Origin of the sequence: Phreatobacter sp., from assembly GCF_051860605.1 — a bacterium.
Lineage (GTDB): Bacteria > Pseudomonadota > Alphaproteobacteria > Rhizobiales > Phreatobacteraceae > Phreatobacter.
Genome location: NZ_JBHYDR010000001.1, coordinates 168,708 through 226,378 on the forward strand (window position 1 = coordinate 168,708; position 57,671 = coordinate 226,378).

Here is a 57,671-nt window from a genome sequence, read left to right on the forward strand (position 1 = left end):
GAGGACTTCATCGCCGAGCTCGCCGACCTGCGGGACCGGCCGCTGGTGATCGTGCTCTCGCAGAGCGGCGCCAGCGCCACGTCGGTGGCCGCGGCGCAGGCTGCGGTGCAGGCCGGACTGACCACACTCGCCATCACCGCCTCTCCCGAAGCGCCGCTCGGGCGTAGCGGCGCGGCCATCATGCCGTTGCCGGTGGGGGCAGAACCCGTCGGTCCGAAGACCAAGGGCTTCACGGGATCGCTGGTCGTGCTGTCGGTGATGGCCGAGGCGCTGGGCGCGCCGGCCCTGCGCCTTCCCTCCGGCGCAGACTTCGCACCATTGGTCGAGCCTGCCCTGCAATGGGCTGATGATCTCGTGCCGGGCCTTGCCGACGTCGACCAGATCGTCATTGCCGGCCGCCGCGCCGGCTATGGCATCGCCCTGGAGGCGTCCCTGAAGATCGCCGAAATGGCGGGTATTCCGTCCGCTGCCTATCCGACCGAGGAACTGCTCCACGGCCGGCTTCATGGGCTGACCGGACGCTCGGCGACCTTCATCATCGCCGGGACCGACACCGAGGCTGAAGAGGCCCGGCGCGTCGAGACGGTCATGGCCCGTCGTGGCTGCAGGGTGATCGCGGTCGGACCCGCCAGCATGCGCGGGAATGTCTCCGGTGGCTGGCCCGTCCCCGGCCTCGTCCTGCCCTTCCAGTGGCTGGCCGTTCGCCTCGCCGAAGCCCGCGGACTGCAACCCGAGACCATGCGCCACGGCGGCCTGTCGGCCGAACTCGCCATCAAGATGGATGCGCGGCCATGAACGCGACGGGAGGCGGGGCAACGGCGGATCTGGCAGCCGGAATCGATGTCGGCGGCACGACGATCAAACTGGGTCTGGTGACCCGCGAGGGCGAGGTCGTCGAACGCCGGGCGATCGCCTATGCCGCCATGACCAGCTTCGAGCAGATCGCCGATACGCTCGCACGGGAAATCGGGTCGATGCAGGCTGTAGGGCGGCTGCCGGTCTCATCCATCGGGCTGGCCGCGCCCGGCCATGCACGGCCGGGCGACGGCCTGATGGTTGACGGCACCGGCAATGTCCCCCTCATGCGCGAACGCTCGCTGGCCCAGGCGCTGAGGCAGCGCACGGGCCTGCCGGTCGCGACCCTCAATGACGGCAGCGCGGCCACCGTGGGCGAACTCCGGTTCGGCTCGGGCCGAGGCCTGCGGCGCTTCTGCGTGCTGACGCTGGGAACGGGTGTCGGCGGCGGCATCGCCATCGATGGCCGCCTGGTGTCGGGCGACGACGGCGTGCCTCCGGAACTGGGCGCGATCGTTCTCGACGATGTCGCGCATGGCCCCCGGACCCTCGAGGATTTCGCTTCCGCCGGGGCCTTCACCAAGGTCTATGAGATCGCCGGCGGTGCGGCGGGATCGACGCCGATGGACATCTGCCGCCGGATGGCGGACGGCGACGCCGTCGCGGGCGCCGTCGTGGATGGCATCAGCCGCCGGATCGCCCAGGCTCTGGGCAGTCTCATCAATGCACTCAACCTGCAGGCCTGCATCCTGTGCGGGGGCGTTGCGCAGGCGGGCGACCTGCTGACCGACCGGGTGACGGCGCATCTCGGCGACTTCACCTGGCCGTTCCTGCTGTCGCGCAGCCGGGTTCTGACGGGCCGCACGGGCGATGCCGCCGGCATTCTCGGTGCCGCTCAATGGTCCCGCGGGCCGATCTCCGCTGGCGTCGATGTGCCCGGTCGCAGCCCCTGAGGGCTCTGTCGTCCAGAATCCGGACGATCCGTCGCCAGCGCCACCCCGGAGCCGGCATGGCCCGCCAAAAATGAGGGAGCCGGACTGGCCGGCTCCCCTTCCTCATCCGCGTCACCGCGGACCGCGATCCGTTCAGGCTGGCCCGGATCACGCCCTCAAGGCCGCGCCTCATCGAGCCTCCTTAGCGGCGAACCAGCGGGCACTGGCTCTCGGCGACGGGCACGAAGGCCTGCTCGCCGGGAATGCGCGAGACGATCTTCAAGAGGTCCTCGGGGCCGCTCATTTCGCCGGGTGCCTTGGCCTCCGCGTAGATCAGGTCGCGCATCAGGCGGCCGTCGGCGCGGATGCGTGCGCCGCGGGTGAAGAAGTCCTCCACCGGCATCTCGCGCATTTTCGCCAGGACCGCCGCGGTCTCGATCGTGCCGGCTGCCTGGACCGCGCGCAGGTAGTGCCGCACGGCGCTGTAGACATTGGCCTGGGGGTCGGTCGGCAGATTGCCGGTTTCGCGCTTGAACCGGTCGGCGAAGGCGCGCGTCTCGGCATTCTCGCCCCAGTAGTAGGAGAGCACGACCGGCATGCCCTGCGTGGCCTGGCTGCCGACCGCCGTGATGTCCACCGTCGTCATCGAGAAGGGAACGTAGCGCTGGCCGGCTGCGCGCAGGCCGAACTCATCGGCCTGCTTGACCGAGTTGATCATGTCGGAGCCACCACCGATGAAGCCGATATTCTTGGCGCCGGACGCCTGCGCCCTGAGCAGGAACGAGGAGAAGTCCGGTGTGCCGAGGGGGAAGCGGACCGCACCGAGCACCTGACCGCCGGCGGCCTGGATCATCCGGGTGGCGTCGGCCTCGATGCTGTGTCCCGCCGCATAGTCGACGGTCAGGAAGTACCAGCTGTTGCCCTGCGCGCCGGCTGCGCCGCGCACGGTGAGATTGGACACGGCATAGCCGTCATTGGCCCACTGCATGCCATGGGTGGAGCACTGGGCGCCGCCGATGAGCGAACTGGAAGCCATCGAGACGAAGAGCAGGCGGTCCTTGTCCTGGGCGACCCGCTGGATGGCCAGTGCGACGCCGGACGAGTAGATGTCGAAGATCGCGCGGACGCCCTGCACGTCGTACCACTCGCGGGCGAGGGCAGACCCGAGGTCGGGCTTGTGCTGGTGATCGGCCGAGAGCACCTCGACCGGCCGGCCGAGAACCGTTCCGCCGAGATCCTGCACCGCCATGCGGGCGGCGGCCACCGAGCCCGGCCCGGTGATGGCCGAATAGGGCCCGCCCTGATCGTTGAGCACGCCGATGCGGATGGGGCCTGCGGCCTGCGCGCTGGCCTTGTCCGGGGAAGCAAGGGCCAGCGACAGCGTCGCGAAGGCAGCCAGACCGCAAAGCGCGGCGCGTCGCCAGGATATCAGTGTCATGATTCAATCTCCCTGCCGGCGGCGCCGGCTGTTCGGTGCTTGTTGTCCGGCGGATCACCGGCCTGCATTGGCGGCTCACAGGAGCGCGCGAAGCTGTTCCTTCTTGACCTTGCCGGTCTCGGTCATCGGCAAGCTGTCGACGAAGCGGATCTCGGGCTGCTTGTAGGTGGACATCATCCGGCCGCACCATTGGCGGAACGCGTCCTGGCCGGCCGCATCGCGCTGGGATTCCGGCAGCCAGACGAAGGCGACCGGAACCTCGCCCCTGGCTTCGTCGGGGCGGCCGATGACCCCCGAGCCGAGCAGGCCGGGATACTGGCCAAGGATCGCCTCGAGCTCGCCGGGAAAGACGCTCATGCCATTGACCTTGAGCATCTCCTTGCGGCGGCCGAGGAAGTGCAGGATGCCGTCCGTGTCGTAGACGCCGATGTCGCCAGTGTGGAACCAGCCGTTGCGGAACACCTCGGCATTGGCCTCGGGACGGTTCCAGTAGCCCTTGAACAGCGATGGCGAGCGGATGCAGATCTCGCCCTCCTCGCCGAGCGCCTTCAGGGCGCCCGTGTCGAAGTCGCAGATCTTGAACTCGGTGCCCGGCACCGGAAACCCGACGAAGACCGGCTGCGCGTTAAGGTCGAAATCATCGGCATCCAGGCCATAGTTCATCGTGTCGCAGGTGTGGGTTTCGGTCATGCCCCATGCGACCTCGCGGATGGTCGAGCCGGTGACCTCGCGCCAGCGTCGACGCAGGTCCGGGTTGAGCTTCTTGACGAAGGACACGCCGCCGGTGCGCTCGAGGCTGGTCAGGTCGTAGCTGGACCGGTCGGGATGGTCGAGAATGTCGACGGCTCCATCGACCAGGAAGCTGGCGTGGGTCACCCTGTAGCGGTCGATCGCGGCCATTGAGGCCACGGGATCCCAGCGGTTGAGCAGCACGACGGTGCAGCCCGCGAAAACGGGGAAGATGACACCGAAGACTTCGCCAGCGACCCAGAACACCGGCAGGTAGCAGAGATAGGTGGAATCCTTCGAGGTGCCGAGCGAGAAGGGCACCGTGGTCGCGGCGGTGTAGACCATGTCGCGCTGGGTATGAATGCAGCCCTTGGGCATGCCGGTGGTGCCGCCGGTATAGTTCAGCGCCGCGATGTCGTCGGGCAGGACCGGCACAGGCGGCACGAAGCGGTCGTCGGACAATCCGTGCAGCGCCGGCAGCATGTCGATGGCGCCATAGGGAACGTGCTTCGGTGCCGCAAGCGAGGCCGGCGCGGGGATCTCCGCAGCCGCGGGCGCCATCTCGGCGAGCGAGGTGACGATGACATGCTGGACCCGCGTATCGCCCCGCACCTCGGCCACTGTGTCGTACAGCTGGTCGAGGGAGACGATGACCGTCGCGCCCGTGTCGTTCAGTTCGTAGAGCAGTTCGGGTGCCTTGAACATCGGATTGCACGGCACGTGCACCGCCCCGAGCTTCAGGATCCCGTAGAAGGCGATGAGGAACTGCGGGCAATTGGACATGAAGACGGCGACGCGGTCGCCCTTGGCGATGCCGAGCGTGACCAGCAGCGCCGCGAAGCCGTCGCTGAGGCGATCGAGATCGCGGTAGGTCGTCACCGCCCCGTAGAAATTGACGGCCGCCTTCTCGGGCTGCACCTCTGCCCAATGGCGCAGGTGGTCGGTCAGCAGGACGTCGCCCAGCGGATATTGCGGCGCGCGCGGCAGCTCCTTCGGCCAGAGCCGATCCTGCACGGAGGACACCATGGCGAGATAGTCCGCTTCCTCCACACGTTCCTCCAATCGGTTGTCGTTGGAGGCAGGCTGACTCCCGGCGGCGCAAAAATCAATAGAGCAATTGATTTTCTGCCTTGCGTCGGCATCCGCCTGTCGGGGGATGCGGCGTCAAACCGCGCGGTTGCTGGCCGGGCGCCGGCGCGGCGGCGCCTCCTGGGTCGCCCTGGTGACAAGGAGACCGTTGAAGAGGATCTCGATCAGGGTGTCGGAGAACGACCGCACGGCCTCGGCCTCGCCGAGGTCGACGCTGTACATGTCCTTGACGATGGCGTGCAGGGCGAAGCTCAGCGAGGCGGCCGACGTCACGGCATTGGTCACGTCGTGGATCGGTGCGCGTCGGATGACGCCTGCATCCATGGCCTCGCGGACGGCATCGTCAAAGACGCCGAAGCCGGCGGCGAGGAAGTTCTCCACCAGCCATTGCAGACGCGGGCTGCGCGTCGTCGCCTCATAGACCACGATGCGCACATGGTCGGGGCTTGCGGCATTGGCCTCGATGAGCCTGCGGGTCAGGACCTTGAGCTTGTCGAGTGGCGAGAGGCCGGCAAGATCGCGTGCCGTGACCCGGAAGAGCCGCCCGCGTTGACGCATCAGCCGGCGCATCGCCTCTTCCCAGAGCTTCGTCTTGGTGCCGAAATGATAGTGGACCATCGACTGGGTCAGGCCAGCTGCCTCGGCGATCTGGCCGGTCGTCACCGTGTCGAAGCCGTAGCGGGCGAACAGCACGATGCTGGCATCGAGCAACTGGTCGCGAGTCTGGTCCGGCCGGTCGCGTTCTGAATTGCGCGGCCGCCCCGGAGCGCGCTTGGAAGCCTCGCCTGGCACGGCGGATAGCGCCTTGTCCCGGTCCTGGGCCGGGCTTCTCGCGCGCCGCGCCCGCTCCGGTGCCGGCTGGCCTGCAGCTGTTTTTCGGACCATGCTGTGGATTGTGCCCGCGGTTGTTCGTTGGCTCCATGCTATCAGCCGGACGGACGAGCACAATAATTATTCGGTCTATTGATTTCGGGCTGCTGCGGCTTAGCATGGATCGGACGAGCCCGGCTGGCCGAAGCCGGGATGCGCAGACCCTTCAATGGCGCAGCGGAGGAGACCATGGCAGCCAGTGACATGCCTGGCCGGGAGACCTGCGTCCTGCGCGATCTGCTCGACCGCCACGCGGAGGCGACACCCGACAAGCCCTTCGTCGTTCTGCCCGACGGCCGCAGCATCGGCTATGGCCCAATGCGCGACGAGGTCAGGACCATTGCCCGCGGCCTCCAGGATCTCGGTGTCGCGCAGGGCGAGCACGTTCTCGTCTGGCTTCCGAACGGCGTCGAGGGGCTGAAGGTCTGGTTCGCCATCAACTATGCCGGCGCGGTCTATGTGCCGATCAACACGGCCTATCGCGGCGGCATCCTCGAGCATGTGATCCGAAATTCCGGAGCGCGGCTGATGATCGGCCATGCCGGGCTTCTCGACCGGCTCGGCCATGTCGATACGGCCGCACTCGAACGGGTCGTGGTCCTGGGCGGAACGGCAGGCGATGTGCCTGGCCTGGAGATCCTGCCACCAGACAGCTTGCGCGGAGACCACGAGGTCCTGCCGCTCGCCCGCCCGGTCGAGCCCTGGGACACCCAGAGCATCATCTACACGTCCGGGACCACGGGTCCCTCGAAGGGGGTGCTCTCCTCGTATGCCCATCTCCATGCCATGGCGACGTCGCTGGCCGCGGACGGCGAGGGCGTGCCGTTCGCCGGCGCCGACGACCGCTTCATGGTCAACCTGCCGATGTTCCATGTGGGGGGAACAGCGCCGACCTATGCGATGCTGGCTGCGGGGGGATCGATCGCGCTGCTCGATGCCTTCGATACCCGAACGTTCTGGAGCACCGTCGCCTCAACCGGAACGACTGTCGTGATCCTGCTCGGCGTCATGGCCTCCTTCCTGATGAAGGAGCCGGAAAAGCCGGGCGAGCGCGACACGCCGTTGCGGAACGTCATCATCATTCCGCTGAGCCCCGAGGGCGTCGCCTTCCGGGACCGCTTCGGCGTCACGACGCGCACCCTGTTCAACATGAGCGAAGTCTCGTGCCCGCTGGTGGCCGAGCCCAACCCGACCATCGCGGCCACATGCGGAAAACCGCGTCGCGGGGTGCAGCTCCGGCTGGTGGACATGCACGACCGCGAGGTTCCGCGCGGCGAGATCGGGGAACTGGTGATCCGCACCGATGCGCCCTGGGCGCTGAATCATGGCTACAACGCCAATCCGGAGGCGACCGCCGCCGCCTGGCGCAACGGCTGGTTCCACACCGGCGACGCCTTCCGGATCGATCAGAACGGCAACTACTTCTTCGTCGACCGGTTCAAGGACGCCATCCGCCGGCGCGGCGAGAATGTCTCGTCCTTCGAGGTGGAGCTTGAGGTCTGCGCCCATGCGTCCGTTCGCGAGGCCGCGGCCGTGGCGGTGCCAAGCCCCCACGGCGAGGACGATATCCTGGTTGCCGTGTCGCTGGCCGAGGGCCGCAGTCTCGATCCCGCCGACCTGCTCGCCTTCCTGACGCCGCGCATGGCCCATTTCATGGTGCCACGCTACGTGCGCATCATCGCCGACCTTCCGAAGACACCGACCAACAAGGTCGAGAAATATCTCATTCGCAAGGACGGCATCACAGCCGATACGTGGGACCGTGAAGCGGCAGGCATCTCCGTCAAGCGCGAGAAGCTCGAAGGCTGATCGCGGCGCCATCTCCTCAAGCCATCGAAGGCAGCATGTTCCATAAAGTTCTGATTGCGAACCGTGGCGAGGTGTCGGTCCGGGTTCTGCGTGCGCTCGGCGACCTGGGCATTGCAGGCGTCGCCGTGTTCACGCCAGATGACCGGGCCTCGCTGCATGTGGCGCGCGCCGACGAGGCCGTGGAACTGCCAGGCAGCGGCGCGGCGGGCTATCTCGACATTGCGGCCGTGGTGGATGCCGCCGTGAGGACAGGCTGCGACGCAGTGCATCCCGGCTACGGATTTCTGTCCGAGAACGCCGACTTTGCGCGCGCGGTCGCTGCGGCCGGGCTCGTCTTCATCGGTCCGGCACCGGAGACGCTGGCCCTGTTCGGCGACAAGGCGGCAGCACGGCGGCTGGCGGCGGAGGCCGGCCTGCCGCTTGCGGCCGGCACGGCGGGCGCCATCAGCCTCGATGAGGCGCAGGCCTTCATGCTGGGCCAGGGCGGCCGGCCGATCATGGTCAAGGCACTGGCAGGCGGTGGCGGTCGCGGCATGCGGGTTGTGAACCGGGCCGAGGATCTTGCAGATGCCTGGCGCAGCGCCGGCGCGGAAGCGAAGGCGGCCTTCGGCTCGGATGCCCTCTATGTGGAGGAACTGATCCGGCCTGCGCGCCATGTCGAGGTGCAGATTCTCGGCGATGCCAGCGGCCGCGTCACGCATCTGTTCGAGCGCGAGTGCAGCCTCCAGCGGCGGCACCAGAAGCTGGTCGAGATCGCGCCCGCCCCGAACCTGTCGCCGGCTCTGCGGAAGGAGATGATCGCGGCTGCGATCGCGCTGGGCCGCGCCGCCGGCGTCCGCACGCTGACGACGGTGGAGTTCCTGGTCGACGATGCAGCCGGGCGCTTCGTCTTCATGGAAGCCAATCCACGCCTGCAGGTCGAGCATACGGTGACCGAGGCTGTCACCGGGGTCGATCTGGTCGCCACCCAGATTCGCCTCGCCGCCGGTGAGACGCTGGCGGACCTTGCGCTCGGCGAGGAGCCCGCCATGCCGTCGGCCATGGCCGTGCAGGTCCGGGTCAACATGGAGCGCATGGCCCCGGACGGACAGGCGGTGCCGACCGGCGGAACGCTTGTCGCCTTCGACCCGCCGGGTGGCGCGGGCATCCGGGTCGATACGTTCGGCTATGCGGGCTACCGGACGTCGACGGCGTTCGATTCCCTGCTCGCCAAGGTCATTGCAACGGCCCCCTCGGGGCTCTGGCCCGATGCGGCCGGCCGCGCCTTCCGGGCCCTCTCGGAGTTCCGCATCGACGGGGTCGAGACCAACATCGCGGTCCTGCAGGCGCTGCTGACGGATGGTCAGGTTCTCGCAGGCGCCTTCGATACCGCCTTCGTCGAACGCAACGGGCCATCCCTGGCCGCGGCTCCGCGCGTGAGCCGCACCGTTGCAGCGGGCCAGCCTGCCGAGAGCATGAGGCAGACGCGGACGGAGGGCCCGCCCGGAACCGACCCGGTCGAAGCGCCGATGAGCGGGCGCATCGTCTCGGTCGATGTCGCCGAGGGCGAGGCGGTCGCAGCAGGCCGGCAGGTCGCAGTCATCGAGGCGATGAAGATGGAGCATGTGGTGACGAGCGACGTTACCGGCTTCGTTCGCCTCCTGCCGTTCCGGCCCGGCGACCAGGTCGATGCCGGCGAGGCCCTGGCCTTTCTCGAGCCCGGCGACGTCGCGGTCGCGCAGGACGGCGATGCCGACGACGCGGGACCGGCCGTCATTCGCGCCGACCTCGCCGAGGTGCGCGACCTTCACGATGCGCTGATGGATCACCGTCGCCCGAAGGCGGTTGCGCGGCGCCGCAAGACCGGACAGCGGACGGCCCGCGAGAATATCGAGCACCTGTGCGATGCCGGCACCTTCATGGAGTATGGCGCGCTGGCGCTCGCGGCCCAGCGCCGGCGGCGCTCGCTGGACGAGCTCAGGGACATGAGCCCGGCCGACGGGCTGATCTGCGGCATCGGCGCGGTGAACGGCGACCGGTTCGGCGACGAGCAGTCGCGGTGCATGGTCATGTCCTACGACTATACGGTCTTCGCCGGCACCCAGGGCTTCATGAACCACAAGAAGATGGATCGCATGCTGCGCCTCGCCGGCGAGCAGCAGCTGCCGCTTGTGGTCTTTGCCGAAGGCGGCGGCGGGCGTCCGGGCGAGACCGACTATATGGGCGTTGCCGGTCTCGACGTGCCGACGTTCCGGATGCTCGCCGGCCACAGCGGCTTGGCGCCAACGGTGGCGATTGTCTCCGGCCGATGCTTTGCCGGCAATGCAGCAGTCGCTGGCTGCTGCGACGTCATCATCGCCACGGAGAATGCCAATCTCGGCATGGGCGGCCCGGCCATGATCGAGGGCGGCGGCCTCGGCGTGTTCACGCCCGAGGAAGTCGGCCCGATGGCGGTTCAGGTGCCGAACGGCGTGGTCGATATCCTGGTTGCCGACGAGGCGGCAGCGGTGGCGACGGCCAAGCAGTATCTGTCCTACTTCCAGGGGCCGGTCGAGGCCTGGGACTGCGCCGACCAGGAGCGCCTCAGAACGGCGATCCCCGAGAACCGGCTGCGGGCCTACGATGTGCGCGCGGTCATCGACCTGATCGCCGACACGGGATCGGTTCTGGAACTGCGCCCGAACCACGGCATCGGCATCCTCACGGCCCTTGTCCGGATCGAAGGCCGGCCGCTCGGCCTGATCGCCAACAACCCCCGGCATCTCGGCGGCGCCATCGACGCCGAGGGTGCGGAGAAGGCCGCCCGCTTCATGGAGCTCTGCGAGGGCCACGGCCTTCCGATCCTGAACCTCTGTGACACGCCGGGATTCATGGTCGGCCCGCCAGCCGAGTCGACCGCGCTGGTTCGGCGCGTGTCGCGCATGTTCCTCTCCGGGGCCGCGCTGACCGTTCCGGTGATGACCATCGTGCTCCGGAAGGGCTACGGGCTTGGGGCGCAGGCCATGGCGGCAGGCAGTTTCCAGGCGCCGGTCTTCATCGTCTCCTGGCCGACAGGCGAGTTCGGCGGCATGGGCCTCGAGGGCGCCGTACGCCTCGCCTACCGCAACGAACTCGCCGCCATTTCCGATCCGGCCGAGCGCGAGGCGACCTATCAGCGCCATGTGGCCGAGCTCTACGAACGCGGGAAAGCGGTCAACATGGCAGCCTTCCTCGAGATCGACGGCGTCATCGACCCGAAGGACTCGCGCAGCTGGATCATGCGGGCGCTTCGCACGGCGGCCCGCCTGCCCCGCGGGGAGGGCAAGCGGCGCCCGTTCATCCCGCCCCGATAGGCGATCGCCCGAACCGCATCGGCGAACGGACGGTTACCTGTTGTACAGGCATGGCTCACCCGAGCCTGCGGATGCCCTGCCGTCGCGCGCGAATCCAGACCGCGAGATCCATCAGGATCCTCGCCAGGGCGATGGCAACCAGCAGGCAGACCATCGCTTTCGAGATGGGCCCCATCGTTCCTTCGATCAGCAGCGCGTGGACGATGCTGCCGACCACGATCACGACAGCCAACATCGTATGGCCGATCCGCCAGACGGCCGGGCCGAGCCGCAGGGGCTTGCGAAGCAGCGCCAGCAGGGCCGCCGCAAAGACGGCCCACATGGCAACGACGCCCCAGGACGAGAACGGTGTGGGCGAATCGAAAAGCAGCGCATCGATGACGTCGGGAGCGCTCGTCACCCAGAGGCCGGCGACGTGGGCGATGACCAGCGCGACCAGAGACACGCCGAGCCATCGATGCACGCGCCGCGCCGTCCGGGCATGCAGGCCGGGCAGGTATCCGCCGGCCAGCAACGGCTGAAGCAGCAGCAGCGCCATGGCTGCGATGCCCGCAAATCCGGCAGCGATATAGACCGGGTCCCGCCATGCGAGCAGCGGACTTGCCGCGGCGATCGCCAGCGGCCCCACGATGGCGACCGCCAGGAGAGCCCAGATCAGAACGGCACGGATGGACGGCACAAGGCTCAGGCGGGCTGCAACACGAAATGGGCCGCGAGGCTGGTGTCGCGCGAACTGGACATGACGGGGCGCAGGAATACGGTTCTGAAGCCCGCACCCTCGTAGGCGAGATGGCCGTGCGGCTGGCCGAACGCCGGAACGATCTGCGGCATTTCCAGCCGGAAGCTGCCATCCGGGCCGGTCAGGGTTGCCCCATGGCTGTGGCGGTCGGACTCCCGACCCTCCGTCGTGTGCGCCCAGATCTGAATGCGGATGCCTGAAAGCGGAGCACCGTCGCCTGCGCGGCGCACGGTGCCGGTCATCCAGAACCCGCCGCCGCCGATGCGGCTGACGACCGGCGCACCGGGGATGTAATTGTTGGCCCCGCCCCGCATGGTTGGCGTGGGTGCAAGGCCCTGCGCCGCGGCCGGGACCAGAATGCCCGACGACCCGGTCATGAACGCCGCGCCCGTGATCGCCGTGCCGGCAAGGAAGCCGCGGCGGGTTGATCGGTCAATCGTCAACACAGTCTCTCCTGCCCGTTGGTCAATCGGATCGGCCGGACCGCGCACCTGCGGGCGCGGCGCACTGTGATCCTCCGTCGACGATCGATGCCGGGGAAGTAGGGCCGCACCATGGTTGGCAAGCGCATCATCACAGGGGTTTGAACGAGCGGCGCCTGTCTGTCGCTCACAACGGCCCCGGGCAGCATCGCGCGGTGGTGCGGCGGCATGGAGCCTACGACCGACTACCTGTGCAGGCTGGTGGTTTGGAGGCGCAGTCCGGTTGCGTGTCTCATATCGGCCCGGCAGCTCGCGGCCGCCGGCCTGGCAACCCGCCCTGGTGTCCGGTTGAAATGGCTGGCGGACTGGTGCCAAGCCGGCAACAGTCATCGTGACCGCTACCGCAGGCACACCCCATTCGGCCCTCATGCGTCCCGGGGCCCTCCGAGTTGCTCTTCGTGTGCGATCGCATCATCGAGCGCCGCGATGAGCTTCTGCACCTCGGCGATGTCCTGCGCGCGCCCAATGAACATCACGGGATAGGTCATCGCGTCCTGGGCGAGATAGCGGCGCTTGACGATCATCATCTGGCGCAGCTTCCGCAAGTTGCCGACCGGATCATCGGTGACGGACGGATCGCCAAAGTCATCGACCGGCCGGGCATAGGCAGACGTATCGGACAGCGTATCGTAAGTCTCCGGAGGAGGTGGAGTCTTGAACATGTGCGCCTCTCGCCATGATGTTGAAGTCGTACCGTGTCAGGCGTGTTCGGACGCCTGCTCACGCGCCTGCCGCGGGATGTCGGCTTCCAGGATCGGTCTCAGGCTCGGGTCAGCGAAGAAGACTTCGTTGTTTGGATCGAGGCGGCCTTCGGTGATGCCCTCGGCGAATTTCTGCGTGAAGTCGATCAGCGGTCGAATGCCGGCCTCCCAGCGGGACAGCACCGTGTCGAGAGCCGCAGTCTCAAAGTTGGCGCTGCCCAGGGCATAGGCCGTCATCATCGATGAACAGGCACCCTGACCAAGGGCCGGGGTCATGCCATGCGCCGCATCGCCGACAAGTGCGCAGCGCCCGAAGTGCCATGATGGCGGGGAGATGGAGTGGTAGGCATCATAATGGCCACGTGTTCCCACCCGGGCAAAGAAGCGGCCGAGCGTCGGGAACGAGTCTTCCCAGAGCGAGGGGTCTATCGGCACGGCATGGGCCGGCGTATCCGAGCGGAGCGACACCAGGATCATGTAGGAGACCGTGGTCGAACACGGCAGGATGCCGACGCGCCGACCGTTGGGATGGTTGAACTCGCGGGCCATGTAGAGATTGCCGTCAGGGAAATCGCTCGCATCCGTCGGGATGAGCATCCGGATGGCACCCTTTCGATGCTTGCCAAGGGTCAGGTCGCCCGCAACCGAACGCCGGACATTGGAATGAATGCCATCGGCGCCGATCACAAGATCGGCTTCGAGCCGCTCACCGCCCTCAAGCAGCAAGGCGCCCTGGGGATCGGCGCCGACAACGCGGGAGGCGAGTGAAATCCTGGCTCCGGCGGCAAGAGCCGCACGCGACAGAAGGTCGACAATCTCCTGCCGCTGGAACATGACGATGCGGCCACCGGTGGCCTCCTGAGGATCGTACTCGATAACCGTCTCGCCGGTATTGCGGCAGATGACGAAGCGGTTCAACTGATGGCCGTGCGAGACGACGTCGGGCGCGAGATCAAGCGCCTCTAGGACGCGAATCCCGTTCTCGAAGATCGTGATTCCATTGCCGCTCGCACGCAGTTCGGGACTGCGTTCATGAACCCTCACCTTCCAGCCGCGGCGGGCGAGAAGGACAGCGGCGGTCAGGCCGGCAATTCCGGCTCCGGAGACTTCTGCAACGGGCATCAGTTGTTCCTTGACAAGGCGTTGGACCAGATCTCGACGAGCGGTCCTTTTGCGCCATAGAGGGGATCATGCGCGGGGATGGGCACGCGCTGGGCGCGATCCACCATGCGCGCGTACTCGTCCGGGTAGCCGAGACGGAAATCGTGGATGGCGTATCCGGCGGGAAAGGCTCCGGTCAGTCGCAGATCGTCCGTGATGGATTCTCCGAAATGCCCGACCCCGGCCGGAATGACGACGACGTCGCCCGCGGTGACCGTGGCCCTCACCCCGTCGTGGCCACCGAACAGTCCGATCATCGTGCCGCGTGTTATCGCGATAAGTTCGTGCGCGTCGCTGTGAAAATGGTGGCGCGGGTACATGCCGAAGGAACTGTGCCACTCCGGCGGCCAGGCGTTGCGCCGCATCTGATCCTCAAGCTCGGCCGGACCGACACGGACGGCCCCTCGATAGATCAGCAGAGGCAGACGGGAGTTCGGGACGCGACCGTTGCCCTTGAGATAGTACGTCTCCACCGACATGGCGCTTTTCCTTTGCATTCCGAGCAGTCTGGACTCGCGTGGCCGGTCATCAGGACGTCGGCCGGACGATGATCCCCTCCAGAAAGATATCGATGCCATCTGCAAAGACCTGTTCCATCGTCCGCCCGTAGTCGGCGGTCTGGCCGGTCACGGCGAGGTAGGCGTTGCCCATCCACTGGGCCCATAGCGACAGGGTCGCCGCGCGCGCATCCACGGGCCTTGCCTCGCCACGCTCGATACCGAGCCTGATCGCTTCCTCGATCGAGAGAATGCCGTCCGACAGGCGAGCCTCGATCGTTGCGGAAGCTTCTTCCGGTAGCGGCTCACGGCGGCCAGGAAAGAAGTAGAACGATAGTGTCGCAAAATATTCCGGATGACTTCTGAAGAAATTCATATATGATGTCGCCATTCTAAACAGATTGTTTCTCACCGTGTCTGTCTTTACAAGTGAACTTGTCAGGCCTGTGATAAGCATATCCATGTCTCTTAACAGAACGCCTGTATAGACATCCTGTTTACTCTTGAAATAAAGATAGATAGTCGCACGCGAGAATGCCGCCGCTTCAGCAATCTCGTCGATGGTTACAGTGCCAAATTCGCGGTCGAGGAAGACCTTCTTGGCCGCATCAAGAATCTCCGAGCGTCTGCGCTCGGTCCTGACGGAGCGACGACGCGCCTTCATGTCCTGAGGCGATGGCTTAGAGTCCGAGATAGGCACGGCGCAATCCGTCATCTTGCAGCAAGTCGCGACCATGCCCCTGCATGACGCAATGACCGCTTTCCAGCACGTAGGCATAGTCGGCGCATTCGAGGGCGTGCACGACCTGCTGCTCGACGATGAGAACCGGTATGCCGTTGTCGCGAATGGCACGCACGAGGCGGAAGATTTCCTCCACCAGCATGGGGGCGAGGCCGAGGGTGGGTTCATCGAGCATGAGCAAACGCGGACAGGACATCAGCCCGCGCCCGATCGCCACCATCTGCTGTTCGCCACCGGAGAGGGTCACAGCCAGCTGCTGCCGTCGCTCGGCCAGCTTGGGAAGCAATGAGAAGACGTAGTCGAGCTGTTCGGCGCGCCTGTTGCGGGCGGCGCTTCCAAAGGCGCCAAGCTCCAGATTTTCGAGAACCGTCATGAACGGGAAGAGCCGGCGTCCTTCCGGGACGTGAACGAGACCCAGGCCGACGATATCGTGGGCCGCAAGGGCCATCAGGTCACGACCGTCCAGCGTGATGGCGCCGGTCCGGCTCTTCACGAGGCCGGAGATCGCGGCCAGGGTCGTCGACTTGCCCGCACCATTGCTGCCGACCAGGCCGATGATCTGCCCTGCACCGACAGAGAAGGAGAGGTTCTCGAGCGCGAGCACGTCGCCATAGCGGACTGTCAAATCGCTGACGCTCAGCATGCGACCGCTCCGGCAAGAGCGAAGTTCGGGCCGAGATAGGCCGCCAGGACCTCGGGATTGCGGGACACCTCTTCCGGCGTTCCGGTGGCAATCGGCTGGCCGTTCTGCAGCACCAGAATATGGTCGGAGAGCTGCATCACCGCGCTCATGTGGTGCTCGATCACGACAATGGTCAGTCCACGGTCGCGCAGTCCACGGATGAAGGCGATCATCCGCTTCACTTCGACCGGGATGAGGCCGCCCATCACTTCGTCGAGAAGGAGCACTCTTGGTTGGGTCGCCAGCGCCTTGGCCATTTCGAGGCGCTTGCGGTCGCCGATCGGAAGACTGCCGGCGGGCACGTCGAGCAGCGAGACCATGTCGAGATCGACCAGGACCTGACGGGCAGCGATTCTGGCGGACTTGACCGAACCCGCCCGCAGCATGGCCCCCATCACCACGTTGTCGAGGACGCTCAGCCCCTTGAACGGCTGGACGATCTGGAAGGTTCGCACGAGGCCCGCTTCGCAGCGTGATTCTGGGGACAGTCCAGCAAGGGGCGCGCCATCCAGGCTGGCGGTTCCCTCATCGGGCTTCAGGAAGCCGGTCAGCAGGTTGAAGACCGTCGTTTTGCCTGCGCCGTTCGGACCGATGATGGAGAGAATCTCGCCTGGCTTCGCCTCGAAGCCGACGTCCCTGACAGCCGTCAGGCCGCCGAAGCGCTTGGTCAGCCCGGTCGCTTTCAGCGTTGCCATGCAAGCCTCCGCGCGACCAGGCGGCCGATTGCGGGCCCGAGGCCTGCGGGCGCCGACAGCAGGACCGCGATGACAATCGCGGAATAGGCGATCTGCGTGAGGCCAGAAATCTGGTTTCCGAGGTAGGCCTGCATCCCGAACGACACTGCAGTGACCAGCATGGCGCCGATGATCGGTCCATGAGCCGTCCCAAGGCCGCCGACGATCGCCATCAGCGCGAGAGTGAGCGACAGGTTAAGGCTCATGACGCTATCCGGGTCGATGTAGAGGAAATACTGGGCGTGAAGGGTGCCGCACAGGCTGATCATGGCGGCGGAGAGGGCAAAGATACCGATGCGAACTGGAAGTGTCCGGATGCCAAGCGCACGCGCTGCATCATCGTTCTCGCGGAACGCAACCAGCGCATAGCCAACCTTGCTGGCCGCCAGCACCCGGGTCAGCACGTAATAGACGGCGACCAGGCCAAGCGCGACATAGGCATAGGCGAGCTTGTCGGTGAAGACGAGATTGGAGAGGCTCGGTTGCAGCGGAATTGCGAGCCCGGACGAACCTCCCGTCAGATCCCGCAGGTTGACCGCGGTGATGTGAACGACCGCCCCGAAGGCAAGAGTGGACATCACGAAGAACGAGCCCTTCAGGCGCATCGTGATAGCGCCGAGAGCAGCAGCCGATATCGCGCTCACCGCCGCTCCAAGCCACATGCCGATGAGGGGACTGATGCCGGCCTTGAGGAAAAGCAGCGTCGAGGCATAGGCGCCGATGCCGAAGAAGGCAGCGTGACCGAGCGAAAGCTGACCGGCATAGCCACCGCTCAGGTTCCACGCGAGGGACGAGGCGGCGCCGATGAATGCCAGCGTCACCATGCCGAGCGTGAAGGGCTCACGAAAGATCAGCGGCAGGAGCGCCAGAATGGCGAATCCGAGCACGGGCCGCCAGAGCATTCCGACCAGACCGGGGAGCGATGGACCACTCATGTCACGTCCATGACTTCGGCGCCCTTGCGGCCGAAGAAGCCGACGGGCCGGAGGGCGAGGATCAGCATGAAGCAGGTGAAATACACGAACTGCTTCATCTCCCCGCCCAGGAAGTAGCTGGAATAGGCTTCGACGACGCCGATCAGGAGACCTGCGAGCACGGCACCGCCGATGCTGCCCATGCCTCCCAGCACGACGATGACGAAAGCCACCAGGATCATGTCAGCGCCAGTATAGGGGTTGACCGGAAAAAGCGGGGCGAGCAGTACGCCGGCAGCACCGACCAGCGCACAACCCAGGGCGAAGGTGACTGCGTAGACCCGGTCCACGTTGATGCCGACGAGCCGGGCCGAGCGCCGGTCCTGCGCGGTGGCCCGGATGGCGCTGCCCATGTAGGTGTACTTCAGGAACAGAGCGACGCCGACCGCGAGCGCTATGGCTGCGACAAAGGCCGCAAGCCTCAGCCACGACAGGTACAGAGGTCCGATCTGCAAGGCCGAAGTCGCGTAGCTCGTGCGGATCGACCGGAAGTCCGAGGTAAACAGCGCAAGAAGCACGTTCTGCAGGAAGACCGAAAGCGCAAAGGTGACGAAGACCTGCACGACGTGAGGCGCTTCCAAGGTTTGCCGGATAAGCAATCTCTCGGTGACCAGTCCGAACAGGAACATCATCGGAACCACGATGACGCTGGCGAGAAAGGGGTCCAGGCCTGCCGTGTGGAACAGGAAGTAGGTCATGAACATGGCGATGGTCAGGTACTCGCCATGGGCGAAATTGACGACCCGCAGAACGCCGAACACCAGCGTCAGGCCGACGCTGATCAGCGCATAGATGCCGCCGATGAACAGGCCCGAAAGGGCAAGCTGGAGATAGATGTCCATGACTGGGGAAACCCCGACCACAGGCCGCGCGAGGTGCTGCGGCCCGGGTCGCCTTGTTCAGATCAGCGGGCGTTCCAGGCGGGCAGCGGGACCATGATGGGCTCCCTCAACTTGCTCGCCTGAGGATAGACCGGGATCATGCGCCGATCCTGCCATTGGACGACGCTGCCAAAGGCGCGCTGGTTCTGGCCCTTCTCGTCGAACTTCATGCCCCAGCCGTTGATATAGCTGCCAACCGGAACGTCCGCCTTCAACGCCGTCTCTCGCAGGGCGGGCGCCGTGGTGTTCGCCGCATTGCCGACGATGTCCCTCAGCAGCGACATGCCGACAACGAAGCCCAGGGATTCCTGAACGGCCGGCACCGTATTGTACTTGGCCTGGTAGCGCCTCGTGAATTCTTCAAGGTCCGTGCGCGTCGATGCGGACAGGGAAGCGGGATTGGCCTCCAGCGGGAAGGACGACGAGAAGATGCCATTGACGTCATTGCCGATGGCCTCGGCGAAGGAGATCGTCGAGTGGCCGGCGCTGGTCCCGATGAAGGCCTTGGGGGCAAAGCCCATCTCCTTCATCTGGCGCTGCAGGAGGATCGCGTCGTTGATGAACTGGGTGGCGATGATGACGTCGGGAGAGAGCGAGCGGAGCTTGAGAACAAGCGGCGACAGATCAGTGGTCCTCGCAGAATAGAGCTCCTTCAATCCGATCTTGATGCCGAGCTTTTCGGCCTGTTCGACGACGGCCTTTGAGACATCCGTGCCGAAGGCCGAATCTTCAGCGAGGACCGCCACCTTGAGATTGCGGGGCTCAACTTTCAGGAGCGGAGCGACGACTTCCGCGGCATAGATCGGCGCAGGCTGGCCAAGACCCGAAGCGTTCAGCCCGACACGAAAGGCGTGCTTGAATCCGCGCTCCGAATAGCCGTTCGCCACCGCCATGCCCTCCCAGTAGAAGGCACCGTTTCGCTCGGCTTCCTGGCTCCCGACCATGCCGGCGGCACTGGTGGAACTGCCAACGAAGATCTTCACGCCCTCGCGCGACATCAGACGATTGGTCTCGCTTATGGCGCCTTGCGGATTGTGGCCGTCGCCCTTGAACAGGGCCACCTTGCTGCCCTTCACGCCACCACGGTCGTTGATCAGATCAACCGCGATATCAACGCCCTGAAAGTTCTGGTTGCCGAAGACAGAATTGGCCCCTGTGAGGGGGAAAATCGCACCAATCCTGATGACCTCCTGCGCGATCGTTCGGCGGCTCAGCAATCCCGCCGCGGGCACTCCAACGAGCAAGCCCGTCGCGACGCGACGCGACATTCCCGGTTTCGATGCAGACATCTCGTTCTCCTCTGGAGTGCCGCGGCATCGCGTGCCGTCTTGTTCGGTGAGCGCGCCGAGCCCGTAAGGAGGACCATACGCAAACGCACTATGGATCATGTTTTTTAGACGCGTCAAGACAATATGTATATTTTTGGATCGCTTGGCCTGGTCTCTGCCGAGATCAGCACTCAGCCGTGCTGGGCAGATCTGTTTGCCGGTCGAAAGTCAGAAAGACCGTGACCATCAAACCGGGCAGGGCGCACAGTTCGGCCGGCCGTCGCGAAAGGAGGGGTCGATTGCGGTGCCCGCCTCCGAAAATGCCATGGCCGGCCTTGCTGTCCGCTGTGTCTATCCGGGCGGAACCGGGTCCGACATCGGGGCAGCGCGGAGACCTGTCCGCTACGCTTGTCCGGACCGTCGGGCCGGAATCGGGTGAGCCGGCGGCCGGTTCCTCAGGCTCTGGGATGATCACAACCATGACCGCACGCGAGCTGGACGGCATGCGGCTTCGCGCTGGGGACGCAGGCAACCGGCCGCGGAAAGGCCGGGATTTTGGGAACCGTGACTGTCCAAGCCATGATGGAGAGATCGATGGCAGCCATGATTGCCGCAACACATTACGTGTTCCGGATGGGTGATTGACAATTTCACCCTGCAACGGGCGTCAGCACCAAAATGGATTCGGGAATGCGTGAGGGCGTCGTGGTCAATCATCCGCGCCTGCGGTGGAGCCCTATTGGTCGCCGGTTCCCACTCGGCATCGCATGATCCACCCGTCGTTTGCCCTGCGCAGCAAGAACGGCAGCGAACAGGGCCGGGATGGACGGATGTGCGGGCCGCGGGACCCGCCCTCACCCCCTCAGGCCCGGCGCCTCCTGACCGGTGCGAGCGACATATTCGGTGTAGCCGCCGCCATAGGTGCCGATGCCCTCGGGGGTCAATTCCAGCACCCGGTTGGAAAGCGCCGCGAGAAAGTGCCGGTCGTGGGAGACGAAGAGCATGGTGCCCTCGTAGTCCTTGAGCGCCTGGATCAGCATTTCCTTTGTCGCCATGTCGAGATGGTTGGTCGGCTCGTCCAGGACAAGAAAGTTCGGCGGATCGTAGAGCATCCGCGCCATGACGAGGCGCGCCTTCTCTCCGCCGGAGAGTACGCGGCAGCGCTTCTCGACGTCGTCGCCGGAAAAGCCGAAACAGCCGGCCAGCGCCCTGAGCGATCCCTGTCCCGCCTGCGGGAAGGCGTCTTCCAGCCACTGGAACACGGTCTGCTCGCCGTCCAGCAGTTCCATGGCATGCTGGGCGAAATAGCCCATCCTGATGCTCGCACCGAGGCTCACCGTGCCGTCGTCCGGCTCGGTCGCGCCGGTCACGAGTTTCAGCAGGGTCGACTTGCCGGCGCCGTTGACGCCCATCACGCACCAGCGCTCCCTCCGCCGGATCTGGAAGTCGAGCCCCTCGTAGATGGTGCGGCTGCCATAGCGCTTGTTGACCTGCCTGAGGCTGACCACGTCCTCGCCGGAGCGCGGCGCCGGCCTGAACTCGAACATCACCGTCTGCCGCCGGCGCGGCGGCTCGACGCGGTCGATCTTGTCGAGCTTCTTGACCCGGCTCTGCACCTGGGCTGCGTGGGAGGCGCGCGCCTTGAATCGCTCGATGAAGGCGATCTCCTTGGCGAGCATGGCCTGCTGGCGTTCGAACTGCGCCTGCTGCTGCTTTTCGGCGAGTGCCCGCTGCTGCTCGTAGAAGGCATAGTCGCCGGAATAGGAGGTGAGCGACCCGCCATCGATCTCGATGATCTTGCCGACGATGCGGTTCATGAACTCGCGGTCGTGCGAAGTCATGAGGAGCGCGCCCTCGTAGCCCTTCAGGAAGCTCTCCAGCCAGATCAGGCTCTCGATGTCGAGGTGGTTCGACGGTTCGTCGAGCAGCATGGCGTCGGGCCGCATGAGCAGGATCCGGGCGAGTGCCACGCGCATCTTCCAGCCACCGGACAGCGCGCCGACATCGCCCTCCATCATCTCCGGAGAGAAGCCGAGGCCCCCCAGCACCTCCCGCGCCCTCCCGTCCAGCGCATAGCCGTCGAGTTCCTCGAAGCGGCCCTGCACCTCGCCATAGCGGGTGATGATCTCATCCATCCGGTCGGCCTGGTCCGGGTCGGCCATGGCGGCCTCGAGCGCCTTGAGCTCGGCGGCAACGATACTCACCGGGCCGGCGCCCTCCATCACCTCGGCCACCGCGCTGCGACCAGCCATGTCGCCGACATCCTGGCTGAAATAGCCGATGGTCACACCGCGATCGACCGAGACCTGGCCTTCGTCAGGCTGCTCCTCTCCGGTGATCATGCGGAAGAGGGTCGTCTTGCCAGAGCCGTTGGGGCCGACGAGACCGATCTTCTCGCCGCGTTGCAGGGCGGCCGAGGCCTCGATGAAGACGATCTGCTTGCCGTTCTGCTTGCCGATATTTTCGAGACGAATCATACGCGCGGGCTACCGATGGACTGTGTCGCCGCTGGCCATACGCCATGCTGCCTGCAGGGGAAAGGGCGGCTGGCTTCAGCTGGGCTGGACCGCCCGTGGATGGCGTGCCATCGGGTGGTGACGGCGCTTCACCTGCCATGCGCCTGGCCAGCCTCCCCACCGTCAAGACCGCGGGCGCCGAACTTTGCGCGATAGTCGTGGGGGGCGATCCCCAGCCGTCGCCGGAACGCTCGTCGCATCCGCTCTTCGTCAAGAAAGCCGCATCTGTTGGCGATCTCCTTGACGCTCTGGCGGGTTTCCTCGAGCGCGCGACGGGCGGCTTCCAGGCGCATGTCCTCGACGACCTTCGCAGGCGTGCGGCCCGTTCGTGCGGCATAGATCCGCGCGAAGGTCCGCGGGCTCATGGCAACCCGACCGGCGAGGACCTCCACCCGAAGGTCCTTGTCGAGATGATCCTGCATCCAGCGATGCAGGGATTCAAAGCCGCGTTCGTCGGCCTCCTGCAAGGCGAGGGGCACGCTGAACTGCGCCTGGCCGCCCGCGCGTTTCAGGAACACGACGAGCCGCTTGGCGACGCGGATGGCTTCGAAATGGCCCCGGTCCTCCTCGATCATCGCCAGTGCGAGATCGATGCCGGCCGTCACGCCCGCCGATGTCCAGATCGAACCGTCCCGCTCGTAGATGGCGTCCGGGGAGACCCGGACATCGGGGTAGCTGTCCTGGAGGAGCTGGCAGGAACCCCAATGGGTCACGACCTTGCGTTGCTTGAGCAGTCCCGCCGATGCCAGGACGAAGGCGCCCGTGCAGACCGAGCACAAGCGCCGGGCCCGGCTGGCATTGTCGGACAACCACTGGACAAGCTGCGGTTGCCTGGCCGCCTCATGGACACCCGGCCCCCCGACGACGACGAGGGTATCGACATCGTCCACCTCGTGGATCTGCCGGGTCATGATCTCAAGCCCGGACGAGGTTCTGACCAGGCCGCCCGCTATCGAGGCGACCGTCAGGCGGTAGGGTGCCATGTCGCGCGGAGCCGATTCACAGGACAGTTCGAAAGCGGCCAGCGGGCCTGACAGATCGAGTATCAGAGCGTCGGGAAAGACCACGAAGACGACGTGACGATGCACCGGGCCGTCCTCCTTGAGTGGCAAGGCCCACGCGGCAGGAAAGGAGGGCAGAATGTCGTTTCCGCCACCGATTGTCACGTCCGAAGATGCATCCTCGGCTGGCGACGGAGGCTCTGGTGACGACTTCCCCCCTGGAGATCGGGATCCTGTTCTTTCCCGGAATGACCCAGCTGGACGTGACGGGACCATTCGAGGTGCTGGCGCGTCTGCCGGGCGCGCGGATGCATCTGCTGTGGAAGCGCATCGAACCGATCACCAGCGACGTCGGCATGATCGTGTTGCCGACGACCACCTTTGCCGACTGTCCCAGACTGGATGTCCTCTGCGTCGGCGGTGGCCCGGGACAGATCGCCGTGATGGACGATCCGGACGTCATGGGCTTCGTTGCGGAGGCCGGCACTTCGGCGCGCTACGTCACTTCGGTTTGCGCGGGCAGCCTCATTCTCGCCGGCGCCGGGCTCCTCGACGGCTATCGCGCGGCGTGCCATTGGCTGTCGCGCGAGCAACTTGCTCCTCTCGGCGCCATTCCCGTCGACGAGCGTATCGTCGTGGACCGCAATCGCATCTCGGGCGGCGGGGTGACGGCGGGCATCGACTTTGCCTTCGAACTCGCGGCCGTCCTCTGCGGCGACGAGGTCGCCAAGCGCCTGCAACTGCTGCTCGAATACGATCCCAGGCCTCCCTTCGACATCAGCGAGCGAAGCGCACCCGCCGATGTTCTGGCGGCCATTCGCGAGGCCGCGCGCCCCATGCTTGAGGAAAGGCGGAGGGCCGGCGAACGCGCTGTCACCCGTCTGCAGGCCGGCGGCCGCCGACCCCACCAGGAGGCCACGGACGTCGTGACGGCGACCCCCGCGGCGCGATGAGGGGCATCCGGTGCAGGCACCGATCGGGCCTCCCAAAACAGGAGACCTGCGACAGTCGAATGCATGCCGACAGCCCCTCATCCCGGGAGCTCTCGGATTTGTCCGCACCACACAGGAGCCCCTCATGGCCCGATCCAAGATCGCAACGCTGATTGCCGCGTGCCTCATGTGGACAACGGCCGCAACGCCTTCCGTCTCGCAGGTTTCCGATGACGTGGTTCGCATCGGCGTCCTCAATGACATGTCCGGCCCCTATGCCGACATCACCGGGCGATCCAGCCTGATTGCAGTGCAGATGGCCGTCGAGGACTTCGGCGGCTCCGTCCTTGGCCGAAAGATCGAGGTCATCTCCGCTGACCATCAGAACAAGCCGGACGTCGGATCGGCCATCGTTCGCAGGTGGTACGACGAGGGCGGCGTCGACATCGTTGTCGGACTTGGCGCCTCGTCCGTCGCTCTCGCGGTGCGCGCCTATGCCCGCGAGAAGGGCAGGCTGGACATTGCGACGAGTTCGGGCACGTCCGACCTTACCGGCACCGCATGTTCACCGACCGGCTTCCACTGGATGCACGATACCTACGCCCTGGCGAAGACGCTTGCCACGGCCGCGGTCCGCAACGGCGGCACGTCCTGGTTCTTTGTGACGGCGGACTACTCGTTCGGTCATGTCCTCGAACGCGACGCAGCCCGGTTCGTGGAAGCCGCAGGCGGAACCGTGGTCGGCCGTGTCCGGGCGCCGATCAATTCGTCGGACTTCTCATCCTTCCTGCTTCAGGCACAGGCGTCGGGCGCGCGGATCATCGGACTGGCCAACGGTGGCAACGATACGATCAACGCGATCAAGACCGCGCGGGAATTCGGCATCGTCGGCGGGCGCGGCAACCAGAGCCTTGCAAGTCTTCTGCTGATGATCACCGACGTGCATGCACTCGGGCTCGATGCGGCGCAGGGCATGCTGCTCTCGGAGGGGTTCTACTGGGATCAGTCGGACGAAACGCGGGGCTTCGCCACACGGTTCTTCGCCCGTCGCAATCTGATGCCCAACATGATGAATGCCGCCGACTACAGCGCAACGATGCACTATCTGAAAGCGGTCCAGGCGGCCGGAACCGACGAGCCCCGCGCCGTGGCGGCCGCGATGCGCAGCCTGCCGATCAACGATGCGACCTTGAGGAACGGCAGGATCCGCAGCGACGGACGGGTCGAGCGCGACATGTACCTGTTCCGCGTCAAGAAGCCCGGCGAATCCCGCGGCCCGTGGGATCTGTATGAGCAGGTCGCCACCGTGCCATTCGCCGATGCCTTCCGGCCGCTTTCCGAAGGCGGTTGCCCCACTGCCGCCGCCAGCCGCCAATGACGAATTTTCGGGGTCTCTGGCTCTGACCAGAGACCGTGAGCCTCCTTAAGGTCTGGGCCGGCTTCGCGGATTGGAGCGGGCACTTTTGGAGACTGTCGTCGAAGCCCAAGGACCGGACCCATGTCCTGTCATTGAGGCAGTTGAAGGACAGAATCTTCACCGGGAGGTTCATCGCGCGTGCGACCGTTGACGTCTTCGCAGGCGCCCTGTTGCACGGGTTGCCCGGCGTGACCGTGCCACCGGCACAATCACGATCGCCGCCAAAGCGATCCGGGCAGATGAACTCGTCAGAAGTCGCATCGAGGCGGCAACGACTGAGCGCGATATCCTTCTCGATCAGAGAGTCCAGCGCTTTGGACAACCTGGTGCCGACGCCCGACAGGTGGGCATAGCGGACCTCGCAATTTGCGCGAGCAAGTAGCGAACTGGCGGCGTTTCAGGTGGCTGAATACCGCGTCGCCAAGATCATGGCTGCGTGCAATCGCCTCATGGGCCTGCATCACATGGAGCCATCCTCAATACTGAGACATTCCAGTGCGACGAAGGCACGAGCCGCTTCGGCCGTCAGCGGCCGGCTGAACAAGTAGCCCTGCCCTTGATCGCAGCCCTCCGCAGCCAGCGACGTCATCTGGTCCTCGGTCTCAACGCCTTCAGCGGTGGTCCCGACCCCGATATTCTGCCCAAGCATAATGATGGTTCGAACAATCGCCGTGTCGGAAGCATTCTCTCGAAGCCCCTGAACAAACCGTCGGTCGATCTTGATCTTGTCGAAGCGGAAATTCCGCAGATAGGTCAGGGAGGAATAGCCCGTGCCGAAGTCGTCGATCGATACGCGAACGCCTAGCTCCCGAATGGATTGGAGAATGCGGACATTCTTTCCCTCGGTGCCGAGCAAGGCACTTTCGGTGATTTCCAGTTCCAGGCGGTGGGGAGGAAGTCCGGTTGCGGCCAAGGTGTTGACGATCGTCGGCAGGAGCGAGGGGCACTCGAACTGGATCGGCGACAGATTGACAGAAATGCAGATGTGATTTGGCCAGGTTGCAGCCTCTTCACACGCCTTCCGCAGGACCCATGTACCAAGACGCGTGATGAGGCCGATTTCTTCGGCAAGAGGAATGAATACTTCGGGGGCAACCATACCTCGCGTTTTATGAGGCCAGCGCAGCAAAGCTTCGAAACCACTGATCCGACGCGTCTTCATGTCAAGGATCGGCTGATAGTGGACCTCGAACCGGCCCTCGGCCACGGCATCTTGCAGATCCACTTCGATCTGCCGGCGTTCGCGCTGGGTGTCGAGCATCCGCGGCTCGAAGACCGTCACACAACCTGTGCCCTTGGCTTTGGCGTGGTACATTGCGAGGTCGGCCGCATTCAAGAGGCCAAATGGATCGCCGACAAAGGCGCGGGCGGTGGCCAAACCACAACTGGCGCCGACGCGCACGGAGTGACCCCCGATAGGATAGGGCAGGGAAAGCGTCTCGATCAGTTCCGCTGCCTCGGTCTCCGGATTCGTCGGCGCCTCGAGAACGATGGCAAATTCATCGCCGCCCAGCCGCGCCACAAGGGACGACCTCGGCAGGGCTTCGCGCAGACGTCGGCCAACCTCGGCGAGAAGCCGGTCGCCTATGTCATGTCCATAGGTGTCGTTGATCGCCTTGAAGCCGTCGAGGTCGATGAACATCAGAATCGGCTCGGCCGCGTTCGCCGAGGCGACGCCGTCGAGCACGCCGCCGAGAGCCTCGCGAAATCCTTGACGGTTCAGCAGCCCCGTCAGAGCATCGTGATATGCGAGGAACCTCAGGCGCTCCTCCGTAACCTCGCGCTTCTGTGTTTCCTGAGCCAGCCTGGAGGCGGTGTCCTCAAGCTGGTAGTCGAGCGCGATCGAATGTTCCTCCAGTCGTTTCTTCTGCTCGCGCGCCGCTTCCAGCACGCGCCGGCGGTCGATCTGCGCGTTGATCCGCGCAAGAGCCACCTCGAAATCAACAGGCTTCGTGATGTAGTCGTTGGCACCCAGCGAGAGGCTTGAAACGACGTCCTCGCTCTGGCTTTTCGCCGTGACCATGATGATCGGCAGGTCGGCATAGGCCGGATTTGCCCGCAGACGCTGGACCACCTCGTTGCCCGACAGGTCCGGCATCATGATGTCGAGAAGGACGACATCAAAGCTCGTGCCGGCGATCTGCCGAAGGGCATCCTCACCCCCGACAGCCTCGGAGACTTCGAAGCCGCGCCTGACCAGCCGGCGGGTCAGGACCTCGCGATTGTCCGCAACGTCGTCGACTACAAGAACACGACGGGCACGCCCAGCCGCAGGCAGGGCTTCTGCGCGATCATGGGCGTGCGTTGCTGCCAGTGCATTCTTCATGATCTGTGCCTCGAAAGTCGCTTGCATTCGGGAGACTTATGACCAAGCAAAGGGCTTAGGCCGCTTCTGCGTGCACGGGGACAGTTTCCGTGGCGCTCGGCATATCCGGGACCACAAGCCGCGCAGGTAGATCGACCGTGAAGGTTGATCCCTCGCCGAGCTTGCTCGTGACGCGTATCTCTCCGCCCAGGAGCGCGCAGAATTTGCGTGTGATAGCCAGGCCAATCCCGGTACCACCGAATTTCTGCGAGATGCTCGCATCGGCCTGAATGTAGGCTTCGAACAGATTGGGCAGAACCTTCGGGTCGATCCCCATTCCGGTGTCGGAGACGGTTGCGACCAGACGTTCGTCCGCGATCGACTTGGTCAGCCTCAATTTCATAGTCACGGTACCGTTGCACGTGAATTTTCCAGCATTTCCAAGCAGATTTATCAGTATCTGTGCAACCTTTGTCCGATCCGACTCAAGCATTTCTTCGCGAAATGGGCAATCGACAACAAATTTGTTCCCGTTCTTCTCAATCATCGGCAGGATCGTAGCAACGACATCGTCGCAGAGATCGCTCAGTCGGAACGGCCGCACATCGATCGTTTGCATGCCCCGCTCGATCTTCTCGGTGTCGAGAGCCTGAGAGACGAGTGAAAGGAGATGCTTCCCGGCTGCGTTGATCCGATGCAGGTCCCTTGCCGTCTGAGGATCAACATCCGCTCGATCAGCACAGTCTTCGATCATGATCTCCGAGTACCCAATGATTGCGTTGAGCGGTGTCCGGAGTTCATGACTCATCTTCGAGAAAAACAAGGACCTGTCCTCACGCACTTTTTCGGCAATCTTTTGCGCTCCCTCGAGCTCTACGACAGCGAGACTATAGCGCTCTGCTTCTGTCTCAAGCTCTGTGCGCAACGCCATAACACGCGAATAATACAGAGCCATCCAGGTCATGTAGACCGTTGCTGCGACGATCGAGAGCCAGGAAAGTAGACGCAGGTCTTCAGTGCGCACATCTGATGGCAGGCCAAAGATCGCGACGCAGCAAAGAAAAACGGTAACATTCGCCGCAAAAACCGAGATGACAAAGGCAACATGCTTGGACAGATAAAAGAGTCCGAGCATGAGTCCGATGATCAGCCAGGGCAGGAATGGCGAGGAGAACCCGCCATAGAAATAGGTCCCCAGCAGCGAGATGCTTGCCAGTCCCTGGAAGGAGAGGCCTGTGACCAGAGGCATGCTTCCCGTGGCGCGAAGAGCAAAGGGAAGCGCCCAGAAACTCGAGATTCCGATCACCATCAGAACAAGTTGCGGCGTGACGGACGGCGAGATCAGGTAGAGAAAAACCCCCATTGGCTGCGCGATCAAAGGCCCAGCGAGATGCGTGAACACAAAGATCCTCGCCATCTCGAGGTTCGTCTGACCCCGAGTGATCGCTTCTGGGATGAACCAGTTGATGATCTTGTTGTTTGTCATGCCGGTCCGTTCCTCGCGCAGCCGTGTTTCCGTCCACCAAGATCAACCGGCCAGGCGCCGGCTGACGGGTTCGAACCCCGCATCAAGCTGGCTCCTGGCTGACCGCATGGCCGCATCGAGCCGATGGGCTGCCGCCAGTATCTCTTCATTCCGGTGACCGGCCATGACCTGAAGCCGGAAGCGGGCCAGCCCTTTGCCAACTGCCGGGAATTCGACCAGATTGGCGATAAGGCCTCTCCTTGGAAGATCGCGCGCCGTCATGCGGGCAAACGCCTCGTCACCGGTCTTGACGCAGACGATGGCTGAAGGATCACCGTAGCAATCCATCCCAAGCCGGCGAACTTCGGAACGAAGCGTGAGGATATTGGCCATCAGCTGACCGCGAAGGAACTTCCCTTCCTCGGACTGGACGATGTCCAGTGCCTTGGTGATCGTTGCAACTTGCGGCGGCGACAGGGCGTTCGAGAACGTGCAGCTCGGCGAGTAGAAGCGCAGATACTCCTTCACGGCCCGGGATTTCGTGGCAACGAAGCCGCCGTTGGAGCCGAAGGTCTTGGAAAAGCTGCCCATGACCAGATCGACTTTGCCCAGCATGTTCTGGATGCCGATATGGCCGGTCCCGTCTTCTCCAAGGCAGCCCAGATCATGGGCGACATCCACCATGAGGACAGCGCCGAACTCGTGGGCAAGGCTCTGAAGAGCGGCAAGGTCCGGGGTGTCGCTGTCCATCGAGAACAGGCCCTCGGTCACGACCATGATCCCGGCATCGGGATCGCGCCGACGAATGTCGACGAGGCGGCTGCGGCAATGGTCCACGTCATTGTGACGGAACAGGATGACGTTGCGCGTGGCAGCCTGGGCGCCGGTCTGAAGGCAGGCGTGGGCCAGGGCGTCCATCACGATGTAGTCGTGCGAGCGCACGAGCCCCTTGATGACACCGAAACCCGCGGCCCAGCCGGTGGGGTAGAGGATCGCCTCTTCCATCTGCATGAACTCGGCGAGCCGGCGCTCGAGCGCGACGGAAGTTGACGTGTTGCCGACAAGAGCCGGCGAGCCCGCCGAATGAACCCCGAATTCGTCAATCGCCTGCTTGGCCGCTTCGAGGACCGCGGGATGGGATGAAAGGCTGAGGTAGTCCTGCGAGGCGAAGTTGACGCCCTTCGTCAGGACTCCGGCATCGTCTCGAACGGCACAGCTGGAAGCCGGTCCTTTTTCGGTCGCGCGAGAAAAGGGCCAGGTCCCGGACTGCCTGCGCGTATCCTGCCAGGAATAGAATGCCTCGCAGCGGCCGAGCAGGTCTTTTCCCTGCATCACGCGGAAGTCACGCATACTTCCGCGCAACGCCCCTTGCGGAACTCCGTCAATCGTTTCATTTCGCATGGCCATCACACACCTCCTTATTAGTGGTTGGGGCGAAGTGTGCAGCGCAACTCACATAATTTTCTTAATTTGCAGCAATTTCCGTTGGGTAATAGCCATATAGTTAAAGACTGTTTTCTGTAAATTTGAACAACGGGCAGATGGAATCCATTGATCCCGGCCGCTCTTGCCCGGACATGGCGTGTAGCGGCCAGACGCCCTTTGGTCAGGCCGCCTCGTCCTCCCGAACGCGTTCATCTGCCGCGATCTTGGCCTCGGTGCGAGGGCGCCATTGCAGAGGAATGACCAGAGTGAAGAGTGCGCCGCCTCCCGTAGCGTTGCATGCGGCAAGACTACAGCCCATGGCGGCTGCCTGCCTGCTCATGATGGTGAGGCTGAGGCCCGTGCCACCATACTTGCTTGCCGCGGCGTCGCGCTTGTCAGCCAATGACTCAAAGAGAGTCGCGAGCCGCCCCTGGTCAATTCCCGGGCCACTGTCACGGATGGTCAGTTCAATTGCGTCATCGGGCGACCGGGTCGTCAGAAGGCGGCAGCGCAACTCCGCACGGCAACCGGGCGCATGCATCGGAATATTGTCGAGCACCGCCCCGAGGATCTGTGCCAGGCGCGACCCGTCCGTTTCCACCGTTGCGGCTGCCGCGTCGACCTCTAGCTCCAGCGTATTGCGTCCTGCCACAAAGGCCGGCAGGGACTTGGAAACGACATCATTGAGGACATCGGCCAGGACATGTGGCTTGACGGTGAACTGCATGCGGCCCGCCTCGATCTTCGAAAGGTCGAGGATGATGTTGATCAGCCGCAGCAGATACTGGCCCGCCTCATGGATCCGCTCAACGTCCTCGCGCATGCGCAGGTCATTCGCCTCAAGCGCATCATCTCGTAGAATCTGGCTGTAGCCGATCACGGCATTGAGGGGGGTGCGCAGTTCGTGGCTCATCCGGGCAAGAAACTCGGCCTTGTGAATGCCGGCCTCGTCTGCTGCCACGATGGCCGCCCGCAACTGATCTGTCGCCAGACGTCGCCGCCGGACCTCATTTTCAAGTTCGACGCCCGCATCGAAGATACGAGCGTAGTAGATCGCCATCGTCGCCACATAGCACAGAGCCGCGACCGTTGAGACCGTTCCAAGCGCGACAAGGGCGAGCTCCGGAGTGTCATTGGCGGGTGGGTTCGTCCCGTAAAAGCTCAGCAGAAAAAGCAGAAACGAACCTGCAAAGATCGCCATGAGCGGCCGCTGGAGGCTCGCATTCCCGCCGATGTAGAAGAACGAGAGAATGGGAATCAAAAGAACCCATGGGAGCGTTGGCGAAAGAACACCGCCATTGAAATAGCAGCTCCAGAAAATGCAAAAATTGAGATTGGCAACCGAAACAATGACGAGAGAATTATAGTCATAGTTTCGCTTCAGAAGGAACGGGAAAATCCAGAACGCAGTAATACTTGCCGACAATACCAAGATATCCCAACTCGGCGTCGGATCGAAAATGTAGAGCGCGATCGGAACGGAATTGCCCAGGATCGGCCCCATCGTATGACTGATCAGGAACATGCGCGCCTGGTTCGAGGCGGCACGGTCCGAACGGATCGAATGAGGCACGAAATAGTCGATCAGGCGCTGATAGCGCCCAGCCAATCCACTCAACACGATACGTCCTCCCCCAGCTTGGCGTATCCAAGCATTTCCCTTGAGGCACTTGCCACACATTGACCAAGCGTTGGCCGCGACTCTAGAGGCGGATTACTTCAGATGAGGTTAAGGCCGTGCCCGGGTACCGTTTGGCGGCCCCAGCGGGTGGGTTAAGGGAATATTAGGGTTAATCGTTCAGCGTCCTTCAGCCTGGTTCTCGGCGCGAGGGAGACGACCCGATCCCTCGTCCTGCAGAGGGATCTCTGATGACACCCAAAGCGATACTATGGGCCGCCCTTGTTGCGCTGGCGCCCGTCTTCGCTACCGAAGCTGCCAGGTCCGAGCCGCTTGGCCGGCCGGACTGGTCCGGCGTCTACTTTGGCATAGCCGGCGGTCTGGGCATGAGCGATGGACTTGCCTCGCTTGGACCTTATGCGGGGCCGCTTCTGACCCTCGATGTCAGCAACGGGCTGTTCCCCGGGCGGATCGGCTACTGGCGGGGAGGCGGTGTCTTCGGTTTGTCCGCCGGCGTGAACGCGCAGTCGGGATCGTTCGTCGCCGGTATCGAGGCCGATCTCGCCCTGTCCGACATCCGCGTCACCAATGCCTTCTCCAGGGTCGACCCCGGCCCGATCTTCCCGGGTGTGAACACCAACACCAGCTACCAGACGAACTTCGGAACAACGGCTTCGATGCGCATCCGTGCGGGTTACTCGCTCGGAAACACCCTTATCTATGCCACGGCGGGCCTTGCGGCCGCGCAGATTCGCAACCGTGTCACCTTGGCCATTCCCGAGCTCTCCTACAGTTCGCCGGATTGGACAGGTGCGGGGTTCAGACCCGGCTATGTCGTGGGCGTCGGCGCGGAACATCGGGTGACGGGCAACATCAGCGTCAAGTTCGAGGTCCTGTACTTTGACTTCCAGGACCGCGCGATCCTTGCGACCGATCCCGGAACGTTTCCCGGAGAAAGCTTCACTTACAAATTCAGCAATACGCTGTTGATGCAGCGCATCGGGCTCAACATGAGGTTCTGACGGAAGCTCTGCGTCGAAGCATGGAGCTGAGAGCGCTTCGCTGACCGTTCCTGTCATGTGGCGCCGACGAGCCGGGCGTGAGGGCCGTCGATCTTTCCGCGTCCGTCCATCTGGCGATGCCCGCTTGAGGCTGGCGACCAGGGCCCTCGGTCTAACCCTTGGACCGCACGGCGCGAACCGCAGTTTCGTCCGGTCTGACGCCGTGGCCTTGAGCAACCGCGCCACCGCGAATTTGGCTTTCCGCTGGTAGAGGGGTCGCGGTGGGCGCCGGTTGTATCCCCTTGCGGGAGACGATCACCTCGTCGCTTGAATGGCTTGGTCGAAAATCGAGCCGTAACCGCGCTCCGGCGTTGAACCACGGGTCAATCCCGGATCCGCGATGGCAGAGGAGGATCCCTCACCAAGGTAGCCGGTCGAGGGCGCGGACACCGTAGAAGGGCAGGATCCCCCAACTGGTCAACTGCGCCTCGGTTGTCGCCCGCAGGACCGGATCGGACAGGTACTCCGTTGCGAGCATCTTGACGCCGTCAGCCTGGGCCCGCCTGAGGCGCGTCAGGCTCCAGTCGATATCGATCTGGCGGTTGGGAACGTTCTCGCCGCCAAGGCCGGTGAGCAGACTTTCCTTGTTCAGACCATCGATGACCGATCGGTAGAGCTGGTTCTCGATGATATGCTCCGCATTCTGTGGAATGAGCAGGAAGCCTGGGTGTCTCTGCCTCGCTCGATCTGCGACGAGCTTGACGAGGGCAATCATGTCCCGGCGGGCAGAGGCGTACTGGTTCTCCCAATCGCCATAGGCATCGACACGGTCGAGCAGAGCACCATCGAAGCCCATGTCGACAATCCGCGACAGGATCGACTCGGGACCGGTCACGATGAGTTCCTGCCACCGCCGGTCCCAGTAGCGAACCACCTTGGAGCCCGGCCAGTTGACATTGTCGGGCCCAAGCCAGGACGGAGGCTCTGCGTTCCATCGGGCAGGCCAATACCATCGCTTCACATCGGTCTCGCCGATGCACAGGTAGCCGATGACGAGGCGTCTGGTGCCGTCGGGCTTGCGCTTCAACGCGGCCATCTCTTCGGCCGAGATGAACCGCCGGTGCCAGTCATTGAGACTTGGATCAAGGACAACGAGATCGAGGTGCGAAGCGGCGATCCTTGCCACATCGACCTGCTGGTACTGAACGCCCCATGAGCGGATGGAGTGCAAGGCCTGCCGGGCCCTGCCCCGGTCCGTCAGGTCTTGCGACTTGCTGTTGGCCGAAAGGATCAGCCATGGCGCCGAAAGACCCAGCTTGATGACGGCCCGCCGCAACTGTGCAAAGCCGCTCACGGCCTTGCTCCGTTGGTCCTGCGCTGCGTTCTGAACAGGGGCGGCAGCGTGACCTGAACAACATCGCCGGGTTGAAGCAATGTGGTGGCCTGCGCCGTCAGGGTCTGTGGCTGGCCCAATGTCTGGCGCACGATCTGATAGATCGGCTGATTGGCGGGCTGGCTCCCGGCCTGCGACTGAATCTGGTCGGCGATGATGCCGGCAGACGCAAGGGCTTCCTGCAGACTGGCGATATCCTCTTCGGCGACGACCAGATCGCGCGCGAGCTGCGAGCGGAACTGGAGCTCGACTCGCGTCAACTCTCCGGTGGCTTCGGCAATTCGCTGTTCGACCTGGCTTGCCGCCATCGCGAACTGGCGGTTCTTCAGGGTGAAATCCGCTGCCTCCGCCTGAAGGCTCGCCAGCAGAGCGGCATTGGTGAGTCTTGGATCAGGTTCGCTGACGCGAGCGATCTCGGCCTGCCTTGCGGCGGCAAGTCGGCGTGACTGATCTGCAGCCGAGCGAAGGCTGGAGAGTTCCTCGCGGGCGGCGGCCAGAACGGCCGAAAGGCGACGGATTTCCCCGGTGCGCTCCTCGGCTGCCCTTTCCCTTGCCGCGGTCTCGGTCTCAACCAGTTCGCGGGCCCGTCCAGCTCCGACAAGACCGACGAGGTCCTCCGGGATCTCTGGCGTGCTCCTGTTGTGGGCCGACTGCAAGACGGACCGCCGGGCGAGAAGGCTGGCAAGGCGGGACCGGGCGACCCCGGCACGCTCGCGCTCTCGGCTCGCGTCCACCGGTGTCAGGGACCGATCCATCGTCCTCTCGGCTCCCCCTGCCAGGGCAATCGCCTGGATGGCAATCATGCCTGGCGCGAAACGAAACGAGCCGGGCTGCCGGACATGGCCGACCACATAGACCGGCTGGCGCTCGAGAATGGCGATATGCACATCGCCAAGACGGCCTGTTTCCTTCTGGAGGGCATTTGCGATGTCCTGCCGGACTTCCGCAGCCGAGCGGCCGGCAACCGGAATGCGGCCAAGCAGGGGAAGATTGAGAGCACCATCTGCTTCAACGGAATATTCGCCGCCGAGATCCACGCGCTGATAGAAGGCGCGCAACGTGTCGCGCGAGCGCTGGTTGCCGGCTCCCATGGGAGCTTCAAGCTGCTCGAAGACGCTGACGCGCAAGCGGTCTCCGACAGCATAGCCTGTTGCCTGGATCTGGCTGGCCGGCGGCGAGGCAGAGCCTGGTTGCTGGGCAAGGGCAGGCGCGATGAGCCAGAGGCATCCTGCCACGCCGAGGGCCAGCAAATGGTGGACTGGTGCAACCGGCCGGATGCGGCTGGAAGGGATCGTTCTGATACTCATGACGGTCCTCCCCTTGGGGATTGTGAAAGGGTCTCTGAAGCGTCAGCCTTGGCTGGCGGGAAGGATGGATTGTCCCGGTTGCGGGCAAGAAGCCGCGCAAGGCCTGTCGCAGGTCGTACACGATCGGATCGGCCGGCTCTTGAACCTGCGACGACGGCCCGATGAGCCTGCTCGAAGGTCAGGACCGTGATGTTCTCGAGCGTCGCTTCCAGGACGAGGACCGCGATGGTCGCACTGATGGCAGCGGCCACGAGATAGCCAAGACCGGCAGTGTCAGGCGCCAGCAGCAGGCCGAGATAGGTCAGGCCGGCATTGAGCAGAAGGAAGAGCCCCTGTAAGGCCGCAAAGGCGTTCATGCGGTCCAGGAAGAGCAGGATTGTTGTGGCCGCGAGGAAAACCAGGTGGAAGAGAGCGCCGATAGCCCCGTTGCGCAGCAGTCCGGCCTGCTGGAAGAGAAGCCCTGATGCCTCGATCACCGTGTGCGCCAGCAGCGCGAGCGCGCACGAGGCCACCAACTGGACCAACAGGACGTTCGTGAGCATCTGTCGAACTGTCGATTGCAGGCTGCTCGCCTCTTCGAGGATACGGTCCAGCGTGCCGGTCCCGCGTATAGCCGCGATATAGGCCAGGACGCGGTCGAGAACGGATGTCTCGACCCAGATGATGAGGAAGGCAAGCGCCGGCACCATGGAAATGCGGGCCATGAACATGACGCTGTCATAGAACGGAGCCGTGGCAAGCCCCTCCCCACTGACGCTGCGCAGGGGCCCTAGCCACATCACCCAGGTGTCGGCCCACAGGGCAAGAGCGCTCAACAACGCGCCAAGCGCGATGATGCCGTAGCGTAGCGGCTCCTGCCGCTGGACCTGTCGCGGCGGGCCCGCCTCCTCCGGGACATTGGAAAAGGCACCGAGGAAGTTTGCCTGCAGGAGAATGGTGGTCAGACCCAGACCGGCTGCGAAGGCAAGCGCCTCGACGGCCGCACTGGTTCCGAGCCGCTCGGCAACAGTGGTCAGGGCAACCGACGTCGCAAGACCGAGGATGAAGGCCCTGGTGATGGCGCCATACCGGCGAACCATGGCGCAGAAGGCCATGGCCGGCCACATGGCTGAGAGAATGGCGCAAGCGAGGGCTGCGAAGGCCAGTTCCTGCGGGGGCATGCCTGCAAGCGCGGCAAAGATGACGAGGGCAAGCACAAGGCCGCAGGCAACGCATGCGAGGCTCGTGGCCACGAACAAGGGCACCAGCGCAAAGAACCGCTTGAGATAGAGATGGTCGGAGGCGACCCGCACCGCGACCACCGTGATCGGGGCTGTTGCCACCAGCGACAGGCAGAAGCTGTAAATGATGAGGGCCTGGACCGAACTGCTGCGCCATTCGGACTCAAGGGTGACGCGCGACTGGATGAGGCTGAGCGCCACCACGGTCAACAGCCACGGTCCGGCTGCCACAACCGTTGCGTGACCAAGCGAGGCCACAGGCCCAAGGATCCCTCGGCGGCGGGCGAGTTTGCGCAGTTCGAAGCCAACGCCAGCCATTCAGGGCTCCGCGGTGGTATGGCTGAGGTCGTAGAGCGCGCGATAGCGTCCCCTCGACAGCGGAGTTGTGTAGTAGCGCTGCACGCGCTGCTGCATGGCCAGGCCATAGGCCATGCGCGTTTCCGGACACCTCAACAGGGCCTCAAGCGCGTCGGCGATCTGCTCGGTGTTGAGAATGTCGGCGACGATCCCGCCCGGGCCGAGGGCAGGGTCCTCATCCTCGGCCCCCTCAAGCATTTCCCGACAGGCTCCGACATTGGTGGTCACGCAGGGTCGCGCAGCAGCACCCGCCTCGAGAACCGTCAGCGGCTGTGCCTCCGATAGGCTGGTGAGGGCGACGACGTGCACCTTCCTCAGAAGCTCGGTGACCGCGATGCGGCCAGTGAACGTAAGCGCGTCCTCCAGCTTCAGGTCCCGACAGAGCGCCTGGCAATCGCGGGCGTAGGCCTCATCCTCGTCCATTGGTCCTGCCACATGGGCCCGGATCGCGGGAATGCGCCGGCGCAGCCGCTCGATGGCCCGGATGAAGGTTTTCACATCCTTGATGGGGACGACCCGGCCGATCAAGGCAACGGTCGGAGGCTCCTCGGGAGGCACCGGGGCAATCGCCGCGAAACGTTCGAAATCAATGCCGTTCGCGATCACCTGCAACCGGTCCGGGTCCGCGCCGAGTTCGCGCTGCATCGGCTGGTTCTCGCTGAAGAGCGTGGTGATCCTGTCGCTGGCTTCGTAGCAGGCCCGCGCATAGCTTTCGAAGGCCCGGATCCACAGATCCCTCAGGTCGAGCCGGGGGCGGTCGAGCCGATAGCCGTTGTCGATCGTATCGACAAGCCAGTCCGCCATCAGCAGTTCGATCCGGCGTTCATTGGTGTAGATGCCGTGCTCGGTGACGATCGCCCTCGCACCGAATTCGATCTTGGCACGGGCCAGAAGCAGTCCCGCATAGCCGGTCGAGATGGCATGAAAGATCCGGCTGGAGGGAAGCGGGGCTTTCAGAACGGAAAGCAGGCCCCCTACCAGGGAGTGCCAGGCCCAGTAGAAGTCCTCAAAGGTTCCGTAGGGCATGAGGCGCCGATAGGTCGCGGCGACAATTTCGAAAGTGTGCCGGCTATGGAGGAGATCGTTCAGGGTGATGTGATCGTCCCGAACGATCGCGTGGACGTCTTCGAGATCCTTGAGCTCTCCCGTCAGGATGAAGCGGGCCAGACTGGCTGCGAGCGTGTCACACCGGTTTCGATCAAGACGCGAGCGGATCATCCAGGACGGCAGCATTCCCCTGGCCAGACCCTTGCGAGGGAAGCCCCCCCCGAGAATGACCTCCTGAAACCCGATGAGGTTGTCCGGAAACGGAAATCGCGCTTCGCGTCGTTCCCCGTCGGCAACAATCGAAACAACCCGGAATGTGAGATCCGGCTGTGCCCTGATCAGCCAGTCGACCCAGGTCGAAACGCCTCCAGCCACATGAGGGTAGCAGCCCTCAACGATCAGACAGACGTCGCTTGGGCGACCATCGCTGCGGTCGAAGGCTTCGATCCCTTCTTCCGTCACGACCACGGCTCCGATCGTCTGGGCGAAGCGGCCGGATGGGCCTCGACTTGCTGTTGCTCCTGTGCCCCGACAGCAGCGCCGCTCGCGGCCCTGTCCAGATCGCCTCTCCCCTGATGGAGGGCAAGCGGAACCACATCGAGGGCTATTGATTTCCTTCGCAGGGATTGAGCTCGCAGCAGCGCCTTCTCGGCATCGTCAGCGGGCAGAAGCCGGCTTGACGCTGCCTTCGTGAAAAGCGACGCCGCCCTGGCGACAGCATGGTGATCGTCGCTGCGGGCAAGGTCTTCCGCCTCTTTCAGTTCAGCTTGCAGCTCTTGCCTCAGACGCGCGAGGACGGCTGCCGCTGATGCGCGCACCGCAACCTGGGGGCTCCGAAGCCCATCCATCAGCAGGGTGAAGAGCGCCGGTTCGTAGCGCTGGGCAATCAACCCCAGGATCGTCTGCTTCTCGCTGACAGATCCAAGGGACATCACCTCCTTGAAGGCATCAAGCCGGACCGGAGCCGGATCAAAGGCACGCCCCTCATTCAAGGCGACCAGAAGACCCGTTTCCGGTTCCGGCACTCCGTTGAGGCGGTCGAGCCAGTCGGAATCAGCGGCGTGCAGCTTCTGGCCAGGCCGCCTGAAGCCGAGCACGATGATCGCGGCAACGGCTCCGATCGGCCCGAGAAGGGCGGCCCACAAGGCGACAAGGACTGCGAGCCGTTCTTCGCGGAACCTCAGCCTGATCGCGAGCCCGCAAGCTGCGGCGAGGCCGAGATGGCAGACCAGAGCGGCGAGGAAGGGCAATCCTCCTGCCGCGAGCTCCGCAAGGACGACCAACTGGCCGGCGACGACACATCCGCCGACCAGGACGAGGAAGGCGATGCGATCGGCGGCATTCAGCCATTGGGCGAGGCGGCTCTGGCGCCCGGAACGATGCTGGCCAGACATCATCGGCCTTCTCCCTCTGCCTGACGGCTGAGTTGATCGGCAAGCTGGAGAGCGCCGTGAAGCAGGTCTTCCAGTCGTTCATCGTCCCTGATGTCATCACCCCCCAGGATGATCAGGCGCGATGGTGGCTCTGGTCCTGTCCTGATCGGCATCGCCAGCCGGGCTCCTTCCGGCATCACATGTCTGTCGTCAGGATGCCGGCTATCAAACAGGCGGGGCTGCCGGTCAAAGCGATGCAGGAGCCGCCCGGCGTCAGGCAGGTCCGTTCCGCCCTGCCGAGCCTTCAGTTCCCACCCGCGACTGGTTGCCTCCCACAACGATGCCCAGGCCCAGCGTGACGGCCGGCGGAAATTCTCGAACTGAAGGACATCGCCGGCAGCACTGCGGACCCTGACGCGGGGCTCCGGCCCGTTTTTGCGGGCAGGGCTTTCGCCCCCCCGCTCCTCGACCCGCGAGCCTTCATCGTCTGCCGTCTTGTCGACTGAGGCAGCGATGCCCCTGGGGGCGGGCTTTGCCCGATCGTCGAGACGGGCCAGAACGATCGAGCGCTCCAGTTCCGCGATCCGGCTGCGAAGGGCGGCGGCATGTTCGACCGCCATGGCCAGATCGTCCTGTGCCCGTTCGCGCTCACGCGCCAGCTTCTGGCGCTCCTCTTCGATGCGATCGCGGAAAGCACCCAAAAGCATCGCCGAGAAGAGCCAGAGAACGGGCTCCTTGAATGTGCGGAACATCAGGTCGTAGAAGTCCTCCTCGGTCGTCGCCGGGCCGGGCCCAAGGACCGAGGCGCAAATGCCCGCAATCAACGCCGTGATCATTCCGGGCAAGGTGCCGTGAACCAGCGATATGGCCACAACCGGGATCCAGAAGGGGTGAGGCGAGGCTTGCAACAGTTCGATACGTGGTCTCAGCGCAATTGCGAGCACCAGGACGACCGCGATCAGAATCGCGACCTCAACGGTCCACGAGCGCCAGCCAGCCCCGTCGCGAGCAGTCCTCCACGGCGAGAGAAGTCGCCTGCGCACACCGGCAAGCATTCCTTCCGAACGGGACGGCGCGTGGAGATTGTGGTCCGTCATCGCCCGGCCCCCCGGGAGCGCTCTCCCTCCTCCGATGTGGAACGTTGCGCCGCGAACGGATCGAAGCGAGGCATGAACAGTCCGGACTTGCGGACGCTGTCCTGAAGTTCACCGATCAGGACCGACGGCAGAACGCCCGCCTCGCGCCTCTGGATCATTTCCCTCGCGAGATCGGTCGGGCGGAAGTGTTCCGAGGCCAGTGCGAACCAATCGCGGGACAGGAGTTCGTTGTCTTCCGAAAGCTCGACCGCCGACAGGTAGAACGCCGCGAGTTGAGGCCGCTTCTCGGCCGCGGCCAGCTTGGCTGCGAAGAGCGGGTCACGCAGCGGCAGTTCCGAGCCGAGGCGCCCCCGCAAGGGCCCAAGCCCGGCCGATCCCCATCTGTCGAACAGAATGCCGGCGAGGCTGAGGCCGATCCTGCGTGCCTGATCGCTCGATGTGTGCAGCAGGCGGTCGGTCTGTGTCAGGACTTTGCCAAGGCCGCCCGTTGCGACCGCCATCGCAATGTATCCGGACGCGGCGCTCCACCCGGCGCGGCCGTAGCGTGTGTCGTCCAGTCGCTCAACGAGTGCCCCGGCCCAATCGATGTAGCCTCGATCCAGCAGGAGCCAGATCGCGGCCGTTCGTGGCAAGTCCCCTGATGGCGCTTCGCCTGCGGCGGGTACGCCCGCAAGCTCGAGAGCATGATCCTTTGCGCCAACCTCGACGAAGCGCAGGATCATGCTCATTCGGTGCTGGTGGTCGCTATCCTGCCGGGCCCACCCAACCGAGCGCCGGAGCGCTTCGTCCAGTGCGTTCCCGCTCACCAGAAGGTCGAAGAGCAGGCCCCCATACTGCCTATGGGCGCCAGGGAAGCGCTCGTCAGCCACGCGCAGAACATTCAGGGCCCCGGCGCTGTCGCCCTTCTGGGCAAGAAGGCCACCGAGCCGCGTCATGAAATCCGCATCAAGGAGATGACGCTGCTTCAGCAGGAGTTGTTCTTCCTGCGTGAAACGCCCGTGCAGGCGATAGAGCCGGGCAAGCCTTTCGACCCCACTGAACGAAGGAGAAATCTTCACCCAGGATTCCAGAGCTGACAGCGTGCCCTCAAGGTCCTGCTGCAACTGAAAGAAATCAGCTGCCTTCCTCAGGGTTTGGGGACTGTCCGGCGTTCCCCTGAGATAGGCCCGCAAAGCCTCGTCGGCCAGCTGCGGGTTTCCGAGCGTATGATTGAGCTCAAAGACTCGAGCCAGGAGGGCGCTCCTGCGGTCACCACCGTCATAGAGGCGATTGGCAAGCCGGGCAGCTGCCTCGATCTCGCCATCCCTCTCGAGCATGGAAATCTGCTCGATCTCGCCCGGCCGCAGCGCCACTGCCGCAAGACCGGCAACGATGGCCAGCGATAGGACAGCGAGGGTGAGAGGTCGCTTCATTCGCGACCTCCGCAACGGATCTCGACATCCAGCGGTTCAAAGCCGGTCGCCGCGATGGAGAAGGTGAGCGTGCCATCTGGTTCGACCTGGACCCGCTCGGAATGCAGGACTTCACCCTTGCGGCTGGCGACGACATTGACGGCGCCCGCCGGTAGCCGGTCGAAAACGAACTCGCCCTTCCCGTAGCCCTCCGCGGTGAACCTGAGCGCACAGGCCTCCCGTCGCAACTGGCTGAGCTGCCAGCGGCTTTCGCGCAGGGAGGCGGCCGCGAAAGTCGGCAAACCGAGGCTCGACCGGCTCGTCAGAACCAGAGAGGCGGTGTCGACGCCGGCATCGAGCGCGATGTAGAGCGACCCCGCATGGCTATTGGAGCCAAGCACCCCGGTGCTCCTGGCAATGTCCGGCACGAGGTCCGCCGCCTGGTCGAAGCGCAAGGTCTGCAGCCCATCGCGATCTCCGATGGACCAGCTCTGTGGGCCGGTCTGCAGGATCTTCGCAGAAAAGAAGCCATCAGCGATCGCGGCATAGTGCGAGGCCTTGATCGGGGCAAGCCTCGCTGACCGCGCCCAGTCGAGATGGTATCGAACGGCCTCGAGAGAGGCCCGTCTTTCGGCAGAATAGGTGTGATAGTAGACGTTAACGCCCTTGAGGCGCCGTGGCAGTTCGGTCCTCTCCAGCGTCTCGCGAAGCTGGCGAAAGCCATGAAAATGCGAGGTCCAGAGATTGGTATAGGTGTTCTCGTTGGAGTTCACGGCATAGATCTGCCGCTCCCCTCCGACCGACCTCGAGATCGGCGAGACATAGGCAATCGAGGGGTACTGGGTGTCGAACCGCGTGTCGCCGCCATTGATGTTGCGAACCCCCGCCTGCCTGGTAGCCCGAACGATCCGTTCAAAGGGTCGGGTGTTCCCGCTCCATAGGTAAAGTGCGATGCTCTTGCCTGGCGGAGCCAGATCCTGGGTCACCCGCAGGGCGTGCGTGACCTCCCGGCCGATGGAAAAGGGATCGCGCAGGAAGGCGCGAGGGGCATGATTGCCACCCGCCAGATAGCGTCGCCGTCGGCGATCTGAAGCGTTCGCAACCCCGATCGCTTCCATCAGGCGGCTTGCAAGATCCCGATTTCCCCTGTCCTGCTGGGTAATGAGCTGGTATTCTTGGTCCCGGTTGTAGTTTTCGAAGAATTCCCAGAGAAAGGGATGGGTACAGGTGTGGCTCGCAACTTCCACCTGAGGAAGTGCGAAGATCCGACGCGCGGTCGCAATGGCCCTGAGGCCCCCTCCAAGTTCCTCGTCGATGTCTTCTGCAACCAGACCAACGGACATAGGCAGATCGGGATAAGGTTCGATGAGCTCCTGCAGCATCAGTTGCGATGCCGTGACTTGCTCCGCGGCCGCCCGGCCATTTGCCATCGCACCGGAGCTGCCGTCGCCACCCGATTGGGGGGGAGACACTGTCCGAGGCGCGCCTGGAGCGCCTGGATTGATCGCCCTCCGGGGGCGATAGGCTTCCAGATGAACACCATTGTTCCAGCCATCGCCGTCCACGTGGCTGAAATAGAGCCTGCGACCCGAGACAGTGGTCGTATCCGGAACGGGAAACGATGGCCTTCCCAGCACCGCTTCGAAGAACGCGAAGGGATTGAGAATCCAGCGCGTATCCCCAGTCACGGCGTCGCCGTGGACAATGAAGCCGTGAGCGACATAGCCACCCCCCGGCCCGGTCGCTGCGACGACGGACCTTCGCTCCCGTCCCTCGAAGCGAAGTTCGTATTCCAGCCCGACACGAGCCCCCGGACCTGAGCGCTCGACCAGAACATGCGGATTGACGACGGGATCGACCTTGCGCTCGAACTCCATCAACTCCGGATCGAGGGCAGCGATCCTGGCGTCGCTCACGATTGTAACAACGTCCCCGGTCAGCCTGATACCCATTCGCCCGAAGATCCGGTTGGCAACCTGTGCCGCACCGGAGGTAAGCGGCCCCCCCACAGATCCCAGAATGATGACCTTCACGCCCGAGGCCGAAACACGGTCCAACCAGGAGAGATAAGCGCCGAAGCCCTGAACATCGGCGTGGAACCAGGAAAGGACCGCAACAGCGGACGACAGGGTGGCCTCATCGGGGAGCCCCTGACTCAAGTCCCTGTAGACAAGGCGATAGCCGAGATGGTTCAGCGGAAACTCGGCCCTGAGATGAACCTGGGTATCCGTCGGCGTCGCATCGTTGGCGCTGTCATAGACAACGACAATATCGCGCTTGACGGCTGTCGGGTCGGCCCTCGACAGTCCGGTCAGCAGCAGCGGAACGAGCAGGGCAACCACCGCCGAGACTATGATACGCAACATGCTACAAGCCTCTCATGACGGGAGAGGAGGACGTCGGCGGGGTGCGTGCAGGCAGGGCTTTCGATCAAGGAGGACAGTATCGTCGCGGCCAGGCCAGAGCGAACCACCCAGCCGCCCGATGGCATCTGGGGCGGAAAGCCGCACCCCCCACAGCACAGCAGCCAGCATTGTCTCGCCAAAATTCAGGCTGACAGCATCATTCCTGCCACTTTCTCTAGCGGAAGATTGTGAATAGAGCCGGCCTACCCCGGATTCTCTGGAAAAATCTCTATCGAAACGCTTGGCCACTTTACGAACCTCCGATGCAGCGAGGCCCCTTCGCTGCATCTACACCGCGACGCATCTTACCCAAATACTTAACCAAAAAATAACACCGGTGCCTGTCGAGAGTCCATCTCGCTGTCGAGCTCGCCGGGTGAGCCTTCACAGCGATAGCGCCGCTTCTCCGCCTTTACGCTCCCGTTACCCGACACTGCCGCTTTCCGCTTCGCGCCTTCACGCGTGCGTCGCCTGGCCCCCCGGTCGATGGTTAACCGGGACCCCTTCGCATGGCGGCGACCTCCTCTTCCTCACCGGCTGCCTCGTGGCAGCCGCCTCAGTGACAGCCGCCGAGCGCGTGTGAGGCCCGGCATGGCCTTCTCACTCTTCGCCTTCGGCCATCTCGTTGTCGCCGTCGTGCGGTCCGAGCGCTTCGGAAAGCCCTTCCGCACGCGCGACGAGTCAAGGGCGACGTATTCGACTACATCGAGATGTTTTACAATCCGGCCCGCAAGCAAGCACGGAATGGGATGCTGTCGAGCTCGAACGGCAGCACAAAGCGCGAGCCGAGCTTGTCTAGAAAAATGCGGCGGTTCAGCCTCACGCGCTAGTCGCGGCCTGGCGGAAAAGCTTGAAAATCTCACGGCCGGCGTCCTCGGCCGTCATAGAGCCGGACCTGGAGAACCATTGTGGCATCCAGTTGTAGGCGCCGAATAACGCATTGGAGAACAGCCGTGGATTGCTGACGTGGATGGACCCGTCGCGAAGACCGTCCGCCACGATCGACCGAACTCGCAGTTCGAACTCCTTCTTCAGACTCCTGAGTTTTTTTCGATGATCGACATTGAGGGAGCGATCTGTGACCAGCGCCATGCAAAACCCGAAGTCAGACAGGATAATCTCGCCGTAAACATGAAAGAATTTCTCAAGTCTATCAATTGCATAAGTTCTTATGCTCTCATTTTGAGCTAGGGCTGTATCCAGCTCATCCAACGCCAATTGCAGAATCTTGTAAAGTATATCTTCTTTGCTTTCGATGTAATAGTATATTGTCGGCTTCGTTACATTGAGAGCGGACGCAATTTTTTCGATTGTCGTTTGGTGAAAGCCATCATCCGCAAACATTCGTGCAGCCTGGGTCAGGATCAAGCGCCGCTTTGCATCGTGCAGATCCTGCCGAAGGCTGGCATCTCTCCAGTTTGACGCCGTGGCTCGCTTCTTACTCGAACCGCTCATCGTCTGCCCTCTTCCGTGGCGAATTGTCGGTCTCGTCTACCTCGCCTTGGGCCATCGTCCAACCGGCGGATTGACACTCTACCTTCTCGTAAGATTTAACCTACCGGCAAGTAGACATAGGACTGAGCGGCAGCCGTGAGCTGCGGGAGGAACCGATGCATCGTCGTCTTTTCATGAAGAGCAGTGCCGCCGCCGCCCTGGCAGCCGGTTTGCCAGCCACGCCGGCGCTCGCGCAGGAACCAGCGGATTTCCACATCGCAGCGGTCCTCGCCTTCTCCGGAGCCTATGGGATCATCGGCAAGGACATGCGTCAGGGCGTCGAGATTGCCGTGGCCGAACGCCAGGGCCGGGTTCTGGGCAAGCCGATCCGCATTTCGTGGGAGGATGACGAGACGCGCCCGCAGCCTGCCGTGCAGAAGGCCACGCGCCTTCTGGCGAACGGGGCCCATATGATCTTCGGCGCGGTCGGCTCCGCCTCCACGCTCGCCCTCCAGAGCCTGGCGGACCAGCGCAAGGTGCCACTTCTGGTTACCATCTCCGCAGACGACAAGATCACCCGCGTCGGTGGCTCGCGCTACACGTTCCGGACGTCAAACACGCTCGGCATGGAAATCCGGATGTGTGTGGAGTTCGCAAAGACCCGCGGCCTGAAGAAGATCTACGGCGTCACCGCCGACTATCAGGCAACACGTGACGGCTGGGAACTCTTTCAGGCCGAGGCGAAGAAGGTCGGCATTGGCATCGTCGGCAACGACTATGCGCCCCTCGGCAACCGCGACTTCTCCGTCATCGTCGACAAGATGGCCAGGTCCGACGCCGACGGTATCGCCGTCATGATCACCGGCAATGACGCGGTCACCTTCCTCAAGCAGTCCGGACAGGTCGGCCTCGGCAAGACCAAGGCCCAGTTCGGCCCCGTGCTTCAGGACGAGACGCTGGCAGCCGCGGTGGGCCCGGCCTCCGTCGGCGTGTTCTCCGGCGTGCGCTATCACTTCAGCGTCGACAATGCTGCGAACAAGAAATTCGTCGAGGCCTATCGCGCCAAGTACAACGAGTGGCCGTCGAGCTTCGCTGGCGAGGCCTATGACGGCATGAGCTGGTGGCTGGACGTGGTCGATGCCACCAAGAGCTGGGACCGAGAGAAGTGGGTCGAAGCCTTCCGCACAAGCACCCGCGAGAACTCCGTCGAGGGCCGCAAGGTGATGCGCACCTGTGATCATCAGGCCGCGCAGGTCGGACTTTGGGGCGAGGTCGTGGAAGGCCAGGCTCCCCTGCCGCCCCTCACCATGAAGATCACCAACACCTTCGACGCGGCCAATCTCTTCGAGGCCTGCTGATCAACGGGAGGCGGGCGGTGCTGGCCCGCCTCTCACCCCTCGTTCCAAAAAAAGACTGGCGACAAGTCCGTGTCTACCATCGTCATCGGCCTCAGTCTGAGCTTCCTTCTGTTCCTGCTGGCGGCGGGACTGACGCTGATTTTCGGCATGCTCGGGGTGATCAATTTCGCCCACGGGGCGCTCTACATGCTCGGCGCATACGTGTGCTTCCAGATCGTCAGCTGGACCGGCTCGTTCTGGATAGGGCTCCTGCTTGCACCTGTCGTCGTCGCGGCCCTCGGCGCTGCGATGGAAATGTCGGCGCTGAAGCCTGTCTATGAACGGGACCATATCTACCAGCTGCTGCTGACCTTTGGCTTCATTCTCGTTATCGAGGAAGCCGTGAAAATCGTCTGGGGCCTCGACTACAAGCAGGTCCCGACGCCGGATCTCTTCTCCCAGCCGATCGCGCTGTTCGGCAGCCAGATTCCGTCCTACCGCCTGTTCATCATTGGCTTCGGCGCGACCGTGTCACTGGCACTCTTCCTGCTCCTGGAGCGCAGCCGCCTGGGCATGGTGATCCGCGCCGCCAGCTCTGACCCGGACATGGCGCAGACCCTGGGCATCGATGTCGCGAAGGTGCGCACGGCCGTCTTCGCCCTCGGCGCGGGCCTTGCCGCACTCGGCGGCGTCGTCGCTGCGCCGCTCGTGCCGATCGAACTTGGCATGGGGTTCAGCGTCATCATCGACTGCTTCGTCGTGGTGATCATCGGCGGCCTGGGCAACATTCGCGGGGCCATCCTTGCAGCCCTCCTGCTCGGAATGGCACGGGCCGCGGGCTTCACCTATGCCCCCGAATGGGTCGAACTCATTACCTTCGTCCTGCTGATCGCGACGCTGCTCACGCGTCCCGCCGGCCTCTTCAGCCGCAAGGGTCGCGCCGCATGATGACGTCCCACCTCGGCAGGCTGGCTATGGCTGCCATCGTCGCTGCAATGATTCTCGTGCCGGTGATCCAAACGAGCGAGGAAAGCCTCAACCTCGTCAGCCTGATCCTGATCTGGGCGCTGTTCGCCATCGGCTTCGACCTGATCTTCGGCATGGCGGGCATGCTGTCCTTCGGCCACGCGGCTCTGTTCGGCACGGGCGGCTACGCGCTGACTCTGCTGGTCACAAAGGCCGGCGTCGGCTTCCTGCCGGCCCTCGGTGCCGCCGGCATGGTCGGTGCCGTCATGGCGTTCGGTCTGAGCATCTTTGCGCTGCGCGTCTCAGGTCTGTTCTTCTCGCTCCTGACGCTCGCCCTCGCCCAACTCGTCTACATCCTCGCCAGCACCAAATTTCGCGCCTATACCGGCGGCCTCGACGGTATTCCCGGCGTTCCGCGGCCGGAATTGCTCGGCATCGATTTCTACAACAACCGCAACTACTACTACTTCCTAATCGTGGTCTTCATCGTCGGCCTCGCGGTGATGGCGCTCCTGCGCGCGTCGCCTTTCGGCAAGGCCCTGCAGGCCGTGCAGGCGAACGACGTGCGCGCAGCCCAGATTGGCTACAATGTCCAGCGCCTGCGCCAGTGCGCGTTCATGATCTCTGGCTTCTATGCCGGCGTCAGTGGCGCGCTGCTCGCCTCGCTCATGTTCTACATCAGCCCGCAGATGCTTCACTGGACGACGTCCGGCGACGTTCTCATCATGACCGTACTGGGTGGCAAGGGAACGCTGCTCGGCCCGATCCTCGGTGTCGCGGTGTTCGAGGTGCTCAAGGAGAAGCTGAGCCAGTATACCCAGCACTGGTACGGTATCCTCGGACTGATCTTTATTCTCTGCACCATCTTCCTGCCCAATGGGCTCGCGGGCCTGTTTACCCGCAAGGCCGCCGGCAGGCCGGGAGATGCGCCATGAGCGGGGCCGTGAACGGAGCCTCCGCCGGTGGCCTGCGTTGCGAGAACATCCAGGTGTCCTTTGGCGGACTGAAGGCTGTGGCCGGCGTCAGCTTCGAGTTCAAGCCCGGGAACCTCTACGGTTTGATCGGCCCGAACGGAGCCGGCAAGACCACGTTGATGAATGCGCTATCGGGCCATGCAACGCTGGCCGGAGGGCAGGTCTTCCTCGACGGGCGCGACATCACCCGGCTGTCAGTCCATGCGCGCACCCGCGCCGGGCTGGGACGGAGCTTCCAGATCACGAAGATCTTCTCCGGAATGAGCGTGTTGGAAAACCTCCAGCTTGGTGCCTTCGCGAACCGCTATCGCGTGCAGCCGTTCTGGATGCCGTCGAGTCGATTCCGGAACGTCCGCGAGGATGCCGAGAAGGTGCTGGAGCAGGTCGGACTGACGAAGCTCGCCCACATCTCGGCCGATTATCTCTCGCATGGCGACCAACGCGCGCTGGAAGTCGGCCTCACGCTTCTCAGCGACCCGCGCGTGCTCCTGCTGGACGAGCCGCTCGCCGGCGTCGGTCATGAAAGGCTCGACCAGGCCATCGATCTCATCCGCCGCATCGTTGCCGGACGAACCGTTCTCTTGATCGAACACAACATGGACGTCGTGATGCAGGTCTCCCACGAGATCGTCGTGATGGTTCAGGGCCAGCTTCTCGCTTCGGGTTCGCCAGACGATGTGCGGGCCAATCCGGCGGTCCGCGCCGCCTATCTGGGAGAGGGCGAATGAGCGCGCTCGCCCTGGAAAACTGCGACGTGTTCTACGGCAAGGCCCAGGCGCTTCACCACGTCTCCATCGACGTCGGCCGGGCCGAAGTGGTCTCGCTCATCGGCCGCAATGGCGCCGGCAAGAGCACGCTGCTGAAAGCCGCGATCGGTCTGAATGCGGTGCGCTCCGGCCGACGACTGCTCGATGGGCGCGATGTGACCGCCCGCAAGTCGCACGAACTCGGGCGCCTCGGCATTGCTTTCGTGCCCGAGAACCGACGCATCTTTCCCAATCTGACGGTCGAAGAAAATCTGCGCATCGCGACCGTCATGGGGCGCACTGGCCCGTGGACGATCGAGCGCATCTACGGTCTGTTCCCCCGCCTCGAGGAGCGCGCGAGCCAGGGAGGCGATACGCTCTCTGGCGGCGAGCAGCAGATGCTGGCCCTCGGCCGCGGGCTCCTGACAAATCCTGACGTCCTGCTGCTGGACGAACCGACCGAGGGTCTCGCACCGCTCATCGTCGACCAGCTCGTCGAGTCGATGCGGGCGATCAACGCCGAAGGGATCTCGATCCTGCTCGTCGAGCAGAACCTGAAGGTTCCCCTCAAGCTCGCGCGCCGGCAGTTCGTCATCGACAACGGCCGGATCGTCTGGTCCGGAACCACAGCGGAACTGCAGGCAGACCGGGCCCGCATCGAAACTCTCATCAGCATCTAGGATCGGGTCATGGCCGAAGTCTTTATCATCGGGATCGGAATGACCCGCTTCGGGCGTTACCTGGATGACCGGCTTGAGGCCATCGCCCGCCCGGCGGTCGAGGAGGCGCTGACCGACGCAGGCATCGGGCGCGGTGACATCCAGGCAGCCTTCTTCGCCAACACGGCACAGGGCGTTGTGGAGGGTCAGCATCTCGTGCGCGGGCAGCTTGCGCTGAGAGCTCTGGGCTTCGAGCATATTCCGGTCATGAACGTCGAGAACGCCTGCGCCAGCGCGTCGACGGCACTCAACGCCGCCTTTGCCTATATCGCCTCCGGCCAGGGCGATATCGCGCTGGCTCTGGGCGCCGAGAAGATGAACGCCACCGATCGCGCCAAGTCCTTCGCGATCTTCGACGGCGCCTGGGATGTCCACGACGTCGACGCCAGCGTGAGCCGCCTCGCCGCCCTCGGCAAGGACCTTCCCCTGCCGGCAGGCGCGGGCCAGAACAGCGGCAAGCGCAGTGTCTTCATGGACGTCTATGCAGCGCTCGCGCGTTACCACATGCACCGGTTCGGCACGACGCAGCGCGACATTGCCGAGGTGTCCGCCAAGAACCACCGCCATTCCTCGCTCAACCCGAAGGCCCAGTATCAGGACGCGATGACGGCCGACGATGTGCTGGCTGCGCGCGAGGTGTCCTGGCCGCTGACGCTGCCGATGTGCGCGCCGATCAGCGACGGTGCTGCCGCCGCCATCGTCTGTTCCGCAGCCAAGGCGCGCGAGCTCGGCGCCACGCGCGCCATCCGCATCGCCGCCTCGGTCATCGGTTCCGGCTCGGACCGCGAGGCCGATGATCTCGATCATCATCTGTGCCGACTGGCCGCCAACAGGGCCTACGACATTGCCGGGGTCGGGCCCGCGGACATGTCGGTCGCCGAAGTCCACGACGCCAGCGCCTTCGCCGAGCTGCACCAGGCCGAATTGCTCGGCTTCTCGGATATCGGCGACGGTGCACGCCTCGTCAGGAACGGCGATACGGCGCTGGGAGGGCGTATTCCGATCAACACCTCGGGCGGCCTGGAATCCCGCGGGCACCCGATCGGCGCGACCGGCCTTGCGCAGATCTACGAGCTGGTCATGCAACTCCGCGGCGAGGCCGGCCCGCGCCAGGTCGACGGCGCCCGCCACGCCATTGCCGAGAACGGCGGAGGCTTCCATCGCTACGAGGAAGCCACGGCCTGCATCACCATCCTTGAGCGTTGAGAGGAAGCCCATGCGTCTGATCGACTTCTTCGACCGCGGCGTGGCCCTGGACCCGACGCGCACCTGCCTGAAGGATGCGACCGTCTCGCGCAGCTATGGCGATGTTCAGCGACGCAGCTATCGCATCGCCAATGCGCTGGCGGCTGCGGGCTTCGCGCCCGGCCAGAAGGCGGCGGTCTACAGCCCCAACGGCGCGGTCGCCTTCGAGTGCATTCTCGGCATCGTCCGGGGCGCCCTGGTGTGGGTGCCGATCAACGCCCGCAATACGGCTGACGAAAACGCCTACATCCTCGACAATTGCGACGTCGAGGTGCTCTTCTACCACGGCGAATTCGAGGCCAACGTCCAGGTGTTCCGCAAGGACTGCCCGAAGATCCGGTCGTATGTCTGCATCGACAGGGTCGGCGCCGGGGCACCGTTCCTGGAGGATTGGATCGCGGAGGTGCCGGAGACCGATCCGGACGTTCCCGAGGACCGGGACGCGACCATCTCCATCGTCTCTTCCGGCGGCACCACCGGACGGCCGAAAGGCGTTGTCTGGACCCATCTGGTCTGGGAGACGATGATCGCCAACTTCTTCACCGCCATGCCTGTCGGCAAGCCGCCGGTCCACCTGGTGGTCGCGCCCATGACCCATGCGGCGGGCATTGTCGGCATCATCCTGATGGCGGCGGGGGCGACGCAGGTGATCCTGCCGGGCTTCGAGCCGGGCAAGGTGGTGAACGCCATCGAGACCGAGGGCGTCACCCATCTGTTCCTGCCGCCCACCGCCATCTATGTCCTGCTGGGCCATCCGGGCCTGAAAAATCACGATTTCTCCTCGCTGGACCATTTCATCTACGCCGCCGCGCCGATGTCGGTCGACAAGCTGAAGGAATGCCTGGACGTCTTCGGCCCGGTCATGACCCAGAGCTTCGGCCAGGCGGAGGCACCGATGCTCTGCACCTTCCTGTCTCCGCAGGACCATCTCGTCATCGGCGATCCGCAGAAGGAGAAGCGCCTGGCGAGTTGCGGGCGGCCCACCTTCATGACCCCCGTCGCCATCATGGACGACGACGGCAAGCTCATGCCGGCGGGCGAGCGTGGCGAGATCGTCGTGCGCGGCAATCTCGTCATGCCGGGCTACTACAAGAACCCCGACGCGACGAAGGAGGTCTCCGCCTTCGGCTGGCACCACACGGGCGATATCGGCTTCAAGGACGAGGATGGGTTCGTCTACATCGTCGACCGCAAGAAGGACATGATCATCTCGGGCGGGTTCAACGTCTATCCGAGCGAGATCGAGCAGGTCATCTGGAGCCATCCGGCTGTTCAGGACTGCGCCGTTGTCGGCGTCCCCGACGACAAGTGGGGCGAGGCGGTCAAGGCCGTCATCGAACTGAAGCCCGGAGGGAGCCTCGCGGCGGATGAAATCATCGCGCTGTGCAAGGCCAAGCTGGGAAGCGTCAAGGCTCCGAAGTCAGTCGAGTTCTGGGACAGCCTGCCGCGCAGCCCCGTGGGCAAGGTGCGGAAGAAAGACATTCGCGAGACGTTCTGGAAAGGGCGCGAGCGGGCCATCTAGAGCACCGCCGCGAACGGGAGAGGCCGATGAACATCGCCATGGTTCTCGCCAATGCAGCCAGGGCCTTCTCGGATCGCCCGGCGGTCTGCCTCGGCCCCGAAACGGTTCACAGCTACGGCACCTTTCTCGCACGCAGCGCCTCACTCGGCACGGCGTTCCGCAGCCGCGGCCTGACGCCCGGCGCTAGGATCGGCGTGTTCCTGTCCAACCGTCCCGAATATTTCGAGATCCTGTTCGGCGCCTGGTTCGCGGGACTGACCGTGGCGCCGATCAACGCCAAACTGCATCCGAAGGAACTCGCCTACATCCTCGAGAACTGCGCGGCGTCGGTGCTGTTCACTGACATCGAGGGCGGCCTGTCGCAGCCCGGCGATGTGGTGGATGTCGATGGCGAAGCCTATGCCGCCATGGTCTCGACGCCTCCCGACACGCTCCAGCCGGCCGAAGTTTCCCCCGACGACATCGCGTGGCTGTTTTACACCAGCGGCACGACCGGCTATCCCAAGGGCGCGATGTTGACCCATCGCAACCTCTACAACATGACGCTGAGCTTCCTCTCGGACATTGGTCCGGTCGAGGAGACGGATGCCTCGCTGTATCCGGCACCGCTCTCGCATGGCGCCGGGCTTCTGTCGCTCGCTCATATCGTGCGCGGGGCGGCCAATGTGGTGCCGGAGAGCGGCGGCTTTCAGCCCGAAGAAATCGTAGCGCTGATCAACCTTTATCCCGGCAGTTCCTTCTTCGCCGCGCCGACAATGGTCAACCGGCTCGTCACGTCGCCGGCCATGGACGACCTGATGGTCGAGAACCTCGACCACATCTTCTACGGCGGTGCGCCGATGTATCTGGAGGACCTGAAGCGCGCCCTCGGCCTGCTCGGCCCCAGACTCTGGCAGGCCTATGGCCAGGGGGAAGCGCCCTGCACCATCAGCTACCTGCCGCCGCACATGCATCTCGACACCGGTGACGGACGGCTCGACGCGCGTCTGTCGTCCGTCGGCATCCCGCGAACGGGTGTCGCCGTGCGGGTCGTCGATCCCCAGGGGCGCGACATGCCACCGGGCGAGAACGGCGAGGTCATCGTCGCCGGCGACGTGGTCATGGCCGGCTACTGGAACAATCCCGACGCGACCGCATCGGCGCTGCGCGACGGCTGGCTCTGGACCGGGGATGTCGGCACCTTCGACGACCATGGCTTCCTTTACCTCAAGGACCGCTCGAAGGACGTCATCATATCGGGCGGCTCCAACATCTACCCCCGCGAGGTGGAGGAGGTGCTGCTTCGCCACCCCGCCATCACCGAGGTCAGCGTCATCGGCCGGCGTCATCCGGACTGGGGCGAAGAGGTGGTGGCCTTCGTCTCTGCTTCCCGACCGGTGACGGCCGGGGAGCTTGACGCGTTCTGCATCGACAACATGGCGCGTTTCAAACGTCCAAAAACCTACCGCTTCCTGCCGAGCCTGCCGAAGAGCAACTACGGCAAGATCCTGAAGACGGAACTGAGAACCCTTCTTGCGGCTGAAACCGCTGCCTGATGGCGGCCGACAGAAGATTGGAGAGCGATATGACGACCATCGTCGCCGGAGTCGGCATGATTCCCTTCGCCAAGCCGGGTGCCTCCGCGCCCTATGACGCCATGGGCGAGGAGGCTGTGAAGCTGGCGCTGAAGGATGCCGGCGTGGCCTATGACGCCGTCGAGCAGGCCTATGCGGGCTACGTCTACGGCGACTCCACGGCGGGCCAGAAGGTGCTCTACCGGGTCGGGATGACCGGCATCCCTATCGTCAACGTCAACAACAACTGCTCAACGGGGTCCACCGCGCTCTATCTCGCCCGCCAGGCCATCGAGAGCGGCGCAGCCGACTGCGTGCTGGCCGTTGGCTTCGAACAGATGCGCCCCGGCGCGCTCGGCTCCATCTTCGAGGATCGGCCCTCGCCGTTCGAGGATTTCGACAATGTGACCGACGACCTCGTCGGCCATCCGGAGATCCCCCTGGCGCTGCGCTATTTTGGTGGCGCCGGCCAGGAGCACATGCAGCGATACGGCACGAAGCTGGAAACCTTCGCCAAGGTGCGCGCCAAGGCAAGCCGCCATGCTGCGAAGAACCCTCTGGCGCTGTTCCGCAGGGAGTTGAACGAAGGCGACGTGATGCAGGCCCCGGTGATCTGGGAGGGCGTGATGACCCGTTCCATGGCCTGCCCGCCAACCTGCGGCGCGGCCGCCGCTGTGCTCGTCTCGGAGAACTTCGCCAGGAGGCACGGCATCGATACGACCGTGCGAATCCGCGCCCAGGCCATGACCACCGACCGGCCGAGCACCTTCGAGGCCCGAGACATGATGCGCGTGGTCGGCTTCGACATGGCAAAAGAGGCGGCCCAGAAGGCCTATGCGGCGGCCGGCATCGGGCCGGAAGACATCAATGTGGTCGAACTGCACGATTGCTTCGCACAGAACGAGCTGATCAGCTACGAGGCGCTGGGCCTCTGCGGCGAGGGCGAGGCGGAGAAGTTCGTCATTGACGGCGACAACACCTATGGCGGCCGTTACGTCACGAACCCGTCCGGCGGCCTCCTCTCCAAGGGGCATCCGCTTGGCGCCACTGGACTTGCCCAGTGCTACGAACTGACCCACCAGCTGCGCGGCAGCGCCGATGCCCGGCAGGTGGAGGGTGCAACCCTCGCCCTCCAGCACAATCTCGGTCTCGGCGGCGCCGCCGTCGTCACCATCTACGAAAAAGCCTGAGGGGCAGGGTCATGGCAGAGCGTTTGAAGGACAAGATCGCCTTCGTCATGGGGGCCGGCTTCATCGGCGAGGGTTGGGGCAACGGCAAGGCGACGGCGGTGCATTTCGCCCGCGAGGGCGCCGCCGTCATCTGCGTCGACCGCGACCTGGCCTCGGCCGAGCGTACCGCCGCGATCATCTCCGAGGAGGGCGGCAAGGCCGAAGCGCTGCGGGCGGACATCACGTCAGCTTCCGACATCGACGCCGCAGTGTGTGACGTGATCGCCCGTCACGGGCGCATCGACATCCTCCAGAACAATGTGGGCATTGCCGAGCCCGGAGGGCCCGAGGCGATCGACGAAGCAAGCTGGGACCGGGTGATGGATGTGAACCTCAAGGGGTTCTTCCTCACCTGCAAGCGTGTATTGCCCGAGATGGTGCGGCAGGGTGGAGGGGCCATCGTGAATGTCTCGTCGGTCGCCTCGATCACCACCATCGCCGTGCCGATGATTTCGTACTACTCATCCAAGGCCGCGGTGAACCATTTCACCCGCGCCATCGCCGTCGAGTACGCGTCGAAGGGCATCCGCTGCAACGCGGTCCTGCCGGGCCTGATGAACACGCCGATGATCGTCGAGCCATACAGGCATGTCTATGCATCGGTCGACGACATGATCGCCAAGCGCGACGCCATGGTGCCCATGGGCAAAATGGGAACGGCGTGGGACGTCGCCTATGCGTCTCTGTTTCTCGCGTCGGACGAGGCCAAGTACATTTCCGGCGTCCTGCTGCCCGTCGACGGGGCGCTCACCTGTCAGACCCGGTGAAAATCGCGATACCTCCCGGCCCGAACGCCTTCATCGAATGTCCGCCTTGGGTTTGACCCCTGGCTTCGGCTTCAG

46 protein-coding genes and 1 pseudogene (1 of these 47 only partly in view) are annotated in these 57,671 nt (G+C 64.3%); 18 read left to right on the forward strand and 29 right to left on the reverse strand.

What is annotated here, in order from left to right; translation table 11 throughout:
* Together ACTIFS_RS00750 and ACTIFS_RS00755 are read left to right on the forward strand one after the other, a co-directional pair.
* Positions 1-795, forward strand: the 3' portion of a protein-coding gene (locus ACTIFS_RS00750; protein ID WP_439572118.1) for an SIS domain-containing protein. 204 nt of this gene lie to the left of the window's left edge; the window shows 795 of its 999 coding nt (coding positions 205-999); the start codon falls outside the window, past its left edge; it ends in the stop codon at positions 793-795.
* Entirely contained in the window at positions 792-1,748 is a 957-nt protein-coding gene (locus tag ACTIFS_RS00755) for an ROK family protein (RefSeq protein ID WP_439572119.1), read from the forward strand. The genes ACTIFS_RS00750 and ACTIFS_RS00755 overlap by 4 nt, the downstream gene beginning before the upstream one ends.
* A gap of 181 nt (positions 1,749-1,929) precedes the next feature.
* On the opposite strand, the gene ACTIFS_RS00760 is transcribed toward ACTIFS_RS00755, so the two are convergent.
* The 3 genes from ACTIFS_RS00760 to ACTIFS_RS00770 all read right to left on the reverse strand — a co-directional run bounded on the left by ACTIFS_RS00760 (position 1,930) and on the right by ACTIFS_RS00770 (position 5,868).
* Positions 1,930-3,165, reverse strand: a complete 1,236-nt coding sequence (locus ACTIFS_RS00760; protein WP_439572120.1) for an ABC transporter substrate-binding protein — start codon at positions 3,163-3,165, stop codon at positions 1,930-1,932.
* 75 nt (positions 3,166-3,240) lie between these two features.
* Positions 3,241-4,956: an AMP-binding protein gene (locus tag ACTIFS_RS00765; protein ID WP_439572121.1), complete on the reverse strand. Its 1,716-nt coding sequence runs from the start codon at positions 4,954-4,956 to the stop codon at positions 3,241-3,243.
* Positions 4,957-5,058: 102 nt separating this feature from the next.
* On the reverse strand, positions 5,059-5,868 hold the full coding sequence (locus tag ACTIFS_RS00770; RefSeq protein WP_439572122.1) for a TetR/AcrR family transcriptional regulator: 810 nt from the start codon (positions 5,866-5,868) through the stop codon (positions 5,059-5,061).
* Positions 5,869-6,042: 174 nt separating this feature from the next.
* On the opposite strand from ACTIFS_RS00770, the gene ACTIFS_RS00775 reads away from it, so the two are divergent.
* Entirely contained in the window at positions 6,043-7,662 is a 1,620-nt protein-coding gene (locus tag ACTIFS_RS00775; RefSeq protein WP_439572123.1) for an AMP-binding protein, read from the forward strand.
* Positions 7,663-7,697: 35 nt separating this feature from the next.
* The gene (locus ACTIFS_RS00780; protein ID WP_439572124.1) at positions 7,698-10,973 is read left to right on the forward strand and encodes a carboxyl transferase domain-containing protein; all 3,276 of its coding nucleotides are present in this window, start codon (positions 7,698-7,700) and stop codon (positions 10,971-10,973) included.
* 55 nt (positions 10,974-11,028) lie between these two features.
* On the opposite strand, the gene ACTIFS_RS00785 is transcribed toward ACTIFS_RS00780, so the two are convergent.
* From ACTIFS_RS00785 to ACTIFS_RS00845, 13 genes are all read right to left on the reverse strand, one after another.
* Complete coding sequence (locus ACTIFS_RS00785; protein WP_439572125.1) at positions 11,029-11,652, reverse strand: ferric reductase-like transmembrane domain-containing protein; 624 nt, start codon at positions 11,650-11,652, stop codon at positions 11,029-11,031.
* A 5-nt stretch (positions 11,653-11,657) separates the two neighbouring features.
* Complete coding sequence (locus ACTIFS_RS00790; protein ID WP_439572488.1) at positions 11,658-12,155, reverse strand: twin-arginine translocation signal domain-containing protein; 498 nt, start codon at positions 12,153-12,155, stop codon at positions 11,658-11,660.
* A gap of 404 nt (positions 12,156-12,559) precedes the next feature.
* A complete protein-coding gene (locus ACTIFS_RS00795) occupies positions 12,560-12,856 on the reverse strand; it encodes a hypothetical protein (RefSeq protein ID WP_439572126.1) in 297 nt (98 codons plus the stop codon).
* A 36-nt stretch (positions 12,857-12,892) separates the two neighbouring features.
* Positions 12,893-14,017 (reverse strand): FAD-dependent oxidoreductase, encoded by a 1,125-nt coding sequence (locus tag ACTIFS_RS00800; RefSeq protein ID WP_439572127.1) that lies wholly within the window; start codon positions 14,015-14,017, stop codon positions 12,893-12,895.
* On the reverse strand, positions 14,017-14,535 hold the full coding sequence (locus tag ACTIFS_RS00805; RefSeq protein ID WP_439572128.1) for a cupin domain-containing protein: 519 nt from the start codon (positions 14,533-14,535) through the stop codon (positions 14,017-14,019). Before ACTIFS_RS00805 ends, ACTIFS_RS00800 begins: the two co-directional genes overlap by 1 nt.
* 49 nt (positions 14,536-14,584) lie before the next feature.
* Positions 14,585-15,253: a TetR/AcrR family transcriptional regulator gene (locus ACTIFS_RS00810; RefSeq protein ID WP_439572129.1), complete on the reverse strand. Its 669-nt coding sequence runs from the start codon at positions 15,251-15,253 to the stop codon at positions 14,585-14,587.
* Complete coding sequence (locus ACTIFS_RS00815; protein WP_439572130.1) at positions 15,234-15,938, reverse strand: ABC transporter ATP-binding protein; 705 nt, start codon at positions 15,936-15,938, stop codon at positions 15,234-15,236. Before ACTIFS_RS00815 ends, ACTIFS_RS00810 begins: the two co-directional genes overlap by 20 nt.
* Entirely contained in the window at positions 15,932-16,672 is a 741-nt protein-coding gene (locus ACTIFS_RS00820) for an ABC transporter ATP-binding protein (protein WP_439572131.1), read from the reverse strand. Before ACTIFS_RS00820 ends, ACTIFS_RS00815 begins: the two co-directional genes overlap by 7 nt.
* A complete protein-coding gene (locus tag ACTIFS_RS00825) occupies positions 16,660-17,598 on the reverse strand; it encodes a branched-chain amino acid ABC transporter permease (protein WP_439572132.1) in 939 nt (312 codons plus the stop codon). Before ACTIFS_RS00825 ends, ACTIFS_RS00820 begins: the two co-directional genes overlap by 13 nt.
* A gap of 44 nt (positions 17,599-17,642) precedes the next feature.
* Positions 17,643-18,527, reverse strand: coding sequence for a branched-chain amino acid ABC transporter permease (locus ACTIFS_RS00830; RefSeq protein ID WP_439572133.1), 885 nt, complete (start codon positions 18,525-18,527; stop codon positions 17,643-17,645).
* Positions 18,528-18,589: 62 nt separating this feature from the next.
* The gene (locus tag ACTIFS_RS00835) at positions 18,590-19,855 is read right to left on the reverse strand and encodes an ABC transporter substrate-binding protein (protein ID WP_439572134.1); all 1,266 of its coding nucleotides are present in this window, start codon (positions 19,853-19,855) and stop codon (positions 18,590-18,592) included.
* 833 nt (positions 19,856-20,688) lie between these two features.
* Complete coding sequence (locus ACTIFS_RS00840) at positions 20,689-22,311, reverse strand: ABC-F family ATP-binding cassette domain-containing protein (protein WP_439572135.1); 1,623 nt, start codon at positions 22,309-22,311, stop codon at positions 20,689-20,691.
* A gap of 128 nt (positions 22,312-22,439) precedes the next feature.
* Positions 22,440-23,438, reverse strand: a complete 999-nt coding sequence (locus ACTIFS_RS00845) for a GlxA family transcriptional regulator (protein WP_439572136.1) — start codon at positions 23,436-23,438, stop codon at positions 22,440-22,442.
* An 86-nt stretch (positions 23,439-23,524) separates the two neighbouring features.
* Between ACTIFS_RS00845 and ACTIFS_RS00850 the strand changes: the two genes are divergently transcribed.
* Both ACTIFS_RS00850 and ACTIFS_RS00855 read left to right on the forward strand, forming a co-directional pair.
* Positions 23,525-24,304, forward strand: a complete 780-nt coding sequence (locus ACTIFS_RS00850; protein ID WP_439572137.1) for a DJ-1/PfpI family protein — start codon at positions 23,525-23,527, stop codon at positions 24,302-24,304.
* A gap of 124 nt (positions 24,305-24,428) precedes the next feature.
* Entirely contained in the window at positions 24,429-25,661 is a 1,233-nt protein-coding gene (locus tag ACTIFS_RS00855) for an ABC transporter substrate-binding protein (RefSeq protein WP_439572138.1), read from the forward strand.
* A gap of 499 nt (positions 25,662-26,160) precedes the next feature.
* Here the strand turns inward: ACTIFS_RS00855 and ACTIFS_RS00860 are convergent, their stop codons facing one another.
* From ACTIFS_RS00860 to ACTIFS_RS00875, 4 genes are all read right to left on the reverse strand, one after another.
* The gene (locus ACTIFS_RS00860) at positions 26,161-28,026 is read right to left on the reverse strand and encodes a putative bifunctional diguanylate cyclase/phosphodiesterase (protein WP_439572139.1); all 1,866 of its coding nucleotides are present in this window, start codon (positions 28,024-28,026) and stop codon (positions 26,161-26,163) included.
* 55 nt (positions 28,027-28,081) lie between these two features.
* Positions 28,082-29,491 carry a sensor histidine kinase gene (locus tag ACTIFS_RS00865; RefSeq protein ID WP_439572140.1) on the reverse strand — a complete coding sequence of 470 codons (1,410 nt, stop codon included), beginning with the start codon at positions 29,489-29,491 and terminating at the stop codon, positions 28,082-28,084.
* A 42-nt stretch (positions 29,492-29,533) separates the two neighbouring features.
* On the reverse strand, positions 29,534-30,877 hold the full coding sequence (locus tag ACTIFS_RS00870) for an aminotransferase class I/II-fold pyridoxal phosphate-dependent enzyme (protein ID WP_439572141.1): 1,344 nt from the start codon (positions 30,875-30,877) through the stop codon (positions 29,534-29,536).
* Positions 30,878-31,076: 199 nt separating this feature from the next.
* Complete coding sequence (locus ACTIFS_RS00875) at positions 31,077-32,516, reverse strand: sensor histidine kinase (protein ID WP_439572142.1); 1,440 nt, start codon at positions 32,514-32,516, stop codon at positions 31,077-31,079.
* A gap of 248 nt (positions 32,517-32,764) precedes the next feature.
* Here ACTIFS_RS00875 and ACTIFS_RS00880 point away from each other — a divergent pair, with 248 nt between their 5' ends.
* Complete coding sequence (locus ACTIFS_RS00880; protein WP_439572143.1) at positions 32,765-33,535, forward strand: outer membrane protein; 771 nt, start codon at positions 32,765-32,767, stop codon at positions 33,533-33,535.
* A 397-nt stretch (positions 33,536-33,932) separates the two neighbouring features.
* Here the strand turns inward: ACTIFS_RS00880 and ACTIFS_RS00885 are convergent, their stop codons facing one another.
* From ACTIFS_RS00885 to ACTIFS_RS00920, 8 genes are read right to left on the reverse strand one after another with little or no spacing between them, the layout of a single operon-like run.
* Positions 33,933-34,868, reverse strand: coding sequence for an endo alpha-1,4 polygalactosaminidase (locus tag ACTIFS_RS00885; RefSeq protein ID WP_439572144.1), 936 nt, complete (start codon positions 34,866-34,868; stop codon positions 33,933-33,935).
* Positions 34,865-36,214: a polysaccharide biosynthesis/export family protein gene (locus ACTIFS_RS00890; protein ID WP_439572145.1), complete on the reverse strand. Its 1,350-nt coding sequence runs from the start codon at positions 36,212-36,214 to the stop codon at positions 34,865-34,867. Before ACTIFS_RS00890 ends, ACTIFS_RS00885 begins: the two co-directional genes overlap by 4 nt.
* Positions 36,211-37,752 (reverse strand): exopolysaccharide Pel transporter PelG, encoded by a 1,542-nt coding sequence (gene pelG, locus ACTIFS_RS00895; protein WP_439572146.1) that lies wholly within the window; start codon positions 37,750-37,752, stop codon positions 36,211-36,213. Before pelG ends, ACTIFS_RS00890 begins: the two co-directional genes overlap by 4 nt.
* A complete protein-coding gene (pelF, locus tag ACTIFS_RS00900; protein WP_439572147.1) occupies positions 37,753-39,306 on the reverse strand; it encodes a GT4 family glycosyltransferase PelF in 1,554 nt (517 codons plus the stop codon).
* Entirely contained in the window at positions 39,297-40,235 is a 939-nt protein-coding gene (locus tag ACTIFS_RS00905) for a hypothetical protein (RefSeq protein ID WP_439572148.1), read from the reverse strand. The genes pelF and ACTIFS_RS00905 overlap by 10 nt, the downstream gene beginning before the upstream one ends.
* Complete coding sequence (locus ACTIFS_RS00910; protein WP_439572149.1) at positions 40,232-41,308, reverse strand: hypothetical protein; 1,077 nt, start codon at positions 41,306-41,308, stop codon at positions 40,232-40,234. Before ACTIFS_RS00910 ends, ACTIFS_RS00905 begins: the two co-directional genes overlap by 4 nt.
* A complete protein-coding gene (locus ACTIFS_RS00915; RefSeq protein ID WP_439572150.1) occupies positions 41,305-42,720 on the reverse strand; it encodes a tetratricopeptide repeat protein in 1,416 nt (471 codons plus the stop codon). Before ACTIFS_RS00915 ends, ACTIFS_RS00910 begins: the two co-directional genes overlap by 4 nt.
* Positions 42,717-45,065, reverse strand: a complete 2,349-nt coding sequence (locus ACTIFS_RS00920; protein ID WP_439572151.1) for a polysaccharide deacetylase family protein — start codon at positions 45,063-45,065, stop codon at positions 42,717-42,719. The genes ACTIFS_RS00915 and ACTIFS_RS00920 overlap by 4 nt, the downstream gene beginning before the upstream one ends.
* A gap of 696 nt (positions 45,066-45,761) precedes the next feature.
* On the opposite strand from ACTIFS_RS00920, the pseudogene ACTIFS_RS00925 reads away from it, so the two are divergent.
* Positions 45,762-45,903: pseudogene (locus ACTIFS_RS00925) on the forward strand (IS3 family transposase); the annotation flags it as partial.
* A gap of 20 nt (positions 45,904-45,923) precedes the next feature.
* Here ACTIFS_RS00925 and ACTIFS_RS00930 read toward each other — a convergent pair.
* Positions 45,924-46,559, reverse strand: coding sequence for a TetR/AcrR family transcriptional regulator (locus tag ACTIFS_RS00930; RefSeq protein WP_439572152.1), 636 nt, complete (start codon positions 46,557-46,559; stop codon positions 45,924-45,926).
* Positions 46,560-46,714: 155 nt separating this feature from the next.
* Between ACTIFS_RS00930 and ACTIFS_RS00935 the strand changes: the two genes are divergently transcribed.
* From ACTIFS_RS00935 to ACTIFS_RS00980, 10 genes are all read left to right on the forward strand, one after another.
* Positions 46,715-47,896, forward strand: coding sequence for an ABC transporter substrate-binding protein (locus tag ACTIFS_RS00935; RefSeq protein WP_439572153.1), 1,182 nt, complete (start codon positions 46,715-46,717; stop codon positions 47,894-47,896).
* Between the two features lie 69 nt (positions 47,897-47,965).
* Entirely contained in the window at positions 47,966-48,823 is an 858-nt protein-coding gene (locus tag ACTIFS_RS00940) for a branched-chain amino acid ABC transporter permease (RefSeq protein WP_439572154.1), read from the forward strand.
* A gap of 26 nt (positions 48,824-48,849) precedes the next feature.
* On the forward strand, positions 48,850-49,776 hold the full coding sequence (locus tag ACTIFS_RS00945) for a branched-chain amino acid ABC transporter permease (RefSeq protein ID WP_439572155.1): 927 nt from the start codon (positions 48,850-48,852) through the stop codon (positions 49,774-49,776).
* Entirely contained in the window at positions 49,773-50,543 is a 771-nt protein-coding gene (locus ACTIFS_RS00950) for an ABC transporter ATP-binding protein (protein ID WP_439572156.1), read from the forward strand. The genes ACTIFS_RS00945 and ACTIFS_RS00950 overlap by 4 nt, the downstream gene beginning before the upstream one ends.
* Positions 50,540-51,241 (forward strand): ABC transporter ATP-binding protein, encoded by a 702-nt coding sequence (locus ACTIFS_RS00955; RefSeq protein ID WP_439572157.1) that lies wholly within the window; start codon positions 50,540-50,542, stop codon positions 51,239-51,241. Before ACTIFS_RS00950 ends, ACTIFS_RS00955 begins: the two co-directional genes overlap by 4 nt.
* Positions 51,242-51,250: 9 nt before the next feature.
* Positions 51,251-52,486 (forward strand): thiolase family protein, encoded by a 1,236-nt coding sequence (locus ACTIFS_RS00960; RefSeq protein ID WP_439572158.1) that lies wholly within the window; start codon positions 51,251-51,253, stop codon positions 52,484-52,486.
* Between the two features lie 10 nt (positions 52,487-52,496).
* Positions 52,497-54,047 (forward strand): AMP-binding protein, encoded by a 1,551-nt coding sequence (locus ACTIFS_RS00965; protein WP_439572159.1) that lies wholly within the window; start codon positions 52,497-52,499, stop codon positions 54,045-54,047.
* Positions 54,048-54,073: 26 nt separating this feature from the next.
* A complete protein-coding gene (locus ACTIFS_RS00970; protein ID WP_439572160.1) occupies positions 54,074-55,582 on the forward strand; it encodes an AMP-binding protein in 1,509 nt (502 codons plus the stop codon).
* Between the two features lie 29 nt (positions 55,583-55,611).
* Positions 55,612-56,790, forward strand: a complete 1,179-nt coding sequence (locus ACTIFS_RS00975; protein ID WP_439572161.1) for a lipid-transfer protein — start codon at positions 55,612-55,614, stop codon at positions 56,788-56,790.
* Between the two features lie 11 nt (positions 56,791-56,801).
* Positions 56,802-57,596: an SDR family NAD(P)-dependent oxidoreductase gene (locus tag ACTIFS_RS00980; RefSeq protein WP_439572162.1), complete on the forward strand. Its 795-nt coding sequence runs from the start codon at positions 56,802-56,804 to the stop codon at positions 57,594-57,596.
* Positions 57,597-57,671: the final 75 nt, after the last annotated feature.

Bases quoted from the DNA above. Each gene is read 5' to 3' on its own strand.
- ACTIFS_RS00945 (WP_439572155.1), top strand. From the start codon at position 48,850: ATGGCTGCCATCGTCGCTGCAATGATTCTCGTGCCGGTGATCCAAACG.
- ACTIFS_RS00980 (WP_439572162.1), top strand. From the start codon at position 56,802: ATGGCAGAGCGTTTGAAGGACAAGATCGCCTTCGTCATGGGGGCCGGC.
- ACTIFS_RS00850 (WP_439572137.1), top strand. From the start codon at position 23,525: ATGCATCCTCGGCTGGCGACGGAGGCTCTGGTGACGACTTCCCCCCTG.
- ACTIFS_RS00910 (WP_439572149.1), bottom strand. From the start codon at position 41,308: ATGACGGACCACAATCTCCACGCGCCGTCCCGTTCGGAAGGAATGCTT.
- ACTIFS_RS00950 (WP_439572156.1), top strand. From the start codon at position 49,773: ATGAGCGGGGCCGTGAACGGAGCCTCCGCCGGTGGCCTGCGTTGCGAG.
- ACTIFS_RS00905 (WP_439572148.1), bottom strand. From the start codon at position 40,235: ATGATGTCTGGCCAGCATCGTTCCGGGCGCCAGAGCCGCCTCGCCCAA.
- ACTIFS_RS00755 (WP_439572119.1), top strand. From the start codon at position 792: ATGAACGCGACGGGAGGCGGGGCAACGGCGGATCTGGCAGCCGGAATC.
- ACTIFS_RS00890 (WP_439572145.1), bottom strand. From the start codon at position 36,214: ATGAGTATCAGAACGATCCCTTCCAGCCGCATCCGGCCGGTTGCACCA.
- ACTIFS_RS00975 (WP_439572161.1), top strand. From the start codon at position 55,612: ATGACGACCATCGTCGCCGGAGTCGGCATGATTCCCTTCGCCAAGCCG.
- ACTIFS_RS00960 (WP_439572158.1), top strand. From the start codon at position 51,251: ATGGCCGAAGTCTTTATCATCGGGATCGGAATGACCCGCTTCGGGCGT.
- ACTIFS_RS00955 (WP_439572157.1), top strand. From the start codon at position 50,540: ATGAGCGCGCTCGCCCTGGAAAACTGCGACGTGTTCTACGGCAAGGCC.
- ACTIFS_RS00805 (WP_439572128.1), bottom strand. From the start codon at position 14,535: ATGTCGGTGGAGACGTACTATCTCAAGGGCAACGGTCGCGTCCCGAAC.
- ACTIFS_RS00800 (WP_439572127.1), bottom strand. From the start codon at position 14,017: ATGCCCGTTGCAGAAGTCTCCGGAGCCGGAATTGCCGGCCTGACCGCC.
- ACTIFS_RS00860 (WP_439572139.1), bottom strand. From the start codon at position 28,026: ATGAAGAATGCACTGGCAGCAACGCACGCCCATGATCGCGCAGAAGCC.
- ACTIFS_RS00880 (WP_439572143.1), top strand. From the start codon at position 32,765: ATGACACCCAAAGCGATACTATGGGCCGCCCTTGTTGCGCTGGCGCCC.
- ACTIFS_RS00855 (WP_439572138.1), top strand. From the start codon at position 24,429: ATGGCCCGATCCAAGATCGCAACGCTGATTGCCGCGTGCCTCATGTGG.
- ACTIFS_RS00915 (WP_439572150.1), bottom strand. From the start codon at position 42,720: ATGAAGCGACCTCTCACCCTCGCTGTCCTATCGCTGGCCATCGTTGCC.
- ACTIFS_RS00920 (WP_439572151.1), bottom strand. From the start codon at position 45,065: ATGTTGCGTATCATAGTCTCGGCGGTGGTTGCCCTGCTCGTTCCGCTG.
- ACTIFS_RS00760 (WP_439572120.1), bottom strand. From the start codon at position 3,165: ATGACACTGATATCCTGGCGACGCGCCGCGCTTTGCGGTCTGGCTGCC.
- ACTIFS_RS00820 (WP_439572131.1), bottom strand. From the start codon at position 16,672: ATGGCAACGCTGAAAGCGACCGGGCTGACCAAGCGCTTCGGCGGCCTG.
- ACTIFS_RS00775 (WP_439572123.1), top strand. From the start codon at position 6,043: ATGGCAGCCAGTGACATGCCTGGCCGGGAGACCTGCGTCCTGCGCGAT.
- ACTIFS_RS00830 (WP_439572133.1), bottom strand. From the start codon at position 18,527: ATGGACATCTATCTCCAGCTTGCCCTTTCGGGCCTGTTCATCGGCGGC.
- ACTIFS_RS00840 (WP_439572135.1), bottom strand. From the start codon at position 22,311: ATGATTCGTCTCGAAAATATCGGCAAGCAGAACGGCAAGCAGATCGTC.
- pelG (WP_439572146.1), bottom strand. From the start codon at position 37,752: ATGGCTGGCGTTGGCTTCGAACTGCGCAAACTCGCCCGCCGCCGAGGG.
- ACTIFS_RS00970 (WP_439572160.1), top strand. From the start codon at position 54,074: ATGAACATCGCCATGGTTCTCGCCAATGCAGCCAGGGCCTTCTCGGAT.
- ACTIFS_RS00770 (WP_439572122.1), bottom strand. From the start codon at position 5,868: ATGGTCCGAAAAACAGCTGCAGGCCAGCCGGCACCGGAGCGGGCGCGG.
- ACTIFS_RS00815 (WP_439572130.1), bottom strand. From the start codon at position 15,938: ATGCTGAGCGTCAGCGATTTGACAGTCCGCTATGGCGACGTGCTCGCG.
- ACTIFS_RS00935 (WP_439572153.1), top strand. From the start codon at position 46,715: ATGCATCGTCGTCTTTTCATGAAGAGCAGTGCCGCCGCCGCCCTGGCA.
- ACTIFS_RS00965 (WP_439572159.1), top strand. From the start codon at position 52,497: ATGCGTCTGATCGACTTCTTCGACCGCGGCGTGGCCCTGGACCCGACG.
- ACTIFS_RS00865 (WP_439572140.1), bottom strand. From the start codon at position 29,491: ATGACAAACAACAAGATCATCAACTGGTTCATCCCAGAAGCGATCACT.
- ACTIFS_RS00780 (WP_439572124.1), top strand. From the start codon at position 7,698: ATGTTCCATAAAGTTCTGATTGCGAACCGTGGCGAGGTGTCGGTCCGG.
- ACTIFS_RS00870 (WP_439572141.1), bottom strand. From the start codon at position 30,877: ATGGCCATGCGAAATGAAACGATTGACGGAGTTCCGCAAGGGGCGTTG.
- ACTIFS_RS00795 (WP_439572126.1), bottom strand. From the start codon at position 12,856: ATGTTCAAGACTCCACCTCCTCCGGAGACTTACGATACGCTGTCCGAT.
- ACTIFS_RS00930 (WP_439572152.1), bottom strand. From the start codon at position 46,559: ATGAGCGGTTCGAGTAAGAAGCGAGCCACGGCGTCAAACTGGAGAGAT.
- ACTIFS_RS00835 (WP_439572134.1), bottom strand. From the start codon at position 19,855: ATGTCTGCATCGAAACCGGGAATGTCGCGTCGCGTCGCGACGGGCTTG.